The organism is Ferrimonas pelagia (assembly GCF_039543565.1).
Lineage (GTDB): Bacteria > Pseudomonadota > Gammaproteobacteria > Enterobacterales > Shewanellaceae > Ferrimonas > Ferrimonas pelagia.
In genome coordinates, this window is record NZ_BAABJZ010000002.1 from 1 (window position 1) to 54,712 (window position 54,712).

General features: G+C 58.0%; 57 protein-coding genes, 6 tRNA genes and 2 pseudogenes (1 of these 65 cut by a window edge). 40 read left to right on the plus strand and 25 right to left on the minus strand.

Features of this window, described 5'->3' with window-relative positions; genetic code table 11:
- Positions 1 to 163: 163 nt before the first annotated feature.
- From ABEA08_RS21970 to cutA, 7 genes and pseudogenes are all read right to left on the minus strand, one after another.
- A pseudogene (locus ABEA08_RS21970) lies at positions 164 to 523 on the minus strand (FtsX-like permease family protein); the annotation flags it as partial.
- Positions 524 to 661: 138 nt separating this feature from the next.
- Positions 662 to 1,405: pseudogene (locus tag ABEA08_RS21975) on the minus strand (ABC transporter permease); the annotation flags it as partial.
- Positions 1,387 to 2,085, minus strand: a complete 699-nt coding sequence (locus ABEA08_RS00045; protein WP_345331999.1) for an ABC transporter ATP-binding protein — start codon at positions 2,083 to 2,085, stop codon at positions 1,387 to 1,389. The pseudogene ABEA08_RS21975 and the gene ABEA08_RS00045, both read right to left, overlap by 19 nt.
- Entirely contained in the window at positions 2,082 to 3,464 is a 1,383-nt protein-coding gene (locus ABEA08_RS00050) for an efflux RND transporter periplasmic adaptor subunit (protein ID WP_345332001.1), read from the minus strand. Before ABEA08_RS00050 ends, ABEA08_RS00045 begins: the two co-directional genes overlap by 4 nt.
- 91 nt (positions 3,465 to 3,555) lie before the next feature.
- Entirely contained in the window at positions 3,556 to 3,891 is a 336-nt protein-coding gene (locus tag ABEA08_RS00055) for a hypothetical protein (RefSeq protein WP_345332003.1), read from the minus strand.
- A gap of 176 nt (positions 3,892 to 4,067) precedes the next feature.
- A complete protein-coding gene (locus tag ABEA08_RS00060) occupies positions 4,068 to 5,807 on the minus strand; it encodes a protein-disulfide reductase DsbD (protein ID WP_345332005.1) in 1,740 nt (579 codons plus the stop codon).
- Positions 5,804 to 6,124 carry a divalent-cation tolerance protein CutA gene (gene cutA / locus ABEA08_RS00065; protein WP_345332007.1) on the minus strand — a complete coding sequence of 107 codons (321 nt, stop codon included), beginning with the start codon at positions 6,122 to 6,124 and terminating at the stop codon, positions 5,804 to 5,806. The genes ABEA08_RS00060 and cutA overlap by 4 nt, the downstream gene beginning before the upstream one ends.
- Positions 6,125 to 6,284: 160 nt before the next feature.
- Between cutA and ABEA08_RS00070 the strand changes: the two genes are divergently transcribed.
- The gene (locus tag ABEA08_RS00070) at positions 6,285 to 6,794 is read left to right on the plus strand and encodes an FxsA family protein (RefSeq protein ID WP_345332009.1); all 510 of its coding nucleotides are present in this window, start codon (positions 6,285 to 6,287) and stop codon (positions 6,792 to 6,794) included.
- Positions 6,795 to 6,898: 104 nt separating this feature from the next.
- Here the strand turns inward: ABEA08_RS00070 and ABEA08_RS00075 are convergent, their stop codons facing one another.
- Positions 6,899 to 8,269 (minus strand): MATE family efflux transporter, encoded by a 1,371-nt coding sequence (locus tag ABEA08_RS00075; RefSeq protein WP_345332011.1) that lies wholly within the window; start codon positions 8,267 to 8,269, stop codon positions 6,899 to 6,901.
- 240 nt (positions 8,270 to 8,509) lie between these two features.
- Between ABEA08_RS00075 and ABEA08_RS00080 the strand changes: the two genes are divergently transcribed.
- The 3 genes from ABEA08_RS00080 to ABEA08_RS00090 all read left to right on the plus strand — a co-directional run bounded on the left by ABEA08_RS00080 (position 8,510) and on the right by ABEA08_RS00090 (position 11,255).
- On the plus strand, positions 8,510 to 8,800 hold the full coding sequence (locus tag ABEA08_RS00080) for a co-chaperone GroES (protein WP_345332013.1): 291 nt from the start codon (positions 8,510 to 8,512) through the stop codon (positions 8,798 to 8,800).
- Between the two features lie 31 nt (positions 8,801 to 8,831).
- Positions 8,832 to 10,481 (plus strand): chaperonin GroEL, encoded by a 1,650-nt coding sequence (gene groL / locus ABEA08_RS00085; protein WP_345332015.1) that lies wholly within the window; start codon positions 8,832 to 8,834, stop codon positions 10,479 to 10,481.
- A gap of 234 nt (positions 10,482 to 10,715) precedes the next feature.
- Positions 10,716 to 11,255 (plus strand): DUF3016 domain-containing protein, encoded by a 540-nt coding sequence (locus ABEA08_RS00090; protein ID WP_345332017.1) that lies wholly within the window; start codon positions 10,716 to 10,718, stop codon positions 11,253 to 11,255.
- A 47-nt stretch (positions 11,256 to 11,302) separates the two neighbouring features.
- Here the strand turns inward: ABEA08_RS00090 and ABEA08_RS00095 are convergent, their stop codons facing one another.
- Entirely contained in the window at positions 11,303 to 11,608 is a 306-nt protein-coding gene (locus ABEA08_RS00095; protein ID WP_345332019.1) for a prephenate dehydrogenase, read from the minus strand.
- 68 nt (positions 11,609 to 11,676) lie between these two features.
- Between ABEA08_RS00095 and ABEA08_RS00100 the strand changes: the two genes are divergently transcribed.
- A complete protein-coding gene (locus ABEA08_RS00100; RefSeq protein ID WP_345332021.1) occupies positions 11,677 to 12,516 on the plus strand; it encodes a TraB/GumN family protein in 840 nt (279 codons plus the stop codon).
- On the opposite strand, the gene ABEA08_RS00105 is transcribed toward ABEA08_RS00100, so the two are convergent.
- Together ABEA08_RS00105 and epmB are read right to left on the minus strand one after the other, a co-directional pair.
- Positions 12,517 to 13,083, minus strand: a complete 567-nt coding sequence (locus ABEA08_RS00105; protein WP_345332023.1) for a dienelactone hydrolase family protein — start codon at positions 13,081 to 13,083, stop codon at positions 12,517 to 12,519.
- A gap of 56 nt (positions 13,084 to 13,139) precedes the next feature.
- On the minus strand, positions 13,140 to 14,162 hold the full coding sequence (gene epmB, locus ABEA08_RS00110) for an EF-P beta-lysylation protein EpmB (protein WP_345332025.1): 1,023 nt from the start codon (positions 14,160 to 14,162) through the stop codon (positions 13,140 to 13,142).
- Between the two features lie 40 nt (positions 14,163 to 14,202).
- Between epmB and efp the strand changes: the two genes are divergently transcribed.
- The 6 genes from efp (at position 14,203) to ABEA08_RS00140 (ending at position 19,178) form a co-directional block, all read left to right on the plus strand.
- Positions 14,203 to 14,772: an elongation factor P gene (gene efp / locus ABEA08_RS00115; protein ID WP_345332027.1), complete on the plus strand. Its 570-nt coding sequence runs from the start codon at positions 14,203 to 14,205 to the stop codon at positions 14,770 to 14,772.
- Between the two features lie 134 nt (positions 14,773 to 14,906).
- Positions 14,907 to 15,881 (plus strand): elongation factor P--(R)-beta-lysine ligase, encoded by a 975-nt coding sequence (gene epmA, locus ABEA08_RS00120; RefSeq protein WP_425557305.1) that lies wholly within the window; start codon positions 14,907 to 14,909, stop codon positions 15,879 to 15,881.
- A 100-nt stretch (positions 15,882 to 15,981) separates the two neighbouring features.
- Positions 15,982 to 16,239, plus strand: a complete 258-nt coding sequence (locus tag ABEA08_RS00125; protein WP_345332031.1) for a hypothetical protein — start codon at positions 15,982 to 15,984, stop codon at positions 16,237 to 16,239.
- Between the two features lie 86 nt (positions 16,240 to 16,325).
- Positions 16,326 to 17,516 (plus strand): hypothetical protein, encoded by a 1,191-nt coding sequence (locus ABEA08_RS00130; protein WP_345332033.1) that lies wholly within the window; start codon positions 16,326 to 16,328, stop codon positions 17,514 to 17,516.
- Positions 17,500 to 18,399 (plus strand): metal ABC transporter solute-binding protein, Zn/Mn family, encoded by a 900-nt coding sequence (locus ABEA08_RS00135; protein WP_345332035.1) that lies wholly within the window; start codon positions 17,500 to 17,502, stop codon positions 18,397 to 18,399. Before ABEA08_RS00130 ends, ABEA08_RS00135 begins: the two co-directional genes overlap by 17 nt.
- Entirely contained in the window at positions 18,396 to 19,178 is a 783-nt protein-coding gene (locus ABEA08_RS00140; protein WP_345332037.1) for a metal ABC transporter permease, read from the plus strand. Before ABEA08_RS00135 ends, ABEA08_RS00140 begins: the two co-directional genes overlap by 4 nt.
- 67 nt (positions 19,179 to 19,245) lie before the next feature.
- On the opposite strand, the gene bfr is transcribed toward ABEA08_RS00140, so the two are convergent.
- Together bfr and ABEA08_RS00150 are read right to left on the minus strand one after the other, a co-directional pair.
- Entirely contained in the window at positions 19,246 to 19,725 is a 480-nt protein-coding gene (gene bfr, locus ABEA08_RS00145) for a bacterioferritin (RefSeq protein ID WP_345332039.1), read from the minus strand.
- 111 nt (positions 19,726 to 19,836) lie between these two features.
- Positions 19,837 to 20,028, minus strand: a complete 192-nt coding sequence (locus ABEA08_RS00150; RefSeq protein WP_345332041.1) for a bacterioferritin-associated ferredoxin — start codon at positions 20,026 to 20,028, stop codon at positions 19,837 to 19,839.
- A gap of 164 nt (positions 20,029 to 20,192) precedes the next feature.
- Here ABEA08_RS00150 and ABEA08_RS00155 point away from each other — a divergent pair, with 164 nt between their 5' ends.
- Positions 20,193 to 20,402, plus strand: a complete 210-nt coding sequence (locus ABEA08_RS00155; RefSeq protein WP_345332043.1) for a DUF6494 family protein — start codon at positions 20,193 to 20,195, stop codon at positions 20,400 to 20,402.
- A gap of 14 nt (positions 20,403 to 20,416) precedes the next feature.
- On the opposite strand, the gene ABEA08_RS00160 is transcribed toward ABEA08_RS00155, so the two are convergent.
- The gene (locus ABEA08_RS00160; RefSeq protein ID WP_345332045.1) at positions 20,417 to 21,319 is read right to left on the minus strand and encodes a D-2-hydroxyacid dehydrogenase; all 903 of its coding nucleotides are present in this window, start codon (positions 21,317 to 21,319) and stop codon (positions 20,417 to 20,419) included.
- 65 nt (positions 21,320 to 21,384) lie between these two features.
- Between ABEA08_RS00160 and ABEA08_RS00165 the strand changes: the two genes are divergently transcribed.
- A complete protein-coding gene (locus ABEA08_RS00165; protein WP_345332047.1) occupies positions 21,385 to 21,717 on the plus strand; it encodes a DUF3392 domain-containing protein in 333 nt (110 codons plus the stop codon).
- Positions 21,718 to 21,734: 17 nt separating this feature from the next.
- On the opposite strand, the gene ABEA08_RS00170 is transcribed toward ABEA08_RS00165, so the two are convergent.
- The 4 genes from ABEA08_RS00170 to rsgA form a co-directional block, all read right to left on the minus strand.
- Positions 21,735 to 22,457, minus strand: a complete 723-nt coding sequence (locus ABEA08_RS00170) for a glycerophosphodiester phosphodiesterase (RefSeq protein ID WP_345332049.1) — start codon at positions 22,455 to 22,457, stop codon at positions 21,735 to 21,737.
- A 14-nt stretch (positions 22,458 to 22,471) separates the two neighbouring features.
- Positions 22,472 to 25,669 carry a mechanosensitive ion channel domain-containing protein gene (locus tag ABEA08_RS00175; protein ID WP_345332051.1) on the minus strand — a complete coding sequence of 1,066 codons (3,198 nt, stop codon included), beginning with the start codon at positions 25,667 to 25,669 and terminating at the stop codon, positions 22,472 to 22,474.
- 161 nt (positions 25,670 to 25,830) lie between these two features.
- On the minus strand, positions 25,831 to 26,691 hold the full coding sequence (gene asd, locus ABEA08_RS00180) for an archaetidylserine decarboxylase (RefSeq protein ID WP_345332053.1): 861 nt from the start codon (positions 26,689 to 26,691) through the stop codon (positions 25,831 to 25,833).
- A gap of 20 nt (positions 26,692 to 26,711) precedes the next feature.
- On the minus strand, positions 26,712 to 27,764 hold the full coding sequence (rsgA, locus tag ABEA08_RS00185; RefSeq protein WP_345332055.1) for a small ribosomal subunit biogenesis GTPase RsgA: 1,053 nt from the start codon (positions 27,762 to 27,764) through the stop codon (positions 26,712 to 26,714).
- Between the two features lie 86 nt (positions 27,765 to 27,850).
- Between rsgA and orn the strand changes: the two genes are divergently transcribed.
- The 6 genes from orn to ABEA08_RS00215 all read left to right on the plus strand — a co-directional run bounded on the left by orn (position 27,851) and on the right by ABEA08_RS00215 (position 29,206).
- Complete coding sequence (orn, locus tag ABEA08_RS00190) at positions 27,851 to 28,396, plus strand: oligoribonuclease (RefSeq protein ID WP_345332057.1); 546 nt, start codon at positions 27,851 to 27,853, stop codon at positions 28,394 to 28,396.
- 102 nt (positions 28,397 to 28,498) lie between these two features.
- Positions 28,499 to 28,574, plus strand: a tRNA-Gly gene (locus ABEA08_RS00195).
- Between the two features lie 92 nt (positions 28,575 to 28,666).
- A tRNA-Gly gene (locus ABEA08_RS00200) sits at positions 28,667 to 28,742 on the plus strand.
- 93 nt (positions 28,743 to 28,835) lie between these two features.
- Positions 28,836 to 28,911, plus strand: a tRNA-Gly gene (locus tag ABEA08_RS00205).
- A gap of 93 nt (positions 28,912 to 29,004) precedes the next feature.
- A tRNA-Gly gene (locus tag ABEA08_RS00210) sits at positions 29,005 to 29,080 on the plus strand.
- A 50-nt stretch (positions 29,081 to 29,130) separates the two neighbouring features.
- Positions 29,131 to 29,206, plus strand: a tRNA-Gly gene (locus ABEA08_RS00215).
- A gap of 151 nt (positions 29,207 to 29,357) precedes the next feature.
- Here the strand turns inward: ABEA08_RS00215 and ABEA08_RS00220 are convergent.
- Positions 29,358 to 29,525, minus strand: a complete 168-nt coding sequence (locus ABEA08_RS00220; RefSeq protein WP_345332059.1) for a hypothetical protein — start codon at positions 29,523 to 29,525, stop codon at positions 29,358 to 29,360.
- A gap of 113 nt (positions 29,526 to 29,638) precedes the next feature.
- On the opposite strand from ABEA08_RS00220, the gene ABEA08_RS00225 reads away from it, so the two are divergent.
- The 14 genes from ABEA08_RS00225 to rlmB all read left to right on the plus strand — a co-directional run bounded on the left by ABEA08_RS00225 (position 29,639) and on the right by rlmB (position 44,798).
- Positions 29,639 to 31,126 carry an NAD(P)H-hydrate dehydratase gene (locus tag ABEA08_RS00225; protein ID WP_345332061.1) on the plus strand — a complete coding sequence of 496 codons (1,488 nt, stop codon included), beginning with the start codon at positions 29,639 to 29,641 and terminating at the stop codon, positions 31,124 to 31,126.
- A complete protein-coding gene (gene tsaE, locus ABEA08_RS00230; RefSeq protein ID WP_345332063.1) occupies positions 31,123 to 31,584 on the plus strand; it encodes a tRNA (adenosine(37)-N6)-threonylcarbamoyltransferase complex ATPase subunit type 1 TsaE in 462 nt (153 codons plus the stop codon). The genes ABEA08_RS00225 and tsaE overlap by 4 nt, the downstream gene beginning before the upstream one ends.
- Before the next feature lie 53 nt (positions 31,585 to 31,637).
- Complete coding sequence (locus tag ABEA08_RS00235) at positions 31,638 to 32,891, plus strand: N-acetylmuramoyl-L-alanine amidase (protein WP_345332142.1); 1,254 nt, start codon at positions 31,638 to 31,640, stop codon at positions 32,889 to 32,891.
- Positions 32,892 to 32,899: 8 nt separating this feature from the next.
- Positions 32,900 to 34,681, plus strand: a complete 1,782-nt coding sequence (gene mutL / locus ABEA08_RS00240) for a DNA mismatch repair endonuclease MutL (RefSeq protein WP_345332065.1) — start codon at positions 32,900 to 32,902, stop codon at positions 34,679 to 34,681.
- Positions 34,674 to 35,600: a tRNA (adenosine(37)-N6)-dimethylallyltransferase MiaA gene (miaA, locus tag ABEA08_RS00245; protein ID WP_345332067.1), complete on the plus strand. Its 927-nt coding sequence runs from the start codon at positions 34,674 to 34,676 to the stop codon at positions 35,598 to 35,600. The genes mutL and miaA overlap by 8 nt, the downstream gene beginning before the upstream one ends.
- 93 nt (positions 35,601 to 35,693) lie before the next feature.
- The gene (gene hfq, locus ABEA08_RS00250) at positions 35,694 to 35,975 is read left to right on the plus strand and encodes an RNA chaperone Hfq (RefSeq protein ID WP_345332069.1); all 282 of its coding nucleotides are present in this window, start codon (positions 35,694 to 35,696) and stop codon (positions 35,973 to 35,975) included.
- Between the two features lie 23 nt (positions 35,976 to 35,998).
- Positions 35,999 to 37,288: a ribosome rescue GTPase HflX gene (hflX, locus tag ABEA08_RS00255; protein ID WP_345332072.1), complete on the plus strand. Its 1,290-nt coding sequence runs from the start codon at positions 35,999 to 36,001 to the stop codon at positions 37,286 to 37,288.
- 60 nt (positions 37,289 to 37,348) lie between these two features.
- Positions 37,349 to 38,476, plus strand: coding sequence for an FtsH protease activity modulator HflK (hflK, locus tag ABEA08_RS00260; protein ID WP_345332074.1), 1,128 nt, complete (start codon positions 37,349 to 37,351; stop codon positions 38,474 to 38,476).
- A 3-nt stretch (positions 38,477 to 38,479) separates the two neighbouring features.
- Positions 38,480 to 39,355 carry a protease modulator HflC gene (gene hflC, locus ABEA08_RS00265; RefSeq protein WP_345332076.1) on the plus strand — a complete coding sequence of 292 codons (876 nt, stop codon included), beginning with the start codon at positions 38,480 to 38,482 and terminating at the stop codon, positions 39,353 to 39,355.
- An 80-nt stretch (positions 39,356 to 39,435) separates the two neighbouring features.
- The gene (locus ABEA08_RS00270; protein ID WP_345332078.1) at positions 39,436 to 39,609 is read left to right on the plus strand and encodes a DUF2065 domain-containing protein; all 174 of its coding nucleotides are present in this window, start codon (positions 39,436 to 39,438) and stop codon (positions 39,607 to 39,609) included.
- Between the two features lie 63 nt (positions 39,610 to 39,672).
- Positions 39,673 to 40,968 carry an adenylosuccinate synthase gene (locus ABEA08_RS00275; protein ID WP_345332080.1) on the plus strand — a complete coding sequence of 432 codons (1,296 nt, stop codon included), beginning with the start codon at positions 39,673 to 39,675 and terminating at the stop codon, positions 40,966 to 40,968.
- A gap of 105 nt (positions 40,969 to 41,073) precedes the next feature.
- Positions 41,074 to 41,658 (plus strand): tetratricopeptide repeat protein, encoded by a 585-nt coding sequence (locus ABEA08_RS00280; RefSeq protein WP_345332082.1) that lies wholly within the window; start codon positions 41,074 to 41,076, stop codon positions 41,656 to 41,658.
- A 50-nt stretch (positions 41,659 to 41,708) separates the two neighbouring features.
- The gene (gene rnr / locus ABEA08_RS00285; protein WP_345332084.1) at positions 41,709 to 44,060 is read left to right on the plus strand and encodes a ribonuclease R; all 2,352 of its coding nucleotides are present in this window, start codon (positions 41,709 to 41,711) and stop codon (positions 44,058 to 44,060) included.
- Positions 44,061 to 44,798, plus strand: coding sequence for a 23S rRNA (guanosine(2251)-2'-O)-methyltransferase RlmB (gene rlmB, locus ABEA08_RS00290; RefSeq protein ID WP_345332086.1), 738 nt, complete (start codon positions 44,061 to 44,063; stop codon positions 44,796 to 44,798). It abuts the gene before it with no gap.
- A 77-nt stretch (positions 44,799 to 44,875) separates the two neighbouring features.
- On the opposite strand, the gene ABEA08_RS00295 is transcribed toward rlmB, so the two are convergent.
- Positions 44,876 to 45,622: a DUF481 domain-containing protein gene (locus tag ABEA08_RS00295; protein WP_345332088.1), complete on the minus strand. Its 747-nt coding sequence runs from the start codon at positions 45,620 to 45,622 to the stop codon at positions 44,876 to 44,878.
- 219 nt (positions 45,623 to 45,841) lie between these two features.
- Between ABEA08_RS00295 and rpsF the strand changes: the two genes are divergently transcribed.
- From rpsF to rplI, 4 genes are read left to right on the plus strand one after another with little or no spacing between them, the layout of a single operon-like run.
- Positions 45,842 to 46,234 carry a 30S ribosomal protein S6 gene (rpsF, locus tag ABEA08_RS00300; RefSeq protein WP_345332090.1) on the plus strand — a complete coding sequence of 131 codons (393 nt, stop codon included), beginning with the start codon at positions 45,842 to 45,844 and terminating at the stop codon, positions 46,232 to 46,234.
- A gap of 9 nt (positions 46,235 to 46,243) precedes the next feature.
- Positions 46,244 to 46,549: a primosomal replication protein N gene (gene priB / locus ABEA08_RS00305; RefSeq protein ID WP_425557304.1), complete on the plus strand. Its 306-nt coding sequence runs from the start codon at positions 46,244 to 46,246 to the stop codon at positions 46,547 to 46,549.
- An 11-nt stretch (positions 46,550 to 46,560) separates the two neighbouring features.
- Entirely contained in the window at positions 46,561 to 46,788 is a 228-nt protein-coding gene (gene rpsR / locus ABEA08_RS00310; protein WP_345332092.1) for a 30S ribosomal protein S18, read from the plus strand.
- 35 nt (positions 46,789 to 46,823) lie between these two features.
- The gene (rplI, locus tag ABEA08_RS00315; protein WP_345332094.1) at positions 46,824 to 47,276 is read left to right on the plus strand and encodes a 50S ribosomal protein L9; all 453 of its coding nucleotides are present in this window, start codon (positions 46,824 to 46,826) and stop codon (positions 47,274 to 47,276) included.
- Positions 47,277 to 47,766: 490 nt separating this feature from the next.
- On the opposite strand, the gene ABEA08_RS00320 is transcribed toward rplI, so the two are convergent.
- The 3 genes from ABEA08_RS00320 to ABEA08_RS00330 all read right to left on the minus strand — a co-directional run bounded on the left by ABEA08_RS00320 (position 47,767) and on the right by ABEA08_RS00330 (position 49,115).
- Positions 47,767 to 48,420, minus strand: coding sequence for an START domain-containing protein (locus tag ABEA08_RS00320; RefSeq protein ID WP_345332096.1), 654 nt, complete (start codon positions 48,418 to 48,420; stop codon positions 47,767 to 47,769).
- Positions 48,414 to 48,782 carry a diacylglycerol kinase gene (locus tag ABEA08_RS00325; protein WP_345332098.1) on the minus strand — a complete coding sequence of 123 codons (369 nt, stop codon included), beginning with the start codon at positions 48,780 to 48,782 and terminating at the stop codon, positions 48,414 to 48,416. Before ABEA08_RS00325 ends, ABEA08_RS00320 begins: the two co-directional genes overlap by 7 nt.
- A 123-nt stretch (positions 48,783 to 48,905) precedes the next feature.
- On the minus strand, positions 48,906 to 49,115 hold the full coding sequence (locus tag ABEA08_RS00330; RefSeq protein WP_345332100.1) for a hypothetical protein: 210 nt from the start codon (positions 49,113 to 49,115) through the stop codon (positions 48,906 to 48,908).
- A 112-nt stretch (positions 49,116 to 49,227) separates the two neighbouring features.
- On the opposite strand from ABEA08_RS00330, the gene ABEA08_RS00335 reads away from it, so the two are divergent.
- Both ABEA08_RS00335 and ABEA08_RS00340 read left to right on the plus strand, forming a co-directional pair.
- Positions 49,228 to 50,493, plus strand: a complete 1,266-nt coding sequence (locus ABEA08_RS00335) for a GntP family permease (protein ID WP_345332102.1) — start codon at positions 49,228 to 49,230, stop codon at positions 50,491 to 50,493.
- A gap of 24 nt (positions 50,494 to 50,517) precedes the next feature.
- Complete coding sequence (locus tag ABEA08_RS00340) at positions 50,518 to 51,669, plus strand: glycerate kinase (protein WP_345332104.1); 1,152 nt, start codon at positions 50,518 to 50,520, stop codon at positions 51,667 to 51,669.
- A gap of 32 nt (positions 51,670 to 51,701) precedes the next feature.
- Here the strand turns inward: ABEA08_RS00340 and ABEA08_RS00345 are convergent, their stop codons facing one another.
- Together ABEA08_RS00345 and ABEA08_RS00350 are read right to left on the minus strand one after the other, a co-directional pair.
- Complete coding sequence (locus ABEA08_RS00345; protein WP_345332106.1) at positions 51,702 to 52,004, minus strand: hypothetical protein; 303 nt, start codon at positions 52,002 to 52,004, stop codon at positions 51,702 to 51,704.
- A 216-nt stretch (positions 52,005 to 52,220) separates the two neighbouring features.
- A tRNA-Leu gene (locus tag ABEA08_RS00350) sits at positions 52,221 to 52,306 on the minus strand.
- Positions 52,307 to 52,739: 433 nt separating this feature from the next.
- Here ABEA08_RS00350 and ABEA08_RS00355 point away from each other — a divergent pair.
- Positions 52,740 to 54,712, plus strand: partial view of a hypothetical protein gene (locus ABEA08_RS00355; protein ID WP_345332108.1) — the 5' portion only. Its footprint extends 76 nt past the window's final position; 1,973 of the gene's 2,049 nt are visible here — the first part of the coding sequence; the start codon lies at positions 52,740 to 52,742; its stop codon lies beyond the right edge, outside the window.

Below are 54,712 nucleotides of genomic sequence, written 5' to 3' on the forward strand. Positions count from 1 at the left end.
AGCTATGACCACATTGTCGACCAGGTTGCAGATGCTTGGAACAGCTTTCGAAAAAATGCAGAACAAGTGCGGCATCTTTGCAGCAGGGAATGGGCCAGACTGACCAAATAGATAATGGAATTGGTATTACGCCCGGCATGGTCTGCCGGGCGTAACGGAGGGATCATTCGTAGCGCAGGGCTTCGATGGGATCCAGATTGGCGGCTTGGTAGGCCGGGTAGAAACCGAAACCGATGCCGATCAGGGCGGTGGCGCCGATGCTGATCATCATGATGAAAGGCGACAGCGCCATACTCCAGCCAAACAGGGCTTGCAGGATCACTAAGGTGGCCACCGACAGGGCCAGCCCCATCAAGGCACCGAGCAGACACAGCACCACGCTTTCGATCAGAAACTGCAGCAGGATATCCCGTGGGCGGGCGCCGACCGCCATGCGCAGGCCGATCTCCCGGGTGCGCTCGGTGACGGAGACCAGCATGATGTTCATCACGCCAATGCCGCCGACCAGCAGTGACACGCCGGCCACCCCTGCCAGCAGCGAGTTGAACACCTGATTGGCTTGCGCCCGGGTTTCCAGCATCTGCGACAGGTTCATTACGCTAAACGGCGAAGGTTGATTGGCGCCGATCCGATGGCGTTGGTTGAGCAGGGCCACCACCTCCTGACTGACATAATCCATGTTACGGGCGTCATCCACCGACAGCGTCAGCCGGGACACCCGGTTCACGTCGTTGCTGTTGTAACCCAGCACCCGGCGATTGGCGGTGGAGATGGGGATCAGCAGGGTGTCGTCCTGATCGCTGCCGCGCATGTCCTGACCTTTGCCTTTGAGCAGGCCGACGATCTCCAGGGGCACCTTGTTGACGCGAACGGTGGCTCCGAGCGCCAGTTCGGGAGAGCCAAACAGCTCCTCGGCGACGGTTTGTCCGATCAGGGCGACACGACCGCTGCTGCGGATCTCGCTTTCAGTAAAGGGCCGGCCTGCGGCTAATTCCCAATTTGAGGCGGTCAGCATGTCGGCATTGATCCCCGAGACCGAGGTGTTCCAGTTTTGGTTGCCGACGATGATCTGTGTCTGGCGACTGTTGGCGGCACCAGCGGCGATGATCTCTGGGATCTCCCGCTTGAGCGCATCGACGTCGGCCAGTAGCAGTTTGTCCTGGCCTCCTGCTGCCCCTTTGGCACCGACGCTGCGGCTGGGGCTGGCGCGCACTATCAGCAGGTTTGATCCCAGGCTTTCAATTTGTTGCTCCACCTCTCGTTGTGCGCCCTCGCCGAGGGCAAACATGATCACCACGGCGCTGATCCCGATAACGATCCCCAGCGTGGTGAGGATGGAGCGCATCAGGTTGCGGCGCAGTGACAGTAAGGCGGTGATCACCAGTTTCATGCTTGTTCCCCCCATTGGTGCGTGGGTGCAGACAATTGGCCGTCACGCACGGTGACAATGCGATCCGCTTGGGCGGCGATCTCCGCTTCGTGGGTGATCAGCACCACGGTATGGCCCTGGGCGTTGAGCTGGCGAAACAGCGCCATGATCTCGCTGCTGGTTTTGCTGTCCAGTGCGCCGGTGGGCTCATCCGCCAACAAGATGCTGGGCCGGTTGATCAAGGCGCGGGCGATGGCGACACGCTGCTGCTGGCCGCCGGACAATTGCGCCGGGGTGTTGTCCAGCCGGTCGCCTAGATTGACTTGCTCGAGACAGGCGATGGCCCGCTCGCGCCCATCGGGTACCAGCTCATCCTGATACATCAGCGGCATCATCACATTATCCAGTGCTGAGGTCCGTGCCAGCAGATTAAACTGTTGAAAGATAAAGCCGATGTGATCGCGGCGCAGGTGAGCCAGTTGCTCTTTGCTCATACCGCGGGTGCTGTTACCGAACAAGGCTAACTCGCCGGATTCCGGCGTCATCAGGCAGCCGATCATGTTCATCAGTGTCGATTTGCCGGAGCCGGATGGACCGATGATGGCCACCATCTCCCCTTGTTCAATGGTGAGATCGATGTTGCTCAGCACCTGAAAGCGTTCACCGGCCATGGGGAAGCTGTGACTGAGTTTTTGGCACTGGATGGCAATGCTCATAGGCTGCTCCGCATCTGGGTGACCACCTCAAGGCCGGTCAGATCCGGGCTCAGCACGGCGGTGTAGTCACCATCACTGATCCCAAACTGGACGGCGATCAGTTCAGGCTGCTCGTCTTGCATGATCAGCAGGTGGCCCGGACGAATAGTGCCGTTATCCAGTTGCGCTTTGAGCGCTTTTTGTTCGTCGGTCAGGATAGTGTCAAGCAACTGCTCCATGCGTTGGCGCGATTGCTCGCGATTGCGGTCGCTGACACGGGGATCGCCACCGGCTTCGCCGCGAGCGCGCTGGGGCGAAGCCGCGCGCATGGCTTGGCGCTGCTCGGCCGTGAGATCGAGTAATTCAAATTGACCGCCGCGCCCACCGCGCCCGCTCTCTTCAGGTTTAGGTTGGCGATCCGCCAGGCGGATGGCGGCGTTGGGCACGCGCTGGGTATCGCGTAGGGTGTCTATCTGCAGTTCGAGATTGGCGGTCATGCCCGGCAGCAACTGACCGGCCCGATTGTTGGCGCTGATGATCACCGTGTAGCTGACCACGCCGGAGTTGGATTGCGGCGCCCGTCGGATCTGTTGCACTTTGCCCTGGAACTGGCGATCCGGAAAGGCGTCGACATTGAATTCGACCCGCTGATCCAGCGCGATCTGGCCGATGTCAGACTCGTCGATGTAGGCCTCGATCTCCATCTGGGCCAGATCTTTGGCCAGGGTAAACAGCTCTGGGGTGTTGAGGCTGGCGGCCACGGTCTGGCCCGCTTCGATGGTGCGGTTGATGACGAAGCCGTCGATGGGGGCGCGGATCTCGGTACGATCCAGCTCTATTTGGGCTTGATCCCGATTGGCTTCATTACTCTGCAAGGTGGCCTGCAGCGCCAGCAATTGCGCCTCGGCTTGCTGATGCTCCAGCGCGGTCAGGGCGACCCGGGTCTGGTATTGGTCCAACTCATCTTCGGATATGTGCTTCTCCGCCACCAACGCTTCGGCTCGGTGCAATTCACGCAGTGCCTGATCGGCGTTGATCTGTGCCCGCTCGATGGCGATCCGCTGCAGGCGCAGATCCGCCTGGGTCTTGGCCACCTGTGCCTGGCTTTGATCCAGCCGTGCCTGGAAGGTGCGGGGATCGATCTTGGCCAGCAGTTGGTCGGCGCTGACGGTGTCATTGAAGTCGACATAGATGTCGGTGATCTGGCCGGACAACTGCGCGCCCACGACCACATCGTCTACCGCCGCTAGGGTGCCGGTGGCCGCCACGGTTTTGCGGATCTCACCGCTATTGATGGGCTGGGTCTGATAGCTGATCTGGCCGGTGGCTTCCTGCGTGGGCCAGAGCATAGCGCCGCCTAAGGCGAGTGCTACGGCGGAGACGATGATGAGCTTTTTCATGGGGCGATCCTGCAATGATATCGAGCAATGACGGCCATGTTACGGATCTTGAGCCGGTCTGTATGGCCGCAATGCACAAGATTACCCTTGGTTACATTTTGCGATATTTGTCCTGAAATAGCGGATGGATGGCCCAGGCGGCCAGCAAGGAGAACAGCATGACGCCAGCCATGATGGCGCCGAGGCGCAGGTAGGGCTCCCCCGCCAGTTGACGGAATGCCACCAGTTGCCAGGCGGTAGGCAGCCAGGCTGCAGCGACGCCCAGCAGCAAACCCGCCTGCAACAGGCGCACCGCCACAACGTGGCGGCTGAGCAACAGCAGGGGCGCGGCCACTAGCGCCAATGCGATGAGTTGCGCGTCGTAGCGCAGGAAGTGGGCCCCTAACAGCAGGTAGGCCAGAAACAGCAAAGTGATCCGCCAGCTCATAACAATCTCCATGATGTCGAACTTGTCAGTGTACCTAATTTGTCGTGCACCTAATTTGACGTGCACAGAACTGAGAGCCAGATAGGGCTTTGCCGCGCGCCTTAAAAAAGGCGGCAAGCGGCCATGAAAAAGCCCGCCGACTCGGGGGAGTGGCGGGCTAGTGTTAAGACAGAGCGTTACTGGGCCAGAACCGTGTCCAAGTGCTCGGCAAACGGCGCGGCGGCGACAAAGCCGGTGACACGCAGGCTGCTGAGCTCTTCGCCCTGCGGGGTGAAGAACAACAGGGTGGGCAGACCCAGCACATCAAAGGCTTCGAGCAGCTCGATGTCTTGCGCGTCGTTGCGGGTCACGTCCGCCTGCAGCATCACCATGGTATCGGTGCGCTCCCGTACGTTCGGCTGTGGGAAGGTTTTGTGCTCAAACTCCTTACAGGCCACACACCAGTCGGCGTATAGGTCCAGCATCACGGCTTTGCCTTCGCTGTTGGCCTTGGCCACTTCGCGCTCGAGATCGGTGAGCGTCTTGATGTGGACAAAGTTGAGATCCGCCGTGGCGTCATGCGGGTTCATTACCGCGTGCAGGCCGTAGGAAACGCTGCCCAGTAGGCCCAGCGTCAGCAGCACGGAGCGGGTGACTTTCAGCCAGCTGAAGGCGGTTTTCTTGTTGGTCAGCAGCAGGTAGGACGCCAGGGCGATCCCCCACACGGCCCAAGCCAGATCCAGCAGCATGCCCGGGTAGACCCGATCCAGCATCATCAGTGCGACAGCGATCATCAGGAAGCCGAACACGTGCTTGATGGTTTCCATCCAGGCACCGGCTTTGGGCAGCAGCTTGCCGCCGGAGGTGCCCAGCAGCAGCAGCGGCAGGCCCATGCCCATAGAGAGGGCGTACAGGGTGACGCCGCCCAGCATCAAGTCACCACTTTGGGCGACGTAGATCAGCACGCCGGACAGCGGCGCGGTGGTGCAGGGGGAGGCGACCAAACCGGAGATCAGGCCCATGACAAAGACGCCGACAAAGGAGCCGCCTTTTTGCTGATTCTGCGCGTTGTTGAGTTTGTTCTGCAGGCTGGCGGGCAGTTGCAGGTTGTACACGCCGAACATGGACAAGGAGAGCACCACAAACAGCACGGCCAAGCCGATCAGCACGGTCGGGCTTTGCAGCGCGGCTTGGTATTTCATGCCCGCCGAGGCGACGATCAGGCCCAGGATGGTGTAGGTGATCGCCATACCTTGGACGTAGGTCATCGACAGGGCAAAGGCTTTGCGGGTCGACAGCTGACCTTGACCGCCGATGATGCTGGTCAGGATCGGGTACATGGGGAACACGCACGGGGTGAACGCCAGCAGCATGCCCAGGCCGACGAAGGTGATGATGATCAGCCACAGCTTATCGCCATCGAGCATGGCGGCCAGGCCATCCTGTTTGGAGATCGGTGCCGCCGGGATCTGGGCAGCTGCGGCAAAGCCGTCATTGGCTTCGACGTCATTGAGGAAGACGGTTTGGCGGGTCGGCGGATAGCAAAGAATGCCGTCCAGGCAGCCCTGGTAGGTCACGGTGACGCTGGCGCCGCCCTTCGCTTCAAGTACGGGGATGGTCAGGGTAACGGCATCGAAGTACACCGGCTGATCACCAAACCAGTCATCGGTGTGGATCACCGGCTCTGGGTATTGGATCTCACCGAGGCGCACGTCGCCGTCGACTTCCACCTGCAGATCGAACTTGTCCTGATAGAGGTAGTAGTCCTTGCCCTGCATGCTCCATTTCAGCTCCAGAGCATTACCCTGCTGGCCGAAATCGAATAGGTAGGCTTGGTCCACCGGTAAGATCTGTGGCTCTTGCTTTAAGAATGAGAAGTTGGCGCTGGCGTGAACGCTGGTCAACAGCAGCAATAAACAGGTCAGAATTCTTTTCATAATGCGCAATGTTGCTTGATCCAATCTAAGTAGGCTTGGTGCCCCCATTGAATGGGTAAGGCAATGATCTCCGGTACGTCGTAAGGGTGATGTTGGCAGATCGCGGCTTCCAGCGCCGGTTGCTGCTCCGCTCGTGTTTTGATCACCAATTGGCATTCGCGCTCTTCGCACAGCTTGCCGTCCCACTGGTACATCGACAGCACACCGGGGATCAGGTTGATACAGGCCGCGAGGCCCTGTTGCAGCAGGTGAGCCGCTAACGCTTTGCCGGCTGACTCATCCGGGCAGGTGCACAGCACCACTTGGTATTCCGTCATGGGTGTGACCTAGGCGTCCGAGTAAAGGTTCCCGGCGAGTAGATTACGGGACTTCGTGCTTGGGTGCACAACCTTGTGTGCGGAAATATGAGCATGGCTTGAAAACAGACCCGTGATCCCCCATCTGTGTTTCATAGACGCATTTTATATTGAGGTCGCTGTGGCTTTTTATCTGTTTTTGCTGTTTGCGGTGATGCCCATCGTTGAGATCTACGTGTTGATGACCGTTGGCGACGCCTTGGGGGCCATCAACACCATCGCCTTGGTGATCCTGACTGCCGCTGTGGGTGCGTCCTTGGTGCGCAGCCAGGGGCTGAGCACCATGATGAGCGTGCAGCAGCGCCTGGCCCGTGGCGAGATGCCGGGTCAGCAGATCGTGGAAGGGGTGATGTTGGCGGTGGCTGGCGTCTTGTTGGTGACGCCGGGCTTTGTCACCGATGCGTTTGGTTTGCTGGTGCTGACCCCGGCGACGCGCGCGCCGATCGCCCGCTTCTTGATGAGCAAGATGCAGCTGCGCATGGTGCAGCCGGGCCAGTTCCAGGGCGGTTTTGGCCAGACGCATACGTACAGCGAGAGCCAACAGGACTCGCCATTAGAGGCGCCGCGCCGTGATATCGACCAAGGCAGTGGTGGCAGCACCATCGATGGCGATTACGAGCGTAAGGATTGAGGCCATTCTGAGCCCAGACGTGATGTCTTGAGCGGCTTGAACGGATCACAAAGGGGCACCGCGGTGCCCCTTTGTCGTGTTCGGTGTTCTGCTCGATGGTGGGCTTAGGGGTTGGGAAGATCGGCCATCAGGGGGGGATCCGTTTGTGGCGGGATCTGTTTGAGTCGGCGGCGGGCGATCAAGTAGCACAGCAGCCCCAATAAGCCGTTGGCGAGGGCGATGCCGATAAATAGCCCCTCGGCGCCGCCGAGGGCCCGTCCCACCCAAGCGGCGGGCAGCAGCAGCGCCAAGCGACTGAGGTTGAGCAGCAGTGCCGGGATAGGGCGTCGGTAGCTGTTGAGTGAGACCGCCAGCATGATCACCACCGCCAATGCGCCATACCCCAAGGGGACCCACAGCAGGTATTGGCTGATGTAGTGGTGGGTGAGTGGCTCGGTGGCGAAGATCCCGGCGATGCTATCCAGGTTGAGCCAGAGCAGGGCGTAGATCGCCAGCTGGATCAATATGATGATATGAATGCTGCCCAGTAACGCCCGCACCGCCCTCTGATACTGACCGGCGCCGAGGTTTTGCGCCATAAAGGGCGCGAGGGCACCGCATAGGGCGGTGACCACGATCATCAGCAAAGATTGGATGCGATTGGCGACGCCAAACGCGGCCACGGCATGAATGTCGATCCGGGCTAGCATGGCGATCAGTGCGGCACTCGCGATCGGGTTGAGCAGATTGGATAGGGTGGCGGGCCGGGCGATGTGCAGCTGCGCCTGCCAGTGCTGACGCAGTCTGGCCCAACAGGGGCTAACCAAGAGTCGGTGCTGTACCAGCAGCATGTAGGCAGCCACTACAAAGCTGACCATCCAGGCGATCACCGTGGCGATCGCGGCCCCCTGTAGGCCAAAAGCCGGGATCGGCCCGAAGCCGAAGATCAGCAGGGGATCGAGGATCGCATTGAGCACCGCGACCAGGCCTGTCACCAACGCCGGGGTAAAGGTGTTGCCGGTGGCGCGGATCGCCTGATTGCCGACGATGGGCAAAACCAGAAACCCCACTCCCCAGTACCAGACGACCATATACTCTTTGGTCAGTGGCAGCAGCGTATCGGAGGCACCGAGCAGGCGAAACAGCGGATCCATGGTGGCCAGCCCGCCCAGGCCCACCGTGGTCACCACCAGTACCGCCAGCAGCAGACCATGGGTGACAAACTGCGCGCCTTCCGCTCGATGGCCCTGGCCGAGCAGCCGGCCCAGTTGCACCGACATGCCGGTGCCCAGGCCCAGAGCAATGGAGATAGCCATCAAGGTGGGGGCCAATGTCAGGCCAAAGGCGGCCAGTGGCTCGGTGCCCAAGCGGGAGATGAAATAGGCGTCGGTCAGTTGGTAGGCGAGCAGGCTGAGTACTGCGAGCAGATTCGGTAGGGTTAGGCGAGTCAGGGTGCGGGCGATCGAGCCTGTGAGCAGATCTAGCTCTTTTCCCATTCTCCCTCCACCGCAAAATGCTGCCAATTTCTTAGAGTATCAACCGGATGTTGAGATCGGCAACGGGTTTCTGTTAGCGACGGGGCTGAGCGGTTCTTGGCGCTTCGGGCGGTGAATTTTTTTGTGCTGGCCCCTTGTATTCGCCCTAGCTTAGCCCCCATATACCCAAACATCAGGCAGCGAAGCTGCCTAAACCCGTTTTAAGCTAAAACACGGAACCGTTCTTAGGAGAGATCACAGATGAAAATCCGTCCGTTGCATGATCGCGTTATCGTTAAGCGCACTGAAGTTGAATCCAAGTCCGCTGGCGGCATCGTTCTGACTGGCAGCGCTGCTGAAAAGTCGACTCGCGGTGAGGTTGTGGCCGTAGGTAAAGGTCGCATTCTGGAAAATGGCCAAGTGCAAGCTCTGGATGTGCAGATCGGCGATACCGTCATCTTCAATGAAGGCTATGGCGTTAAGACCGAAAAGGTTGATGGCGTTGAGATGCTGATCATGTCCGAGTCCGACATCCTGGCGATCGTCGAATAATCTCTGTATCGAATTCTGAAGGAAGAAAGTAATGGCTGCTAAAGACGTAAAATTTGGAAATGACGCTCGCGTAAAAATGCTGGCGGGTGTGAACGTACTGGCTGACGCGGTAAAGGTGACCCTGGGTCCTAAAGGCCGTAACGTGGTACTGGACAAGTCCTTCGGCGCGCCGGCGATCACCAAAGACGGTGTGTCCGTTGCCAAAGAGATCGAGCTGGAAGACAAGTTCGAGAACATGGGCGCCCAGATGGTGAAAGAGGTTGCCTCTAAAGCCAACGAAGTGGCCGGTGACGGCACCACCACCGCCACCGTTCTGGCTCAGGCCATCGTCAACGAAGGCCTGAAGGCCGTTGCGGCGGGCATGAACCCGATGGATCTGAAGCGCGGCATCGACAAAGCGGTTGTCGCTGCGGTTGCCGAGCTCAAAGAGCTGGCCGTGCCTTGCACCGATTCCAAAGCCATCGCTCAGGTGGGCAGCATCTCCGCCAACTCCGACACCCAAGTGGGTGAGATCATCGCCACCGCCATGGAAAAAGTGGGTCAGGAAGGCGTGATCACCGTTGAGGAAGGTCAGGCGCTGGAGAACGAGCTGGACGTCGTGGAAGGCATGCAGTTTGACCGCGGTTACCTGTCCCCTTACTTCATCAACAACGCCGAAAACGGCACCGTTGAGCTGGACTCCCCGTTCATCCTGCTGGTGGACAAGAAAGTCTCCAACATCCGTGAACTGCTGCCGATCCTGGAAGGCTTGACCAAAGCCGGCAAGCCGCTGCTGATCGTGGCCGAAGATGTGGAAGGCGAAGCCTTGGCGACTCTGGTCGTGAACAACATGCGCGGCATCGTGAAAGTGGCGGCGGTTAAGGCCCCAGGCTTTGGCGATCGTCGTAAAGCCATGCTGCAGGACATCGCGATCCTGACCGGCGGTACCGTGATCTCCGAGGAGATCGGTCTGGAGCTGGAGAAGGCGACCCTGGAAGATCTGGGCACCGCCAAGCGTGTTGTGATCTCCAAAGACAACACCACCATCATCGATGGCGCCGGTGACGAAGCGCAGATCCAGGGCCGTGTCGGTCAGATCAAACAGCAGATCGAAGAGTCGACTTCCGACTACGACAAAGAGAAGCTGCAAGAGCGCATGGCCAAGCTGGCCGGCGGTGTTGCCGTGATCAAGGTTGGCGCTGCCACCGAAGTCGAGATGAAAGAGAAGAAAGATCGCGTTGAAGATGCGCTGCACGCCACCCGCGCTGCGGTTGAAGAAGGTGTGGTTGCCGGTGGTGGTACTGCGCTGGTTCGTGCCGCAGCCAAGATCGGCGATCTGACCGGTGACAACGAAGAGCAGAACGTCGGTATCAAGCTGGCCCTGCGTGCGATGGAAGCGCCGCTGCGCCAGATCGCCTACAACGCCGGCGTGGAGTCCTCCGTCATCGCCAACCAGGTTCGCGCCGCTGCGGGTAATGACGGCTACAACGCCGCGACCGGTGAGTTCGGTGACATGCTGGAGATGGGTATTCTGGATCCAACCAAGGTCACCCGCTCTGCGCTGCAGTTCGCGGCGTCCGTTGCTGGCCTGATGATCACCACCGAAGCCATGGTGACCGATAAGCCACAAGAAGCGGCGCTAGCCGGTGCCCCAGATATGGGCGGTATGGGCGGTATGGGCGGCATGGGCGGCATGATGTGATGCACCCCTGACCCTCGCGTCTGACACAAACCCTCGCCTCGGCGGGGGTTTGTTGTTTTCGGCTCTGGGCCCGGTTCGCGTTTGTTTTTTAGCTTGTGAGTGCAAGTGGCTGTGACTGCAGTTGAACCGGGATTGAACGCATTTTGACCATTTGCGATTAATTTTGAATCTTTTGCGTTAGGCTGCTTCTAACTTATGTAGCGAATCCACGGTCCCCAATGTAAGGAGTATTGAATGAAACATCTGATCTGGTTGGTCGCAGTGGTCTTGGGCGGTACAGGCACGGCAGTCGCGGCGGACGAGGCGCCGCAGTGGCCGACTCAGGATGGGGATGTGACGGTCGTCTGGCAGGAGCCGGAGAACTACAAAGATGTCCGTACCGGCAGTGGGGTGCAATCCCGATATCAGAATCATGTGTTTGCCACGCTAGGCAAGCATCTGCAAAAACGGGTGACCCCGTTGTTGCAGGATGGCGACAAGGTGACGTTTACCGTGACCGACTTGGATCTGGCTGGCGATGTCCGTCCCTCGTTTGGCCGTACCTCGAATGACATCCGCATCGTCAAAAGCATCTATCCGCCGCGTATGGCATTCAGCTATCAGGTGATCGATGGCAGCGGTGAGGCGATCGCCCAAGGGGAAGAAGACCTGCGCGATATGGGCTTTGATACCCGCTCGGCCGGCCGCTATCAAAATGAGTCACTGCGTTACGAAATGCACATGCTGGATGATTGGATCCGCAAGGATCTGACCAAGCAGCTTGAGCAGCGCTGAGCGGCCCTTATCTTCAAAAAAACCGCCTTTCGGCGGTTTTTTTGTGTTTACTTAATGCTTTGGCGCAGCTGATTGAGGGTGCTCAGCACCAACTCCAGCTGTTTGACCAGCGTTGCCAACAGGGCGGGATCGGGCTCAGCCTCGAACGCTTGCAGTTGTTCACCCAGCTCCTGTACGTAAGGGACGAAGCGGTTGGCATCGCAGGTAAAGCCCGCATCGGCGCGGAAGATGGCGGCGAATTTGCCTTGGCCTTTTTTCTGTAGCTCATCCAGCAGCATATCGGCGTCCAGCGCTTGGCGATAGGCGGTTTGCAGGCTGGTACGGTATTGTTCAATGATGGTCTGGTAGGACATGTGTTTTCCCCTATGATCAGGGGCGAATTATAGAAAGGTCGCAGGTGTGACTCAACCGGAGTGGTGAAATGAAAAAATGGATAGGGCTGGTGGTGTGGTTTTGTTGCGCGCTGTCGGTGGCGCAGGCAAAACCCGGCGATCAGCCGGTGTTTTTCAAATTGGAGGCTCAGGGCCATACGGCCTGGTTGTTGGGCTCTATCCATGTGGGAGAGGCCAGTTTTTACCCTTTGCCAGAGCAAATTGAGGCGGCTTTTACCCAAGCGACTAGCCTGGCATTAGAGGCGGATCCGAACGATCCCAATTCTCAGGCTCTGGTGATGGCGCACGCGCTGGCCAAAGGTGCCTTGCCCAAGGCATTGGCGAAGGATCTTGAGGCGTATTGCGGTCAGCTCGGGATCCCGTGTGATCAGCGACTAGCACCGTGGCTGCTCAGTGCCCAGATCGCCATGTCTCAGATGTCGGCGGCAGGCTATTACCCGGTCCACGGTATCGAGGCGCACCTGTTGCAGCGCTGGCGTGGCAATGTATTGGAGCTGGAGGGTATGGAGCGTCAATTGACCATCTTCGCTTCTCTCAGTGACACGGCTCAGCACGAAATGCTGGCGGCGGCGCTGGTTGGTCAGGATGATGAGTTTGAGCAGTTGATCCGAGCGTGGCGCCAAGGCGATAAAGAAGCGTTGGCCGAGCAGATGAAAGAGGGGATGGCAGGTAGCCCTGAGCTGTGGCAGAAGCTGATGGTGGATCGCAATCAGGATATGGCGGCGATCTTGGGCCAGTGGCTCGGCCAATACGATCAAATGTTTGTGGTGATCGGCGCCGGCCACTTGGTGGGTCAGGGTTCGATCCCGCAGCTGCTGCAGCAGCAAGGGATCGCGATCACCGATTGTTGGCAGCAGCGCTGTCAGTAGTTAGGCGTTGGGCTGGGCCAACCAGTTCAGGATCGGCCCCAGCAGCTGCTGGGCGGGCTCGGCCCGGTGATTGGGCGAGCGTGGATTGCAGAAGCCATGGGGCTGAGCGGTCAGCGTGAGCTGACTGTGCTGGATCAGGGCGGTGGTTGGCTCGGTCACGCCGGGATCGTCCCGACACAGCAGCAGGCGCGTGGGGCAAAGGGGGCGTCGCTCGCTGTCGTTGGCGATCTGGCTGCCGTAGATCAGCGCGACTTTGCCTAGGTGTTGGCCCAGCGGCGTCGAGAGCAGGGGCCAGGCGGCATTCGCGCCGGCGCTGAAGGCCAGCAGGGCGCTGCCGCTGGGAGCTTGCTCGATCAATGCCTGCAGTTTTTGCTGGTAAACCGCGGGGCTGCAACGGCGTTGAAAGTATTCATAGGCCTGGGCTTCATCGCGAAACGCGAAGCGTTGGCCGGCATAGGGATCGAGCACCTGCACTGAGCCAAATCGCAGGTTCAGCTCGGCAATAAAGGGGTCGAAGCTGGCGTGCTGGCCCCAGATATCGGTGATCAACAACAGGGTGTCAGACATCTCTCTTCCTTGAATAAACCGCGTGTTGGGTCGATATGCTAACGGCCCTGCGCCGTTTATGCCAATTTGAGGTCGATGGGCGTTTTTGACCGTTTTCCACCGATCTCCCGCACCAATCTGGGCACCAGAAAGCCGGGGCTGAGCTCCAGCCATTGCGCCATGATCTGGCGTGCCCGGTGATCGCTGACCTCGAAGTGCGCCGCGCCGCGCACTTTGTCGAGTTGGTGCAGGTAGTAGGGCAGGATCCCGGCGGCAAACAGGCGCTCCGACAGGTGCGCCAATACCTGGGCGTCGTCGTTGACGCCTTTGAGCAGCACACTTTGACTGAGCAGGGTGACGTTGGCCTGCTTGAGCCGACGCATGGCGGCGGCGAAGACGTCATCGATCTCATTGCCATGGTTGCTGTGCAACACCATGACGATCTGCCAGGGGCTGTCGGCCAGTAGCTGAACCAACTCATCGGTGATGCGGCTGGGCATGACCACAGGCAGGCGGGTGTGGATCCGGATCCGCTTTAGCTGGGGCACGGCTTTGAGCTGCTCGAACAGCTCGGCCAGATGATCGTCCCGCGCCATTAGCGGATCGCCGCCGGACAGCAGCAGCTCGTTGATATTGGGATCGCTGTTGAGGTAGTCGAAGGTGGCGCGGATCTGCGCGGCGTCGACTTTATGCTGCTGATAGGGGAAATGGCGGCGAAAGCAGTAGCGGCAGTTGACGGCACAGCCGCTGCGCAGCATCAGCAGCGCACGCGAGCGGTATTTGTGTAGCAAGCCCGGGGTGCTGCCCTGTTGCTCCTCGGTGGGATCCGTATCAAACCCGGGGGTATCGCGCATCTCCGCGCCGATGGGCAGCACTTGCCGCAGCAGGGGATCGTTCGGATCGCCTTGGCGGATCTTGGCGGCAAAGGCGCGTGGAACCAGCATGGGAAACTGGCGACGCGCGGCCTGCCCATCGCCGTAGCGGGTGGGATCCAGATCAAGATCCTGCAACAGAGTCACAGGATCCTTGTAGGCATTGGCCAGATCGATCTGCCAGCTCCGCTGCGAGCGGTGCACAGGATCGGAATTTCGGGTTATCATTGTACGGTTAATTTCAACAGAGACAGCTGGAAGAGAGAAGATGGCTTCTTATTCGACGAACGAATTTAAATCCGGGCTTAAGATAATGCTGGACGGCGAGCCGTGCAACATTATTGAGAACGAGTTGTTTAAGCCAGGCAAAGGTCAGGCGATTAACCGCGTGAAGATCAAAAAGTTGATCAGCGGTAAGACTCTGGAAAAGAACTTCAAGTCGGGCGAGAGCGTCGAAGGCGCAGACGTAATGGACATGGATCTGGCTTACCTCTACAGCGATGGTGAGTTCTGGCATTTCATGAACAACGACACCTTCGAGCAGCTCGCAGCCGATAAAAAGGCCGTGGGCGATGCGGAAAAGTGGCTGGTGGAGCAGGATACCTGCACCATCACCGTGTGGAACGACAACCCAATCGTCGTGACGCCGCCGAACTTCGTTGAGCTGGAAGTAACGGAAACCGATCCGGGCCTGAAAGGCGATACCCAAGGTACCGGCGGTAAGCCAGCCACTTTGGCGACCGGTGCCGTGGTGCGTGTGCCGCTGTTTATTACCATCGGTGAGGTGGTAAAAGTGGATACCCGTACCGGCGAATACGTAGAGCGTGTGCGCAAGTAATTGCCGCACATTGAGCGTGAAAGAGCGGGCCTATGCCCGCTCTTTTTGTTTCTCTTGCGCAATGCGGCTATCGCCGCTGAGCGGCATAGGCCAGAACGGTTCATGCGCAAAACTCTGAGTTCTGTAAAACCATGATTGAAACCACTGAGTGGCAGCCCACCACGACCCGGGCCCAACTGCGACGCCGCGCCGAGGTGATCCAGGCGATCCGAGCCTTCTTTGCCCAGCGTGAGGTGCTCGAGGTGGATACGCCAGCCCTGAGTAAGGCGGCGGTGACCGATATCCATCTGGTGAGTTTTGAGACCACCTTCGTCGGCCCCGGCGCCGCGCAGGGGCTGCCGCTGTACCTGATGACCTCGCCGGAATTTCATATGAAACGCCTGCTGTGCGCGGGCTCAGGTTGCATCTATCAGATCGGCAAGAGCTTTCGTAATGAAGAATCTGGCCGTCATCACAATCCGGAATTCACCATGCTGGAGTGGTACCGCGTGGGGTTTGACCATCACGCGCTGATGGCGGAGATGGCGGAGCTGTTGAAGGCGACCTTGGGCTGTGGCGAGCCGGAGAAGGTGACCTACGCCGAGGCGTTTGAGCGGGTGCTGGGATGCGATCCGCTGGAGGCGTCGGTGGCCGAGCTGCAGGCCTTGTGCCGTCAGCATGATCTGCAGGATATCGGCGATCAGGAAACCACCCATGCGCCGCTGCAGCAATTGCTGTTCTCCATGGTGGTGGAGCCGCAGATCGGCCAGGCGGTGCCGTGCATGGTGCATGCTTTCCCGGCGAACCAGGCGGCGTTGGCCCGTATTAATGTGGCCGATCCGCGCACGGCCGACCGCTTCGAGGTGTACTTTAAAGGCATCGAGTTGGCCAACGGCTTTTATGAGTTGGCGGACGGCGCCGAGCAATTGCGCCGTTTCGAGCAGGACAACCGAGAGCGACGGGCGATGGGCTTGGTGCAGCGGCCGATCGACCATCACCTGATCGTCGCACTGAAGCACGGCTTGCCGGACTGCGCCGGGGTGGCATTGGGCATTGACCGATTGGTGATGTTGGCCAGCGATCTGAAGCATATTGAACAGGTTATCGCCTTTCCCGTCGGGCGGGCCTGAGTTACACTGGATAAGTTAAGAGTCATTCTCAATCACAGGACAGTTTGCTGAGCAGATGGTGTGTGAGACGGTAAGGCGAGGATCGGTATGGTCGATCCTGATGGCGGTTTGGATCCTGGCGCTTGCGCTGGTGGCCCCGCTGCACGCCCAGACCCATCATCATGAGCACGACAGCAGCGTCATTGAGCTGTGCGATTTCTTCGTTCACCAGCATCAACTGACGCAACTGCTCAGTGTTGACTGGCACTGGCCTGACAGCAACAGTCGGGCACTGTGTTCGGATGCGGTTGAGCCACCTCGGCACAACTGCGCCACCACTAAGGGCTATCTGGCCCGCGCCCCACCGCGCCTTTCCTAACGCAAACCAATGATTAATGACGGCAACGGTCGCGACCGCTGACGCGGCGATCTTGCATCTATCCAATTTGTATTAGGAAAGACACCATGTCTTCGACGTTTCGAATTCACAGCACCGCGATTGCGGTTGCTGCCCTGATGGGCACCGCATTTTCTGCTCAGGCAAACCTGACCAACCCTGAGATCAGCCTGGTACTTGATGGGCATTATCAGTCTGGCGAACGGGCGCTGGGCGAGCGCGAAGAGGGCTTCGCCCTGGGCCACACCGAGCTGGCGATCTCCGCTGCGGTGGACGACAAGTTTTACGGCAAACTCACCACGGTGCTGGAAAGCCATGAGGGCGAGATCGAAGTGGGGCTGGAAGAGGCCTTTATTCAAACCTTGGCCATGCCTTGGGCTCTGTCGGTGCGCGCCGGCCGGTTTTTGTCGGAGATCGGCTATCTGAACAACCAGCATCTGCACAGTGATGCCTTTGTTGAGCGGCCCGCGGCCTATCGGGCGTTTCTTGGCGGTCACTATTTTGATGACGGCATTCGGCTCAACTGGATCGCGCCGACCGACACCTATTGGGAATTAGGCACAGAGGTGTTTGGTGGCGATCCGTTGCAGGCCGAAGGGCTGGATCACGCTGAAACCGTCGGGGTGTACCACCTGTACAGCAAGTGGGGCGGCGATATCGGCTTAGCGCACAGCTGGCAGGCGGGGATCTCCTGGTTGCGTAACGAGAACGGTCAGGGCGGAGTGCATGAGGAGCACGCTGAGGACCTGTTGGACGATCATGACCATGATCACAGCCATGGTGCTGAGTTTACCGGGCGGGATCTGTTTAACGTCTCAGCGGTATACAAATGGGCACCAGGCGGTAACTACAAATACAATCACCTGACGATCAGTGCCGAATACTTTTATCTGGATTCGCCGTTTGCCGGTGAGGAGCATGACCATGATCACCACGCCTTGGCTGAGGAGGCGGGGGCGGACTACTTTGACGGTTGGTATGTCTCCGGGGTGTATCAGATCAGCCCTTCTTGGTCGGCGGGTTTGCGCTATGGCCAGATGAGCGCCGGGCTGATGGAAGCGCACGGCGATCACAGCCATTATCACCCTGCCGACATCAAGGAAACCGAGGCCATGCTAGCCTGGCATCCAAGTCACTTCTCCACCGTGCGTCTGCAGTACAGCCATCAGGATGTGCATGGGCTGGATCATGCCGATGATCACCAATTCACGCTGCAATATGTGATGACCTTGGGAGCCCACGATGCGCACCAGTTTTAAGCGGCTTTTTGCGTGCTGTGCCTTGCTGCTGGCGCCCAATGCTTGGGCGCTGAACCTGTTCGCCTGTGAGCCGGAATACGCGGCGCTGGCGCAGGAGCTGGCGCCCGAGGCGCGGATCTTCAGTGCCACCACGGCGCTGCAGGATCCCCATCAGATCCAAGCCCGGCCCAGTTTGATCGCTCAGATGCGGCGGGCGGATCTGGCGATCTGTGCCGGCGCTGAGTTGGAGGTGGGTTGGTTGCCTATGCTGCAGATGAAGGCCAACAATCCCAAGGTGCGGGATGGCCTGCCGGGCATGTTCTATGCGGCCGAGCAGGTGGACACCTTGGATCGGCTCGATAGCGTCAGTCGCGATATGGGCGATGTGCACGCCGAAGGGAATCCGCACCTGCATTTCTCGCCACAGCGGCTGCTGCGGGTGGCGCAGGTATTAACCGAGCGCCTGGCGCAGTTAGATCCAACCAATGCTGAGCACTACCGGGCGAATTTCGACGATTTCAGTGCCCGTTGGTTGACGGCCATCCCCGTCTGGGAGGCAAAAGCGGCGCCGTTGCACGGGCAGGCGGTGATCGCCTATCACTCCAGTTTCCGCTATCTGTTTGATTGGCTCGGCGTCGAGCAGGCGGGAGATCTGGAGCCCAAGCCGGGCTTGCCGCCGAGTACGGCCCATCTGGCTGGGCTGCTGGCACTGACGGAGCAGCAAACCATCATGGCGGTGGTGCATGCGGGCTATCAGGATCGCCGCGGGGCGCAGTGGCTGGCGCAGCGGGCCGAGTTGCCCGTGGTGCGCTTGCCGTTTTCGACCGGCCAGGAGGGGATCGACAGCCTGTTTGCGCTGTACGATGCGGTGTTGGAGCCGTTGTTGGCACACGTGGGGGAATGATGGATCTGACTTTGCTCACCATTTTAGCGCCTGCCTTGGCGGCAGGACTGTTGGTGCTGTCGACGCACGTCGTGCTGGGCCGTCAGGTGCTGAAACGCGGGATCATCTTTATTGATCTGGCGATCGCTCAGATCGCGGCGCTGGGTGCCGTGCTGGTACACACCCGGCATTGGCTGCACGATGCCGATGGCCATCAGCACCTATTGGGGCTGGATTACCTGGTGCCGGCTCTGTTCGCGTTGGGCGGGGCGGCGCTGATCGCCCTGCTGGAGCGCCGCTTTAAGGCGGAGCTGGAGGCGTTGATCGGTTGCCTGTATGTGCTCAGTGCGGTGGCCGCAATGTTGTTATTGGCAGGGGATCCCCACGGTGGCGAGCTGCTCAAGCAGTTGTTATCCGGTCAGATCCTCTGGACCGATTGGCCGAGTCTGGTGGGCCCGGTGCTGATCACGGTGCTCTGCTTAGGTTTGTTGCTTTGGCGCCCAGACGTGTTGGAAGGCCCTTTGTTCTACGTGCTGTTTGCCCTAGTGATCACCTTTTCGGTGCAACTGGTGGGGGTCTATCTGGTGTTTTCCAGCTTGATCCTGCCCGCTCTGGCGGTGAACCGCATGTCTGGCAAGTCTGCGCTGTTTTGGGGCTATGGCGTGGGCGTATTAGGTTATGCCAGTGGCCTGTGGCTGTCGGCGGGGCTTGATCTGCCCTCTGGGGCGACCATCGTCTGTACCCTGAGCTTGGCAGCGGTGTTGGTGCGGGTGAGTGTCCGGGGGCAAGGCTCGCGCTAAGAGCACAGATGGAGGAATGCATAAAGGGGCGCTTCGGCGCCCCTTCGTCGTGTAGCGGGTAAAAGGCTTAATCCGCTTCTGCGATCATCTGCGCCTGCTGATAATTTTGAATGCCGACCTTATCGATCAACTCGAGCTGGGTTTCCAGCCAATCGACGTGCTCCTCTTCGTCTTCGAGAATGTCTTGGCACAGATCCCGGCTGACAAAATCTCTTATCGTCTCGAAGTAGGCGATCGCCTCGCGCAGATCAGGGATCGCGTCCATCTCCAGCGCCAGATCGCAGGTCAGCATCTCCTGAGTGTGTTCACCGATCCTTAGCTTGCCCAGACTCTGCAGGTTGGGCAGCCCTTCCAGAAACAGGATCCGCTCGATCAGCTTATCGGCGTGATTCATCTCATCGATGGATTCGTGGTACTCCTTATCGGCGATGCGATGCAGACCCCAGTCTTTGTACATGCGGGCGTGGAGGAAGTACTGATTGATGGCGATGAGTTCGTTGCCGAGCACCTTGTTGAGAAAGGCGATGACCTTGGGATCCGCTTTCATGGCGTCGTTTCCTTAGCGACTGAATTTCACTAAGCGTGGCAAAAAAGCGTCAACGTGCAACTGCCCGCGAGGGAAAACGGCTCGTGCGCATAGGGGGGCGCTGTGGATCGGCTAGGCGACTTCGTAGTAATTCGGCGTCACATCCAATTGCTGTTGCATGATCTCCAAGGTGGTCTTGATGCACTTGCCGCACTGGGTGCCGACATTGAGTTTGGCTTGCAGCGTTTTCAGATCGGTCGCGCCCTCGGCTACCACCTGTTTTACCTGCTTATCGGTCACGCCGAAGCACACACATACGTACATCGTTGGGTCTCGCTGTTGATTGAACTTAACGTTGCGCTGAATTGTGAATGGTAATGATTCTCATGTCCAATGACATTATGCAAGGAAGACTCGGTTTTTCTACCCAATGGGTTATAAAAAAGGGTGAGCATTATCACGTCGATAGTGCATTAGGAGATGGAAAGATGGATCAGGAGCAGATGAACAACAGCATTCGCCGTTTTCTCAAGCAGGTGGGGATCCAGTCACACCAGGAGCTGGAGCAGTTACTGCAGGACGCGGCTCGGGCTGGCACCTTGGGCGAGGCACCGCTGCCGGTGGAGATGACCTTATCGGTACCGTCGCTGGGTTTTAGTCATAGGATCGCCGCCAAACTGGAGCTTGGCGACGATTGAGCCGCTCAGGCCACTCAGTAGCCTTGGGTGAAGTCGACGAGGTGCTGTAGGCGCTCGCTACGCTCAAACCGACGCAGGTTGTCGACAAAGAGGCGGACAACCTGCTCTGGAAAGCTGGTCGCGGCGACATGGGGGGTGAGGCTCACCTGCGGGTGCTGCCACAGCGGGGAATCCTGTGGCAGCGGCTCGCTTTCGAACACATCCAGTACGGCATGCGCCAATTGACCCGCATCGAGGCGGGCCAGCAAGGCATCAATATCCAACACCGAGCCACGGCCCACGTTGATCAGTGTGGCGTGGCTCGGCAGCGCAGCGAGGGTCTTGGCGTTAAGCAGGTGATGGCTTTGTGGCGTGCTGGGCAGCACCGACACCAACACATCGGCCAGTGCCAGGGCATGGTTGAGATCCGGTAGGGCGACGATCCGCTCAAACCCGTCGACGGCGTGACCGCGGCGATTGACCCCGATGATCCGCATACCAAACGCGGCGGCAACGCTGGCGATATGGCGGGCGATATCGCCGGTGCCCAGTAACACCAGGGTTTGTCCCTGTAAGGAGCCGTAGCTGTGCGGTTGCCAGAGGTGTTGCTCTTGCTGCGTGGCGTAACGGGGCAGGTGACGCAGGCGTGACAACAGATGGGCAAACACATACTGAGCCATCAGTGGGCCGAAGATCCCGCGAACATTGGTTAATTGATAGTCTTTGGCCAGATCCGCCGCCATCAAGGGTTCAATGCCGGCGTAGGTGCTGGCCAGCCATTGGGGCTTGCTCCCTTGCCGCAATGCCTCTGCGGCGAGTGCGGGCTCTGCCAGCCAGATAGGCGCTTCAGACGGTGTGGCGAGCTGGGTGATCCCGGCAGTCTCGAGCAGTGCAGCAAAGCGGTCGTTGTGGTGGGTCAGTAGCGCGATCGGGATCATGTTTGAGCTTCCAAGGCATTGGGTCGCTGTTACCATACGTCTCTGTTGTATCGAAGGAAAGACGTATGAATTGGCTGCTTGATATGGTCCATCTATTGGGGCGCTCGCTGTATCCCTATCTGACGGATATCTCCGTTGCCTTACTGGCCTGCGTGTTGGTGGTGATCAGCCCAGATCTGCAGCGGGCGATCCGGCGCCGGATCATCACCTGGCCGTTTCCGGCCCGAACCGGGGTGTTTATCCTGCTGGTGGCGTTTGGCTACGGCATGGTGATCACTAAGCTGTCGCCCTACCTGGCCAGTCAATTGGCGCAGCTGCCGCCCAATTGGCTGCTGTTGGTGGTGAGCTTGAGCTTTGTCGTTATCGGCCTGTGGGCGGAGCGCCATCGTCAGATGTAATGGCGCCGCGGGCGTGTCTATTGCCAGACTTGGCCTGGCTGATGGCGCGGTGCATTGAGTCTGGCTCGGCTGCGGCCGGGGTAATTGCTGAAGATCCCGTCGACGCCCAAGGCGTCGAGACGCAGCAGATCCGGCGCGTGATCGACGGTATAGACGTAGATCTTCAGGCCGCGGGCTTTGGCGTCGGCGATGAAGGCGGGATCGGCAAAGTCCACGTCCATATGCACCGAGAAGGCCCCAAGCGCCGTAGCAAATTCGGCGTAGTTCAGTGGGCAACAGGCGGTCAGGGCGCCGATCTTCAGTGCTGGCCGTTGCCGCTTGAGTTGCGCCAACATCGGGTGATGGAACGAGGAGATCAGAAACTGCTCAGGGCGGTAGCCAAGCTCGGCTTCGGCGCGCTGCAGCAGCGCCAGCAGGGGCTCTACTGTGCCCATGCCTTTCAATTCGATGTTGAGATCGCACCGCCCACCAATACGTTCGAGCACCTGCCACAGGGTCGGGACGCGTTGACCCTCGCCCGCATCCAGTGTGCTCAGCACATCGAGGCTGCTGTCGCTGAGCAAACCGCTGCCGCTGGTGGTCTTATTCAGGTAACGGTCGTGCAGCACCACCAGGGTTCCTTCCAGCTGATGCACATCCAATTCGATGGCACAGGCGTCCTGCTCGATGGCCAAGTCCATGGCCGTTAGGGTGTTTTCTGGCGCCTCGCCGGAGGCACCACGGTGAGCAATAATGCGCATACGCACTTCCTCGATTAGTTGCGGATCAGGCCCGAGTCTCTGCTGTCATGGTTTTGTGCCATGTGCATCTCCATCTGAGGGTAGGCCAGCACGATCCCCTTGGCGCGGAACTTGGCGGTGATCCGCATATGCAGATCATGCCGCAGCGGCCAGCGTTTGCCCATCTCGTCGGCGTAAGCACGGACCTCGAAGTCCTGCGTATGGCTGCCAAAACCGCCGAAGAAGATCTCCGGCTCGGGTTGGCTCAGGGCCAGCGGCGACTCCTGTACAGCTTGATGCAGAACCGCCTCGACCAGTGCTGGATCTGAGTCTCGCGCGACCGAGACCTTGAGGATCACCCGGGTGATCGCATCGGACAGCGACCAGTTGACCAACTGCTCGGTAATGAAGGCTTTGTTGGGCACGATGATCTCTTTGCGATCCCAATCGACGATGGTGGTCGCGCGGATCTGGATCTTGGAGACGGTGCCGGTCAGATCGCGGATGGTGACCGTATCCCCGATCCGGATCGGCTTCTCAAACAGGATGATCAGGCCGGAGATAAAGTTGGCGAAGATCTCCTGCAGGCCAAAGCCCAGGCCGACGGTCAGCGCGGCGATCAGCCACTGCATCTTGCTCCAAGCCAGACCGAGGGTGGAGAAGGTGGCGAAGACGCCGATCGTATAGACCAGATATTTGCTGACGGTGGAGATCGCAAAGCCGGTGCCTGGCGTCAGATCCAGCCGCTGCAACAGCATCAGCTCAAGCAGGCCGGGCAGGTTACGGGCGATCATCCCGGTGAAGACGGCGATCATCAATGCCGCTGCCAGTGACATCAGGGTGATGGGTACGGCTTGCTCGACGTTATCGACAAACTGGGTGCTGGAATAGAGGGTGATCCCTTCCAGGAAGCTGAATACGGCCGGGTGGGTTTGGCTCCAGAGCCCCAATAGGGTCAAGGCAAACGCGAGGATCATCAGGCTGCGCACCAGGCTCAAGGATTGGGTTGAGATGGTGTCCAGATCCAGCTGTGGATCGTCCAGACCATCGACCAGGCCCTCGGCACTGGTGCTGGCGCTGCTGATCCCTTCGGCCTTCTCTTTTTCCCGCTGCGCCAGTACTTCCGCCCGGCGCGCTTTGGCCAGTTCGAACTGCAGGCGTCGCCGCTCGATCAGCATCCAACGCTTGACCATCAGGTACCCCAACAGGAAGGAGATCCCGACAGCGACCGTGATCAAGGCCTGGCTGAGCAGTTGGTGGCTGCTGTAGTAGTAGCCTCGCCACGCGAGGACCAAGGTGATCAGAGGCAGGCCGATCAGCACCAGCCAGATCAGCCGCTCGATGAAGCGCCGGTTGAGATCGGTTTTGCTGTGGTGGCGGTGATACTCCAGAGCAAAGCGCGATAGGCGGCGGAAGCTGTAGGCCACCAGCAAACAGAGGAAGACAAAGGCGATCCGGCCCAGGCTGTTGCTGAGCAGGGCCAGATCCAACTCGACGGTAAAGGCCACGATGGCCAGCAGGGGCGCAGCGAACAGGCATATCTTGCCGAGAAAGCGGCGCAGATGGGCAACCAGGGGAGGGTGGCGACGGAAGTGCGCCACCATCAAGCCATCTTCATGGGTCAGCTGGCGGATCGACCAGTAGAGCTGGAACACCAAGGTGGCAGACAGCACACCGTGCCCTAACGCGTGGGTGAATTCTGGGCCGGGTCCGAAGCGCAAAATGGCGCCGGCGAACCAGAGTGGCAGCGGCAACAGCAGGCTGTAGCCCAGTCCGATCAGTAGGGCTTTGACCGAGGCGCTGAATCGATCTTGGGTTACGTTACCGACGTAGCGTGCCTGTGCTTTGCGCAGTCGAGCGTAAGGGCCCTTGAGCAGATCCAGCGTGACGAGGATCAGCACCACTAACGCCAGCCACAGTGACCAAGGGCCCGCATTGAGTTGGTGGCTCTGGCGCAGATCGGCGCGACGCTGGGGATCCATCAGCCAACTGAGACTGAGGCCGACCTCTGACAGGGTTGATGAGGTTATCGGGCGTGCGTTGGGCAGCCAAAACAGGTACTCGGTGATCAGCCGTTCAAAGCGGTCATTGTGTTTGGAGAGTTGCTCTTGCTGCAGTTTGAGGCGGCTGAGCTCCACCACGAGCTGTTCGTGTGCTTCGACCAACTGCTCCAACAACTGCGCTTGGCGCTGCCATAAGGGCTGTTGCGCGGCGTCAATGTTGGGCGAGGCCAGATTACGCTGAAGCTGTTCCAACTGATGTTCGTAGTCGTACCGTTGCAATCGGGTTTTGCTGAGGAAACTGGCAGCGTCCTGGCCCCGCTCGCCTCTTTGTAAGGCATTGAGACGGCGGATCAATGATTCACCAAAGGCGGCACTGGCTCCGCCCCACTCCAGTTGCTCCTGAATGTCGCGATAGTCGGAGGATTGGGTTTGATAGCGTTGCTCGGCCTGGATCAACGCCTGGCTGGTGGCTTCCAGGTGGCCATTGATCTCACCTAGGGCGCGGGCCAGTGCGGCGTTGGTTTCGCTCAGGTGGCTCAGGCTGGGATCTTGATTGGAGTGGTTGCGCTGATCGGGGTTGTCGCTGATCGCCGCTTCGCTGGCCGCCCGGCGCTTCTGACTGGTGGCTTGATTGAGCCGGGTCAAGCGCAACTCAAAGGTCGCCAGTTGGCTTTGAACCAGGCGCTGACGCAGCTGGATAAGCTGCAGCTGCAGGGGCTGGGCACGCTGCTCCAGCTGCACTGTGGTGACCAAAGCTGCGTAGTAATCCTGCCGCGCCTGCAACGGGGCCGTGCGATTGGACTCGGCGCGAGCCAGACGCAGCTGCAGGTTGGCCTGCTGCTCGATCTCGGCGAGCTGGCCCAAGCGGTTGCGTGTGCTTTGTTGCAGCTCAGCGAGTGATTCTGCACTGGATTTTAGCTCTTGCAGCTGCAGGTGAACCCAAGACGTTTGCTGGGTCAAGGATTGGAGCGGGTCAACCTCGGCATTGAGGGGCTGTTGCAGCTGATTTTGCAACTGCTCCTGACGCAGTTCGAATTGATCGATCAGCTCTTGATACTCATTGGCTTGCTGCTCCAGCGCTTTTTGCTGGCTATGCCATTGTTCAATGGTGATGGTTTGATTGTTGTTATTGCCAAAAGGCATCAGGCGTCGCTCGAGTGAGAACGACGAATTGGCCTGAGCCAGTGAGCTGGTCAGAAGCAGGATAGAGCAAAGCAGGATGCGCCACATGGTGTTTAGCTTAGTCTTCGGGCGAAGGGGACGAGGCAAGTTTATCGGAGAATATCTTGGCTGACTATGAGGTTAACGGAGTTATCTCTGGCATAACGCGCAAGATATAACCAAATTGCAGATGGTCGGGCCAGCCAGTCTTGGCCGGCCCGAATTTTATCCTAGCGGCAGTGTGCCATCGCTTGGCCCAGACGGGTTTGGGCATTGATCTCAAACTTGTCGTCAAAGCCTTCCAGCATATCCTTACCGAAGCAGGCCACCACGGTGCTGCCGAGCTTGAATCGGCCCATCTCCTGACCTTTGCTGAAGCGGATCGCTTGCTCTCCGTCTGCCGGGTAATCCCAGGCCATGATATTGCCCCCGGCTGGCGGTGTGACGGTGCCAGCCCAGGTGGTTTCGATGCTTGCCACGATGGTGGCGCCGACCAGAACCATCGCCATAGGACCCTGCTCGGTATCGAAGATGGTGACAACGCGTTCGTTGCGAGCAAACAGGCCCGGCACGTTTTCAGCGGTCAAAGGGTTGACCGAAAACAGATCGCCCGGAACGTACACCATGCGTCGCAGCGTGCCAGCGCAGGGCATGTGGATGCGATGGTAGTCTTGTGGCGACAAATAGATGGTGGTGAAGTGACCATCCTTGAACGGTTCAGCGTCACTCTGGTGACCGCCCAACAGCTCCAACAAACCAAAGTCATGGTTTTTGGCTTGGATCAGGCGCTCATCGACGATAGGGCCCAATTGGCTCACACGGCCATCGACAGGCTGGATCAGCGTCTTCTCATCACCGACCAGCGGACGCAGACCGGGCTTAAGCTCGCGGGTAAAGAAGTCATTAAAGGTCTTGAAGGCCTTTGGATCTTCAATCAAGGCTTCTTGCATGTTGATGTCGTACTGGCGAATGAACCACTTGATAAAGGCTGTGGTTAATGGACCAGACTCGGACGCGGCGAATTTACCGACCAAGCGAGACACAGCATGCTTGGGCATGACGTATTGCAGAGTGATTTTCAACTTGTCCAAGGACACGTGCATTTCCTTTATTACTTGTCGTTCAAGGGATCGACGAAATGGCGCGTTGGCCGATCCGAATTCATGGATTCTAAGATCCGATGGTAATTGTCAAAACGTTGAGCGCTGATCTCGCCTTGCTCCACGGCCCCGCGCAAGGCACATCCTGGATCGTCACCGTGTTTGCAGTCGCGGAATTTACAGCCGCCGAGGTACTCGCGAAACTCCTTAAAGCCCCAAGCGATGCGTTCGGCGGGCAGGTGCCAGAGGGCAAATTCACGCACGCCTGGCGAGTCGATGAGATCGCCACCGGACGGGAAGCGCAGTAATTTTGCGGTGGTCGTGGTGTGGGTACCCAAGCCTGAGTTCTCCGACACTTCCCCTACGACTAAGTCGACCTCGGGCATCAAAGCATTAATCAGAGAGGATTTCCCCACGCCGGACTGGCCGACAAAGATGTTGATCTTGTCCTTCAGGCAGGCTTTGAGGGCGTCGACGCCTTCTCCGGTTTCGCTGCTCACCAAATAGATGGGGTAGCCGATGGCGCGATAAGGGGCGAGGATCGTTTCGACCAAGGCCAAGCCTTGCTCATCGAGCAGATCGGTCTTGTTCAACACCAATACTGGTGGGATCTCGGTGTCTTCTGCGGCCACTAGGTAGCGGTCGATGATCTGTGCGGACAGCTCAGGTACCACCGCAGACACGATCAAGATCTGATCAATGTTCGCCGCAACCACCTTAAGGCCGTCGTAGAAGTCCGGGCGGCGCAGCTCTGAACGGCGCGGATGGACGGCTTCGACGATACCGGAGATCCCCGCCATCGCTTCGTTACCTTGGCGCCACTCGACTTCGTCGCCGACCACGATGCTGCCGACAGTGCGGCGCAAGTTACAACGGAAGACTTCACCTGCCATTGTCTCTACGTCAGCATGTTGACCGAAACGACTGATAATTCGACCTTTGATCTGAGGGCCTAAGGCGTCGTTGTCCCATTCGGGATCCTTGCGCTTGCTTAGACGCTTGTCGCGATTGTCCCGTACCCGGCGCAATTGCCCTTTGGTCAGCTTCTTCTTGCCCTTGCTCACTGTGCTCCCGGCAAAACCGTGTCTAAAGTAAAAGAAACCCGTATGATACTACGTTCTGATAAAAAAGCCCGTGACGAGAGGATTCGATGACACAAGATCCCAATAACCTGATCTGGATTGATCTGGAAATGACCGGATTGGATCCCGAGGAAAACACCATCATCGAGATCGCTACGATAGTCACTGACAGCCAGTTGAATGTCTTGGCGGAAGGCCCGGTACTGGCGATCCATCAGCCACAGAGTGAGTTGGCCAAGATGGATGAGTGGAACGTTCGTACTCATGGGCAGAGCGGATTAACCGAGCGGGTTAAGGCCAGTCGTATCGACTCGGCCGAGGCGGAGCGGCAAACCTTGGCATTTCTGGAGCAGTGGGTTCCGCGTGGGGCGTCGCCGATCTGCGGTAACAGTGTCGGTCAGGATCGTCGCTTCTTAGTCAAGTACATGCCTCAGCTCGAGTCCTACTTCCATTACCGTTATCTGGATGTCAGCACGGTAAAAGAGTTAACTCGTCGCTGGCAGCCGGAATTGCTCGAGCAGTTTTCCAAGGCTGGCACGCATCAGGCGTTAGACGATATTCGTGAATCCATCGCCGAATTGGTGTTCTATCGCTCGACAGTTTTCAAAATTTGACCAATTGGAATAAAATTCTGAGATCGGGGGTTGCGGAGCAAATCTATTTGCTTATAATGCGCCCTCGCTGTCGACGGTAATCCCGTTAGTTACAGCGGTGATGCGGCACTAGCTCAGTTGGTAGAGCGCGACCTTGCCAAGGTCGAGGTCACGAGTTCGAACCTCGTGTGCCGCTCCACTCTTTTCATGAGTGGCAAAGTCTTCGCAAGAAGCGGTTTGAGTCTTAGGACTGAAACGACAAGTTGAAAAGTCTTCTTCGGAAGCAATGATGCGGCACTAGCTCAGTTGGTAGAGCGCGACCTTGCCAAGGTCGAGGTCACGAGTTCGAACCTCGTGTGCCGCTCCACTCTTTTCATGAGTGGCAAAGTCTTCGCAAGAAGCGGTTTGAGTCTTCGGGCTGAAACGACAAGTTGAAAAAGTCTTCTTCGGAAGCAATGATGCGGCACTAGCTCAGTTGGTAGAGCGCGACCTTGCCAAGGTCGAGGTCACGAGTTCGAACCTCGTGTGCCGCTCCACTCTTTTCATGAGTGGCAAAGTCTTCGCAAGAAGCGGTTTGAGTCTTCGGGCTGAAACGACAACTTGAAAAAGTCTTCTTCGGAAGCAATGATGCGGCACTAGCTCAGTTGGTAGAGCGCGACCTTGCCAAGGTCGAGGTCACGAGTTCGAACCTCGTGTGCCGCTCCAATTTAAAGTCTTCGTAAGAAGCGGTTTGAGTCCTCGGACTGAAACGACAAGCGGCACTAGCTCAGTTGGTAGAGCGCGACCTTGCCAAGGTCGAGGTCACGAGTTCGAACCTCGTGTGCCGCTCCAAATACAGAAAAAACCACCCTTCTCGGGTGGTTTTTTCGTTTCATGCATTCAGTATTTGACTCATTTCCCGTCTCAACCTTGCTGCAGAGTTCGTTTGTCTGCAATCTCAATGTCCGTATATCCTCCACCGCAAAGCGCTCAATTGTTTCGTTCAGTTATCCAGCTCATTGTCTTCGCTGTAGCTGATCACGACATAGAGATTCAGCGCCACCATGAGAATGCTCACGCCGACAAGTGCCTGGAGCAGCCAAGGGGAAGCGAGTGGGAGGGAAACCAAAACGGCGGTCGCGCAAAGTACGCATAAGGTCAGCAACATCATAAGAAAACATCCTTATTGAGCATGATCAGAAATTGCAGTGCGACTGCATGACATACATCTCCACAGAGCTAAATTGTAGTTAGCTTTATGGATTTTGCTGGGGAGAAGTGAGCATGCGGGCGGATAGGGTTGCGTTGCCGATCGGACTATATCATGCAGATCGGGTGCGTCAAAGCGAGCCTGAACTCGCGAAGGGCCTAGGGATCGCGCTGTACCAAGTTATGGAAGAGGCCGGATCGGAGGCGTGGCGGTTCGCCTTAAAGCGCTGGCCTGAGCTGAAAACCGTCTGCGTATTATGCGGCGGGGGCAATAACGCCGGTGATGGCTACATATTGGCGCGATTGGCGCGTCAGGCGGGCCTGCGTGTCACCGTACGACAATTTCAACCTGAGGTTGCGCTGCAGGGAGATGCGGCTCGAGCGCAAACGGCCTGGGTGAGTGCTGGGGGCGCAATTGAGCCGCTAGACGACACGCTCCCCGCTACCGAACTGTACGTTGATGCCTTGGTCGGAACCGGATTGCGGGGCGCATTGCGCGCGCCTTTGGCGAACATCGTCGCCCAGATCAATGCATCGACAGCGCCGGTATTGGCCATTGATATCCCCTCCGGTGTGAGCGGCCAAACTGGAGCGGTTGCCGGGGAGGCTGTCCAAGCCTGTGCGACCATCACCTTTGTGGCGGTGAAACCCGGGTTGCTGACTGGCAAGGCACCGGCTTACGTTGGTGAGTTGGTGTTTGCGCCATTGCAATTGGGCAAGCCGTTGGCGGGGGAACCGGCCGATCTACGCTGTGCGAAACCGGCGGATCTCAAGACTTGGCTGCCGACACGCTCGATGGACAGCCATAAAGGAACGCATGGCCGTGTGCTGATCCTGGGCGGAGATGAGGGCATGGCCGGCGCCGCCCGCTTGGCCGGGGAAGCGGCGCTGCGCTGTGGAGCCGGGTTGGTGCGAGTAAATTGTGCGCCAGCCAGTGCCTTGCCAATTCAGCTTGGTCGACCGGAATTGATGGTTGAAAGCCGAGAGCCAGCTGAACTCGGACCTCGATTGGGCTGGGCGGATGTTCTGGTTGTCGGTCCTGGATTGGGTCAGCGCCCTTGGGCGGAGCAGATCTGGCAGCAGGCGCTGAGCCACGAAGGGGTTTGCTTGTTGGATGCCGATGCCTTGAACCTATTAGCTAAGCAGCCGATGACTCACACGAATTGGGTGCTTACGCCGCATCCGGGCGAGGCTGCTCGGCTCTTGGGTTGCAGTACGGGGCAGGTGGAGTCGGATCGGTTTCGAGCGATCGTGGCATTGCAGCGACGCTTTGGTGGTGTGGTGGTGTTAAAAGGGGCTGGAAGCTTGATCTACGATGGTCAGCAGATGGTGTTGGCGCCGGTCGGCAATTCGGGGTTAGCGACGGGAGGCAGCGGCGATCTTTTATCTGGTATAATCGGCGGTTTGCTTGCACAGGGTTTGTCTTTGATGGATGCGGCTTGTGCAGGTGTCGTGGTACACGGTGAGGCGGCAGACTCGGCGTTGGGTCCCGGTCCCCGTGGCATGTTACCGTCAGATCTGATGCAGGAGATCCGGCGATGGGTAAATGTAGAGGCGCTATGAATCTGAGTTTTAATCTGGCCGACGAGGCGGATACTTTGGCACTGGGTAAGGCGTTGGCGGCGCAGATCCAGCCGCCACTGGTGATCCATCTGCATGGCGATCTTGGGGCGGGCAAAACGACCCTGACCCGTGGGTTGATCCAGTCGCTGGGCCATACTGGGGCGGTTAAAAGTCCGACCTACGCGCTGGTTGAGCCCTATGAGCTGAACGGCATGCAGGTGTATCATTTTGATCTTTATCGACTCAATGACCCTGAAGAGCTTGAGTTTATGGGGATCCGTGATTATTTTTCCGACACGACGCTGGCGTTGGTCGAGTGGCCGAGCAAAGGGGAGGGGCTGTTGCCTGAGGCGGATCTGACCATTGAGCTTGCCTACCAAGGTGAGGGACGCCTCGCCACATTAACGGGCATTTCGGCTGCTGGTCTGCACTTATTGGCTCAACTGCAATCTGAATAAAAATGACAGCACATCCGCTTCGGTATTTTGCGCTTCTTTGCTTAACCCTGCTTATGGTCTGGCAGCCTGCCTTGGCCAACAGTGTGAATAATGTTCGAATTAGCCACTCGGAGGAGAAAACTCGGGTGGTGCTTGATCTGTCGACACAGACGAATTTTGCTGTCTCTCGATTGACCGGGCCGGATCGGGTCGTGATCGATCTGGACAACAGCAAGCTTAATGCGTCGCTCGATGGGCTAGGGGAGCACTCTCCCTTGCTGCGGCGGGTTCGAACCAGCACGCCGACAGCGCCGGCCCATCTGCGTCTGGTGATCGATATGGCGCATTCCGCCAGTCATAAGGCCTTTCGTCTCGGGCCCTCCGATTCTGCGCCTCATCGATTGGTGTTGGATCTGGTCCCGACTGGACGCAATCCGGTACAGGGCGCGTCAGCCAAGCCTGGACGTAAGGTCGTGATCGCGCTTGATGCCGGGCATGGTGGCAAAGATCCCGGCTCGATTGGACCCAGCGGTACCTATGAGAAGAATGTGGTATTGCCGATCACCAAGCGGTTGAAGACGTTGCTTGATGCCCATCCAGGCTTTGATACCCAGATGGTGCGCAGTGGCGATTATTTCGTTAGTTTGGACGATCGTAGCGCCAAGGCCCGTCAAGCGAAGTCGGATCTGCTGGTTTCCATCCACGCCGATGCGTTTTCCACGCCACAACCGCGCGGGGCGTCCGTATGGGTACTGTCACTGCGTCGGGCCAATTCAGAAATGGGCCGCTGGCTTGAGCGGGATGATCGCTTGTCGGAGCTGCGCGGGATCGGCGAGGTGATCTCGCAAACCAGTCAGGATGATCCACACCTGCAGCGCACCTTCCTCGATCTGGCTCGAGAAAACTCGATGATGGAAAGCCAGGCTCTGGCGGGCAATATGCTCAAGGAGCTGGGCAAGGTGACGCGGTTGCACAAATCGCGCCCCCAGTCGGCGTCATTGGCGGTGCTGAAATCGCCAGACTTCCCCTCTTTGCTGGTGGAAACTGGATTTATCTCTAATCCGAGCGAAGAGAAGCTGTTACGTTCATCAAGTCATCAAGAGAAGCTGGCTAATGCCTTGGCCAGCGCCATCATTGACCATTTCAGTCGCAATCCCCCGCGGGATTCTTGGTTGGCGCAGCGGCAAACACATAAAGTGAAAGCGGGTGAGTCGTTGTCACGGATCGCGAGTCGGTACAAGATCTCGGTTCAAGCGCTTAAGCAGGCCAATCAGCTTAGCTCCGACAATATCAAAGTCGGCCAAGAGCTGGTGATCCCCAAGTTGTAGGAGGGCCTATGGCCATTCAGATCTTACCGCCGCAGTTAGCGAACCAGATCGCGGCTGGCGAGGTGGTTGAGCGCCCCGCCTCGGTACTCAAAGAGTTGGTGGAAAACTGCGTCGATGCGGGCGCCACCAAGATCGAGATCGACATCGAGCGCGGCGGCAGCAAGTCCATGGTGATCCGCGATAACGGCAAAGGGATCCCGCAGCAGGAGCTGGCGTTAGCGTTAGCCCGCCACGCGACCTCGAAAGTCGCCAGCCTGGAGGATCTGGAGTCGATCCTCAGCTTTGGCTTTCGCGGAGAAGCGCTGGCCTCCATCAGCTCCGTGTCACGCCTAACGCTGAGTTCCCGCACGGCGGACGCCAGCGAGGCGTGGCAGGCGTACGCTGAAGGACGGGAGATGGCGGTGCAGGTTCAGCCGACCGCCCATCCGGTCGGGACGACCGTCGAGGTGGTGGATCTGTTCTTTAACACACCGGCCAGAAGGCGCTTTTTACGGGCAGATAAAACCGAGTTTACCCATATCGAAGAGCAGCTAAGGCGGATTGCTTTGGCGCAGGATGAGGTGCACTTTAGTTTACGTCACAACGGCAAGCTGGTTCGGCAGTATCGCCCCGCCCGCAATGAGCGACAAAAGCATCAGCGATTGGCCTCGATTTGCGGCAGCGCCTTTGCCGAGCGCGCCTTTAGCCTGCGCTGCAGCAATGACGAATTGGCGATGACCGGTTTCCTGGCGTTGGATGACGACAGGGCTCGCGTGTCGGATGTGCAGTATTTTTACGTCAATGGCCGGGTCGTGCGCGACAAGCTGGTGAATCATGCGGTGCGTCAGGCGCTGGAGGAGGCCGGACTGAGTTGGGCGGCTGGGTATGTGTTGTACCTGACTCTGGATCCCCACGAGGTCGACGTAAACGTACACCCTGCTAAGCATGAGGTGCGTTTCCACCAGGCGCGCTACGTGCACGATTTTATTCAGACCGCGCTGCAACAGGCACTGGCTCAACGGCCCGTCCCCGAGGATGGAGCCAGCGAACCGGTGTTCTCGCCACCGCAAGAGATCGCTTTGGCATCCGTGTCAGCGCCGGCGGCCGCGAGCGTGCGCGAAAGCGCGACGGAATATCGTGGCAGCGTCAGCCGGGGTTCAGGTGGCGACAGGCATTATAGTCCGCCGCCCTTGCGCCCTGCCGTGCCTCGGCCTGCGGCCGTTAGTGGTTACGCGGCCTTGATGCAAACACCGGAGCCGGAGCCGGAGCCGGCGGCGGACGCGAGACTCGGCGACGGTTGGCGTTGGTTGGCTGATCTGGCGAACGATCATATTCTGGCGGTGAATCAAGGCGAATTGAAGATTTTAGCGGTGACGGCTTTGCACCGCTTCGTGCAAAAGCAGCAGCTGATGGCACGATTGCCACAAGGCTTGGTGGGCCAACCTTTGCTGCTGCCGATCAGTATTCCTGCCGATGTTAATTGGCTGGCAGTATTAGAGCAGCAGCAGGAACTTTTGCGTAGACTCGGCATCGAAGTGGTTTCTCATGGAAAGCGTTTGGTGGTCCGAACCGTTCCGGCGGTACTGCGACAGGCGGATCTGGTCAAAGCCATGACTGAGCTGCTGCAGTGGCTCGAGCAGGACACACCGGCCGCCGAGGCGTTAGCGCATTGGCTGGCGCAATGGAGTGTACCCGAGCTGGGCGGCAAAGCCCTGTGGCAACAGCTCAGCACCGATGATCAGCACAAGGTGCTGGATGAGCGGGGCATTACACTTCCCTGGCAAACATATTTGGAGCAAGAACATGAGTGATCAGCGCCCATTGGCGATATGCCTGATGGGACCCACCGCTTCGGGCAAGACCGATCTGGCCATTGCCCTGCGTCAGCAGCTGCCGGTGGAGCTGATCAGTGTCGATTCGGCACTGATTTACCAGGGAATGGATATTGGTACGGCGAAGCCGAGTGCCGATGAGCTGGCGCGGGCTCCGCACCGGTTGATCGACATCCGCGATCCCGCTCAAAGCTACTCGGCGGCCGACTTTGCCGCTGATGCACTGAGGGAGATGGAGGCGATCCAGCTGGCGGGGAAGATCCCGCTGTTGGTGGGCGGGACCATGATGTATTTCAAGGCCCTGCTGGAAGGACTCTCGCCGCTGCCGAGCGCCGATCCCGCCATTCGTGCGGAGATCGAGCGGGAAGCTTTGGCGAAGGGTTGGCATGCGATGCATGAGCAGCTCGCCGCGATCGATCCTGTGGCGGCGAATCGAATTCACCCGAATGATCCCCAGCGATTGTCGAGGGCACTGGAAATCTATAAAATATCAGGTAAGAGTCTGACTTTCCTGACCCAGCAAAAGCGTCCGCCTTTGCCATTTCGAACCGTACAGTTCGCGATTGCACCCCAACAACGGGCGACACTCCATCAATGTATTGAACAACGTTTTTTGGCGATGCTGGAGCAGGGCTTTGAGCGTGAAGTCCGTCAATTACATGCTCGAGACGATCTGCATCCGGGATTACCGTCGATCCGTTGTGTCGGTTATCGCCAGATGTGGTCGTACATTGAACAAGAGATCAGCTATGAGGAGATGGTGGCCCAAGGGGTTGCCGCGACCCGCCAGTTGGCTAAACGACAACTGACTTGGCTGCGAGGCTGGGAAGGGGTGGATTGGCTCGATTCTCTCGAAGATGGTAATGTAGACAAAGTGTTGAGAAAATTAGCCTTGTAAAACAGTCTGGGCTATAAGTTAATTGCGCTTGGGTATGCTAAACGCCGCTCATACTTTGTCGATAGCTAAAAACAAATTTATAAGGAATACAGAATGGCTAAGGGGCAATCTCTTCAAGACCCGTTTCTGAACGCACTGCGCCGTGAGCGCGTTCCCGTTTCTATCTATCTGGTAAACGGTATTAAACTTCAGGGCCAGATCGAATCTTTCGATCAGTTCGTTATTTTGCTGAAGAACACAGTGAGCCAAATGGTGTATAAGCACGCCATCTCGACTGTGGTGCCTGGACGCCAATTCAACATGGGCCAGAGTCAGCCACCGGCTGGCGCTCAAGGTAATTACAATAGTTCCGATCACGGTGACAACAACGCCTGATCCAAATTTAGGAGTAAGTCTGCTTGTTTGAGCGGTATGAAGCAGGCGAACGTGCGGTTCTCGTTCACATCGATTTCTCTCAGGAGGGTGAACGGGAAGATCTGGAAGAGCTGCGCCTACTGGTGAGCTCGGCCGGAGTCGATTCCTGTGGCATTGTCACAGGACGCCGCGCCAGTCCCCACCCCAAATATTTCTGTGGCACAGGGAAAGCGGAGGAGATTGCCGCGTTTGTTCAGGCTGAACAAGCGGATGTGGTGATCTTCAATCATGCCCTGAGTCCCGCCCAAGAACGTAATCTCGAGATGCTTTGTCAGTGCCGGGTGCTTGATCGTACCGGACTGATCTTGGATATCTTTGCCCAGCGCGCCCGAACCCACGAAGGGAAACTGCAGGTTGAGCTGGCGCAGTTGCGTTATCTATCGACCCGTTTGATCCGAGGATGGACCCACCTAGAGCGCCAAAAGGGCGGTATTGGTCTGCGTGGCCCGGGGGAAACCCAGCTGGAGACGGATCGTCGATTGCTGCGTGAGCGGATCAAAACCATCCTTAAGCGTTTGGAAAAAGTGGCCAAGCAGCGTGAGCAGGGTCGTCGTGCCCGGCAGCGCCGCGAAGTGCCGACGGTCTCTCTGGTTGGGTATACCAACGCCGGCAAGTCCACCTTGTTTAATCGCATCACCGATTCCGGGGTGTACGCGGCGGATCAGCTGTTTGCGACCTTGGATCCGACCTTGCGCCGCATCGAGATCTCGGAGGTTGGCCCGGCCATCCTGGCCGATACCGTTGGCTTTATTCGACACCTGCCGCATGATCTGGTGGCGGCCTTTAAGGGCACGCTGACCGAGACCCGAGAAGCGGATCTGCTGCTCCATGTGGTGGATTGCTCGGACGAGCGGGCGGCGGAGAACATCGAGTCTGTGCATGAGGTGCTGGATGAGATCGACGCCGACGAGATCCCAAGGCTGCTGGTCTATAACAAGATCGATCAATTAGAAGAGGCCACCCCGCGGATAGACCGTGATGAAGATGGCAATCCTAGCCGGGTTTGGCTCAGTGCCCAGGCCGATCAAGGGATCGACCTGCTGTTTTCAGCGCTGACCGAGCGTTTAGGCGATTCGATCGTCGATCTGTCGTTGGCGTTTCCGCCGGATTCGGGCCGGTGGTTATCCCGTTGCTATGAGCTTAATGCAGTGATGAGTAGCGGATATGATGACCAAGGACACACAATTGTTCATTTGCGTATGCCTGAGCGAGACTGGCAGCGTTTGCTGAAAGCCTCAGAAGGTCAGCTTGCTGACTTTATCCTTGAGTCATAGGCTGATAAATTAGCTAGAGTTACAACATCCTACCGATCGTATATCTATGGAGCAGTGTTAATGGCCTGGAATGAGCCTGGCAATCAAGGCAAAGATCCCTGGGGGAACCGGGGCGGAAAAGATCAGGGACCACCGGATCTGGACGAAGTGTTCCGTAAGTTCACCTCCCGATTTGGTGGCGGTGGCAACGGCGGCGGCAGCGGCAACCTGAGCAAAATGGGTGTGGCGCTGGTGCTGGTTGGCGCTGTGATCGTATGGGGTTTGTCGGGTCTTTATAAGGTTGAGGAAGCGGAGCGTGGCGTCGTGCTGCAGTTCGGCCAATACCACGACTTGGTGGGACCGGGTCTGAAATGGAAGCCGACTTTCGTACAGACTGTCTATCCGATCAACATTCAGCGGGTTAATCGCTTGAATGCCTCAGGGGTCATGCTGACTCAGGATGAGAACGTGGTGACGGTGCAGATGGAGGTTCAATATCGCATTGAAGATCCACGTAAGTATCTGTTCAGCGTAACCAACCCAGACCAATCTCTGAGTGAAGCACTGGACAGTGCATTGCGTTATGTCGTTGGTCACACCACCATGGACAACATCCTGACGGTCGGTCGTGAGCAGGTACGTAGCGATACTTGGGCGGAACTGGATGGGATCATCGAACCCTATGACATGGGGATCCGTGTGGTTGACGTTGCCTTTAAAGAAGCGCGTCCACCGGAAGAAGTGAAGCCTGCGTTTGATGATGCCATTGCGGCACAGGAAGACGAAGAGCGTTACGTTCAAGAAGCCACGGCATACACCCGTCAGGTTGAACCACAAGCCCGTGGTCGTGCCGAGCGTATGCTGCGTGAAGCCAGCGCGTATAAAGAGCGTGTTGTGCTGGAAGCGGAAGGTGAAGTGGCGCGCTTTACCAGCTTGCTGCCTCAATATGAAGCGGCGCCTGAAGTGACCCGTGAGCGCTTGTATCTGGAAACCATGGAGCAAGTGTATTCCAGCACCTCCAAGGTGATGGTGGACAATAAAGAGGGTGGCTCTATGTTCTATCTGCCGCTGGATAAGATCATCCAGGGCCAGAGCCAGAACACCCAGATGGCACCGGCACAGCAACAGTCGGCACCAAACCGTAGCGTCCGTACCGATACCACCAACGATCGTGCCGGTCGTAGCACCACTCGTCAGGGGAGAAACTAAGCCATGAACCCGAGAAATCTGATCATCTTGTTGGTGATCGCTATGGTGGGTTTCCTCTCTATCTTCGTTGTTGAAGAGGGTGAACGCGCGATTGTGAAGCGTTTTGGTGTGATCCAAACCGATGCGGCAGGCGACTACCGCATCTATGAACCGGGCCTGAATATCAAACTGCCGCTGTTCGACAACGTGGAAACCATGAACGCGCGGATCCTGACTCTGGATGCGCCGGCTGATCGTTTTGTGACGTCTGAGCAAAAAGACTTGATGGTTGACTCCTACGTTAAGTGGCGCATTGTCGACTTCGGTCAGTTCTTTCTGGCGACCCAAGGCAACCAGTTGATGGCGGAATCGCTGCTGCAATCCAAGATCAATAACGGCTTGCGCAGTGAATTCGGTACGCGCACGATCAGAGAGATCGTGTCTGGTAGCCGTGATGAGCTCCAGCGCGAAGCCCTGCGCAGCACCCGCTCGGATGCATCCGAGCTGGGTATTGAGGTGGTGGATGTTCGAGTGAAGCAGATCAACCTGCCGCGGGAAGTGAGTGAGTACATTTATGACCGTATGCGCGCTCAGCGTGAAGCGGTTGCGCGTGCTCACCGCTCCGAAGGTCAGGAAAAAGCGGAAGTGATCCGTGCTGGAGCGGATGCTACGGCCACGGTGATCGTGGCGGAAGCAGAGCGTGAGTCGCGTACCCTGAAGGGGGCCGGCGATGCGGCTGCTGCCAAGATCTACGCTGATGCCTATGGCCAGAACCCTGAGTTCTACAGCCTGCTGCGCAGCCTGGATGCGTACCGCGCCGCCTTTAGTAATAAAGAGGATGTGCTGGTACTGTCACCGGATTCCGAGTTCTTCCAGTACATGAACAGCAAGACGCGCTAAGTTCGCGACGACGCTGAATGATAAGGCCCGGCAGTGATGCTGGGCCTTTGTTGTTTTTAGGTAGCAATATGGAAGTGGTAATGTTGGTGATCGCCGGTGTATTGGTGATCGAGGGGCTGGGCCCCATGCTTTTCCCTCGGCAGTGGAAAAAAATGCTTACTGAATTGTTCGAGCTGGAAACCCCTGTTTTACGGCGGATCGGCGGTGCTTTGGTCACCGCAGGTTTGGTGTTGTTCTATATTTTTTCTTCTTAGCCGGTGTTTTGACCAATCGGGATCTGCTAAAATCCCGCTTTAACCACAAACTGCGATCGAAACATGGGTAAAAATGTAGTTGTCCTGGGCACCCAATGGGGTGATGAAGGCAAAGGTAAAGTTGTTGACCTTCTCACCGATCAGGCCCATTACGTGGTCCGCTACCAAGGCGGTCACAATGCCGGTCACACTCTGGTGATCAATGGCGAGAAAACCGTACTGCACCTCATTCCATCAGGCATTTTGCGTGACAACGTAACCTGCTTTATCGGTAACGGTGTTGTTCTGTCTCCGGAAGCTTTGAAAAAAGAGCTGACCATGCTGAAAGAGCGTGGTGTACCGGTAGAAGAGCGTCTGAAGATCTCCGATGCATGTCCGCTGATCCTGCCGTACCACGTTGCCGTGGATCAGGCTCGTGAGCGTGCTCGTGGCAACGATGCCATTGGTACCACCGGTCGCGGTATCGGTCCAGCTTATGAAGATAAGGTGGCTCGTCGTGGACTGCGTGTTGGTGATCTGCTGGATGCGGAGCGCTTCGCGACCAAGCTGAAAGAGGTTCTGGCTTACCATAACTTCATGCTGACCGAGTACTTCAACGCGGAAGCGGTGGATTTTGACACCGTGCTGAAAGATGCGTTGGAATTGGCTGAGATGCTGCGTCCTATGGTGGTCGATGTGACCGACATTCTGGACAAGGCGCGTAAGGCTGGTCAGCCGATCATGTTCGAAGGCGCCCAAGGCACCTTGCTGGACATCGATCACGGTACCTACCCGTACGTCACCTCCTCCAACACCACCGCGGGTGGCGTATCGACCGGTTCCGGCTTTGGCCCGACCCACATCGATTACGTGTTGGGGATCGTAAAAGCCTACACCACGCGTGTCGGTGGCGGTCCGTTCCCAACCGAGCTGGATTGCGATGTCGGTCAGCACCTGGGCGTGAAAGGCCACGAGTTTGGCGCGACCACCGGTCGTAAGCGTCGTACCGGTTGGTTCGATGCGGTTGCCATGCGCCGTGCGGTTCAGATCAACGGGATCACCGGCTTCTGTCTGACCAAACTGGACGTTCTGGATGGCTTGAAAGAGCTGAAGATCTGTATCGGTTACCAGATGCCAGATGGCACCGTTCGTGATGTTCCACCAATGGACGCCGAAGGTTACGAAGCCGCCACTCCGATCTACGAGACGATGCCTGGCTGGGACGACAACACCTTTGGTGTTGCCGAGCACGACAAACTGCCACAGGCTGCACTGGACTACATCGCTCGCATCGAAGAGCTGCTGGAAGTGCCAGTGGACATCATCTCGACCGGTCCAGACCGCGTTGAGACCATGATCCTGCGTCATCCGTTTGCTTAAACGGGCAGTGAATAAACGGGGCCTTTCGGGGCCCCGTTAAAGTATCTTTCTTTGGTGCCGATACCCTAGGTCATGAGACGCCTATTATTGCCACTGTTGCTCGTGATGAGCGCACCCTCGTTGGCTCAGGAGATCCGAGCGGTCGAACTGTACAGTCAGGAAGCCTTACTGCAGATGTTGCGCAGTAACCAGCACCTGGCCCGGGTTCGAGAGGACGACTGCCAACTGGTACAGGATATCGAAGCTCGTGCTTCGGTACTTAAGGTCCCTGCCTATCAGATGCTTTGGGCTGACATGCTTCTTTATGGCGTGTGTACAGATAAACAGGTTGAATTGGGCTTTGAATATCTGCGGATCGCCGCAGAACAGGGTTTGCCGGATGCACTCGAGCAATTAGGTCGGTATTATATACAGGGTCGATTTGTGGTGGTGGATGAACCTTATGGGTTGCATCTGCTGCATTTGGCGGCGTCTATGGGCCATCAGCGCGCGCTGCTGGCGCTGGCCGGACATTATGTTGCAGGCAAAGGCAGTCCGAGAGACTACCCTCAGGTATATCAGTGGTTGCATGAGGCGGAATTTCAGCAAGATAGCGACCGTCAACAAGCCCAACAGTTCAAACAGCAATTGGCGATGCATTTGCCACCTAGCGTGCGGGAGCAAACCCGGCGCAGCGTCTTAGGGCGTTGAGCCCAGTTTCCGTTATACTTTCCAACGATTTCCATTCCTTTGGTAGACCCATGAGTCAGGATCCCCATTTTCAGCGGGAGGCGGATAAGTACGCCAACCCCATTCCGAGCCGAGAATTTCTGCTCGATTACATGAAGACGCAGTCTGCGCCTGTTGCCCGAGAAGAGTTTGCAGCAGAGTTTAATCTAGAGGGCGACCAGTATATTGCCCTGTGTCGTCGCCTTCGCGCGATGGAGCGTGATGGCCAGTTGGTCTATACCCGTAAAGGTCGCTATGGCCTGCCGGAGCGGATGGATCTGATCACCGGGACGGTGATGGGCCATCGTGATGGCTTTGGTTTCTTCCGTCCGGACGATGGCGGTGACGATCTGTACCTGAGTGAGCGTGCCATGTTTTCCGTGCTGCACGGTGATCGGGTGCTGGCTCAGGTTGATGGTCAGGACCGTCGTGGCCGCAAAGAGGGGCGCATTGTGCGCACCATCGAAGCGCGCAGCGAGTCCATTGTCGGTCGTTACTTTAACGAAGATGGGATCGGCTATGTGGTGCCGGACGACTCGCGTTTGTCCCAGGATTTTTTGATCCCAGAGGATGGCCGTAACGGTGCCCGCCAGGGCCAGGTCGTGGTGGTTGAGCTGGTGAAGCGACCGGCGCATCACACCCATGGGATCGGTCGCGTGATCGAGGTGCTGGGCAACGAGATGGCGCCGGGCATGGAGATCGAGATCGCGCTGCGCAGCCATGATCTGCCGCATCAGTTTAGCGAAGCCTTGATGGCCGAAGCGGCGGCGATCCCGGATGAGGTGCAAGAGCACGATAAGCAAGGCCGACGCGATCTGCGTGATCTGCCGTTGGTGACCATCGACGGTGAAGACGCGCGCGACTTCGATGATGCCGTGTACGCCATGGCGAAGAAGAGCGGCGGTTGGCGCTTGTTCGTGGCCATCGCTGATGTCAGCCACTATGTTCGCCCAGGCTCTGCGCTGGACAATGAAGGCCGTGCCCGCGGTAACTCGGTCTACTTCCCGGCGCAGGTTATCCCTATGCTGCCGGAGAAGCTCTCCAATGGCTTATGTTCACTGAATCCGCACGTCGATCGCCTCTGCATGGTGTGTGAGATGACCATCTCCGCCTCCGGCAAGCTGTCTGGCTACGAATTCTACCCAGCGGTGATGCACTCCCACGCGCGTCTGACCTACACCAAGGTTGCGGCGATGTTGGATGGGGATGCTGCGCTGCGGGAAGAATACAGCGAGGTGGTACCTCACCTGGAAGAGCTGTTCCAGCTGTACAATGCACTGGATTACGCCCGCGAGCAGCGTGGTGCGTTGGTGCTGGATACTGAAGAGACTCAGTTTATCTTCAACGAGCAGCGCCGTATCGAGAAGATCGTGCCGCGCACCCGTAATGTTGCCCACAAGATGATCGAGGAATGCATGATCATCGCCAACGTGGCGGCCGGTAAGTTCGTTAAGAAGCATAAGGGCGAAGTGCTGTACCGGATCCACGAAGGGCCGAGTGAGCAGAAGCTGACCCTGTTGCGTGACTTCCTTGGCAAAGCTGGACTTCAGCTGGACGGTGGGTTGGATCCTAGCCCGCAGGACGTGGCGAAGTTGCTGCTGCAAAGCAAAGACCGAGCGGACGGCGAGTTGATCCAAACCATGGTGCTGCGCTCCATGAAGCAGGCAGTCTACAGTGCCGATAACCTGGGCCACTTTGGTCTGGCGCTCGACACCTATGCCCACTTCACCTCTCCGATCCGTCGTTACCCGGATCTGGTGCTGCACCGGGTGATCCGTTACCTGTTGGCCAAGCAGCAGAACCCGGAGTTGCCGCTGCAGCAACTGCTGCCGGATGGTGGCATTGGTTACGACGAAGGACCGCTGGCGGAATTGGGCGAGAATTGCTCCATGACCGAGCGACGTGCCGATGATGCCACGCGCGACGTTTCCGACTGGTTGAAGTGCGAATTCATGCTGGATCATGTCGGCGATGAGTTTGGCGCCGTTGTGAGCGGTGTGACCAGCTTTGGTCTGTTTGTCCGACTGAAGAACCTGCATATCGATGGCTTGGTGCATATCTCCAGCCTGGCCAACGACTATTACCACTTTGATCCGGTGCAAGCCTCGCTGGTGGGCGAAGCCTCCGGTAAGCGCTATCGCCTAGGCGATCCGGTTCGGGTCAAGGTTAATGCGGTGAAACTGGATGAGCGCCAGATCGATCTGGGCTTGGTTGATGGTGGCGTGGAAGGCGACAAGCCGCGCAAGCCCCGCAAGAAGTCCAGCAACAAGAAGCGCAGCAGCGGCAAACGTGACGGTGCAAAACGCGATGGCGCACAACGTGATGGCGGCAAGCGCGACGGCGATAAGACGGACAAGCGTCCGAAGAAACGGAACAAACGATAGATGAAACACGAGATGGTGTTTGGCCTCCATGCGGTGGAGGCTTTGCTGAACCGTGCTCCAGAGCGGATCAAAGAGTTATGGCTGCTGAAAGGCCGTGATGACGAACGGCTGAAGGTGATCGCCGAGCTGGCTGCCCAGTTTGGGGTTAAAGCACAGATCAGCGCACGTAAGGTGCTGGACGATAAGGCCGAATCCAGCCAGCATCAGGGCGTGGTGGCCCGTTGTGTGGCGGAGCCGGTGAAAGGTGAACATGAGCTGGACGCACTGTTGGATGGCGTTGAAACGCCTTTCCTGCTGGTGCTGGATGGCGTCACCGATCCCCATAACCTGGGGGCTTGTCTGCGCAGTGCGGATGCGGCCGGCGTCCAGGGCGTTATCGTGCCAAAGGATCGCTCCGTTGGCCTGACCGGTATCGTGCGTAAGGTGGCGGTCGGTGCAGCGGAGAGCGTGCCGCTGTTTCAGGTTACCAACCTGGCCCGCACCTTGCGCCATCTGCAGGAGCGTGGCGTCTGGATCGTCGGTGCCGCCGGCGAGGCCGATCACGATCTATACCAAAGCAAACTGAATGGGCCATTGGCTATTGCCATGGGGGCCGAAGGCAAGGGCCTGCGCCGCCTGACCCGTGAGGTTTGTGATGAATTGATCTCCATCCCGATGGCGGGGGCGGTTAGCAGCCTGAATGTGTCGGTGGCTTCGGGGATCTGTCTGTTCGAAGCGGTGCGCCAGCGCCAAAGCTGAGGGTCGTCCCTCCGCGAAAATGGAAAAGCCCCACGCACCTTGGTGCGTGGGGCTTTTTGCCACTCGAGCATTGGAGCCTATCGGAAGGTATAGAGCAGGTTGATGGTGGAGATCACATCGGTGTTTTCCGTGCCCTCCGGCACCTTATCGGTGTACTTGATGTCCATGCCGATCTTCAAGGCCAGATCGGCCCACAGCTGATTGCGGTAGCTGAGGTTGATGTTGGCGATGGTGTTGTTGTTACCGGTCTCGAGCGTGGTGTCGGCGTTAAAGGTGGTGTACTCCTGCATGCGGTGTTCAAGCTTGCTGGCCAGTCGGACAATGGCTTCTTCCTCCGACGCGCGTTGAGCGGGATCCGTGCTGTTGGACAGGTTGGCCCGGTTATATCGATAACCCAAACCGCCCTCCAGACTGAGCTTGGTTTGCTTCTTATCCAACGGGGTGAAACCGTAACCGCCGGAGATCGTATTCTGACGCTCGTAGGAGCCAAAGCGGTCGATCAGCAGCTCGGTACGCCCATACAGGTAGTGCGATCCCTCCAGCTTGTAGTCGAGCTGGTACTGCAACTGGTATTGCTCGGCCGTGGTGGAATTGTTGTCCGAGGCGAAAAAACCGCGCAGGTTGCCCTCGTGCTTGGCGTTGTCACCATCATAGATGAGCTTGCTGCGTGTGTTGAAATTGGCTGAGTTGGTGTTGCCGCTGTTGTACTGCATCCCGAGCTCAAGCTCAGCGGTAAAGCGGTTGACCGGATCCTTGTAATTGGGCGGCACCAGAGCCAAGGCAGGCAGGGAAAACATCAGAAAGAGTAAGGGTAGCAAGCGCATACACAGCATTCGAACTAGGGTTGTAGGGGAGTTCTTGTTGCAGCCCAGTGTACTGGTCATGTGGCAAGTGTCAAAACCTACCAATTAGCGGTGCGTATAAGTTGTGTTCACCGGAGGGTTTCGGTAACATGCGCCGGCTAATCGGCCAAACCCTTTTGTTCCTTGCCTCTTAGGCCCGGCCGAGCCATATGAGGCTACAAAACCGTAAGGAGCGATCTAATGCGTCATTACGAAATCGTCTTCATGGTTCACCCTGATCAGAGTGAACAGGTTCCTGGCATGGTTGAGCGTTACACCGCGACCATCGAAAAAGACGGCGGTAAAATCCACCGTCTGGAAGATTGGGGCCGTCGTCAACTGGCTTACCCAATCGAGAAGCTGCACAAAGCACACTACGTTCTGGTTAACGCCGAAGCGACTGCTGAAGCTGTAGCTGAGCTGGAAACTGCTTTCCGTTTCAACGACGCTGTTATCCGCAACATGGTCATTCGTACCAAGGGCGCGGTAACTGAAGCCTCTCCAATGGCCAAGGCCAAAGAAGAGCGTCGTGAGCGCGAAGAGCGCCGCGAGCGTCAAGACGCTAAGCCGGCTCCACAAGCCAGCGCTGAGTAATCGGATTTCGTGATCACCAACCGCCTGGAGTTGGCTGGCCAAGTGTCGCGCCCTCCAAAGACAGTCACCGGGATCAATGGCATTCCACACAGCTACTTTTTGATGGAACATCGTTCTATGCAGAAAGAAGCCGGTCTGAATAGACCCGTGTATTGCAAGATCCAGGTTGTACTCAGCGGTGAGGGATCACAATCCTTACTGAGATATCTCGATCCGGGAAGCAATATTCAAGTAGGCGGGTTTCTCGCCTGGCAACAGGGTCGAAATGGCCAAAGCCGCTTGGTATTGCATGCCGACACGATAGAACCGATTTAGGAGACTGCCCCATGGCACGTTATTTTCGTCGTCGTAAGTTCTGCCGTTTCACCGCTGAAGGTGTAACTCAGATCGACTACAAAGACATCGCAACTCTGAAGAACTACGTTACTGAGAGTGGCAAAATTGTACCGAGCCGTATCACTGGCACCAGCGCTAAGTACCAGCGTCAGCTGGCTCGCGCCATTAAGCGTGCTCGTTACCTGGCTCTTCTGCCATACACCGATCTGCAGGGCTAAGGCTCTCTAGTTCACCTTAAGTAGAGGAAAAGGTAATGGACGTAATTCTGTTGGACAAGATCGCCAAACTGGGCGGTCTGGGCGACAAAGTAACCGTTAAAGCTGGTTACGCTCGCAACTTCCTGCTGCCACAAGGCAAAGCGGTTGTAGCTAACGCTGCTAACCTGGAAGTATTTGAAGCTCGTCGCGCCGAGCTGGAAAAGAACCTGGCTGACACTCTGGCTGCTGCTCAAGCACGCGCCGAGAAGATCGCTGCTCTGGAAGGCGTATCTATCGCTTCCAAAGCCGGTGACGAAGGCAAGCTGTTCGGTTCCATCGGTACCCGTGACATCGCTGATGCGATCACTGCGGCTGGCGTTGAAGTAGCGAAAGCGGACGTTCGTCTGCCAGAAGGCGCTCTGCGTCTGACCGGCGAATACGACATCGCTATCCAGCTGCACAGCGACGTAGTTGCTACCGCGAAGATCGTAGTAGTTGCTGCTGAGTAATTTTTATAATTGCTCGAGCTGAAAAAACACCGCCTCAGGGCGGTGTTTTTTTATGCTTGAAAGAAAGTCATTCGCTGTCAGTGGTCAGCGGTCAGTTAAAAGCCATGCGGTAAGAGGCTTCGGCTTGGCCGTGAGGTTGACGCCTGTGGCGGCATGCGCCTTTGGTATGGCGGTCTGTTGCGATGCGACGGTAAGAGCAGCATTAGCTAAGCGATCAGCAAGAACAAAGGCCAAGAGTCGGCGAGACTGCTCAATGGTTTTCTGCTTTCCCCTGCTTTCTTTCGCTTTCCCCTGCTTTCTTTCGCTTTCCCCTGACGGTTGACGGTTGACGGTTGACGGTTGACGGTTTACAGCTCACAGCGGCTCTTCCCCGCCAGCCACCGAGAAGTGGCATCAGGCCCAACGGCGAAGCCGCTACAGCCGGACTCCGCCGATACCGCTGGCTCTTGCTCCTTCTGACAGCTAATGGCTTTAAGCTGATAGCTGGCTTTTATTCCGTCTTGTCCTGCCAACTCAGATCCTGCGCCCGCTTCTCTACCGCCTTGAGAATGTCGTATAGCCCGATCGTATTGGCTTTATTGGCCAGCCAAGCGGGAATGCTGCCACCGGGATCGGTATAGACCCAATACACCACATCGGTGCGGCCATCCTCCCTTGGGCTCAGCGCCCAGCTACCGTCACAGATCTCGAGCCGTACCACGCCCCGCTTTGGCTCCGGGCCAAATTGGTTCATCTGAGTCCAGTAGCGGTAGTATTCCCCGGTTTGCTCATCAAATTCATTGACGATCAGTAGCGTGTAGTCCCGTTGGCTGACCAGTGGTGGATCGACCTTATGGTAGACGTAGGCGCGCTCGCTGCTCTCTTGCGCCGTGATCTCTATGGCGTCGACGTAAGGCATAAAATCCGGATAGCGATCAACGGTGCTGATGGTGGTCCAGACCTGCTCGATAGGGGCGTTGATCACCGCCTCCAGTTTCACCTCTTTCACCGCCGTGCCGGGCACCTGTCGAGTCAATACTCGGTTTTCGCCCTTTTGGGAGGCCTGGCTCCAGTGACCGCCGGAAGCAGGCTCTATCCGTACGGCCTGTGTCGTCAGTGGCAGCAGGCACAGGGCGGTCAGCAATACCTGCCGGATCTTCACCATATCAAGATCCCCGCCCAGACGACGGCCACCAGCACCAGTGCCAGCGATACGGCGGCAGAGCCGATATCCTTGGCGCGTCCGGACAGCTCATGGTGCTCCGGTCCGATCCGATCCACTACGGCTTCGATCGCCGAATTCAACAGCTCGACGATCAGAACCAGTACGACCACACTGATCATAAACAGCCGTTCAAGCACGGTAACGTCAAAATAGAACGAGGCGCCGATCAGCAGTATCGCCAGAAACAGTTCCTGCCGAAATGCCTCTTCGTGCCGGTAGGCGGCTTTAAGGCCCTGTGCGGAGTAGATCCCAGCCTGAATAAATCGGATGGGACCGCGATTCTTGCTAACGGGTTGATTCATTAATGCAATTCAATGGGATAGGGTAAATGGAATGCTTCAATCATAAGCCAAATTGTTATCGCTGGTGCAAGAAAACAGGGTTTGGTTCAAGTTCGGCACAGCTTTGCTTTCCGTGACATGCACTTACAATGAGCTCGTTGGATCTTGGCTGGGGGCGCTAACCGCCATCCAGTGGCTGACATCGCCGTGGGCTTGCCAGTCACTGTCCAGATCGACAAATCCGTGGGTGGACAGGTAACGGGCCAGCTCCAGCGGCTGCTGGCTGTTTGGCATCCACACCAACACCACCGCGCCGTCATCTGGCTGTGCTTGGGTGATATCGACCCACTCCATGGCAGTCTCCTGTCGGGCTGATTATCTTCCACAAGGATAGTCCAGCGGGGCCGGATCTGGCCGAAGCTTGACTAGGCTTAGAGCTCTGAACCTGGGTTTTCTGGAGGCCATTATGGCGGAAGTCTCCACTTTGGGTGCCTTGATGGCGTTAGTGATCGCCATTGGCTTGATCCTCAAGCGCGTCCCCCCAGCCTACGGCATGCTGCTTGGTGCGCTGATCGGTGCCTTGATCGGCGGCGCATCTTTGACGGACTCGGTGGCATTCATGATCGGCGGGGCGCAGGGGATCGTCACCGCCGTGATGCGGATCCTGGCGGCCGGCGTGCTTGCCGGGGTGTTGATAGAGTCCGGCGCCGCCACCGCCATTGCGGAGACCATCGTTAAAACGGTGGGCGAGGCGAGGGCGCTATTGGCGCTGGCGCTGGCCAGTATGATCTTGACCGCAGTCGGCGTGTTCGTTGATGTTGCGGTGATCACCGTCTCGCCCATCGCCCTGGCCATCGCCCGGCGCACCGGCCTGTCGAAGATGTCGGTGTTACTGGCGATGGTCGGCGGAGGGAAAGGTGGCAATATCATATCGCCGAACCCCAATACCATCGCCGCATCGGAGGCGTTTGATGTACCTTTGACGTCGCTGATGGCCGCCGGGGTGTTGCCCGGCTTGATTGGCATGTTCAGCGCCTATCTCATTGCCAAAACGCTGGCCAACAAGGGCAGTCAGGTGGCACAGCAGGAAGTGGTACAGCTTGAGCATGGGGCGTTACCCGTCTTTGCTACCGCGATCGTGGCGCCACTGGTGGCCATCGCCTTATTGGCGTTGCGGCCGTTAGCCAATGTGGTGATCGATCCCTTGCTTGCTTTGCCTCTGGGCGGGATCTTGGGCGCATTGGCGATGGGGAAGGCCCGTCAGCTCAACCAGTTTGCCATCGCGGGGCTGACTCGGATGGCGCCGGTGGCGATCATGCTGCTGGGCACCGGCGCATTGGCAGGGATCATCGCCAACTCCGGTTTGCGGACCGATCTGATCGCTCTGCTTGAAGCCACCGGCATGCCAGAATATCTGCTGGCGCCGATCAGCGGTGCAGTGATGTCATTGGCGACCGCCTCAACCACGGCGGGCACCGTGGTTGCGTCGAATGTGTTTGCCGGTACCCTCCTCGAGGTGGGGATCTCCGCATTGGCCGGGGCCGCGATGCTGCACGCGGGGGCGACCGTGCTCGATCATATGCCCCATGGCAGCTTCTTCCATGCGACCGGTGGCAGCGTGCACATGGACATCAAAGAGCGCCTGAGGTTGATCCCCTATGAATCGGCAGTGGGTCTGGTGATCGCCAGTATGGCCACGGTGTTGTACGGTGTCTTTGGGTTGTTGGGTTAAGCCAATTGAGGCAAGGAGAAATGGATGAAGATCGTGATCGCGCCGGATTCATACAAAGAAAGCCTGACCGCCATGCAGGTGTGTGAGGCCATCGAAACGGGCTTTAAACGGGTATTGCCCAATGCCCACTGCCTGAAGCTGCCAATGGCTGATGGCGGGGAGGGGACGGTGCGCTCCCTAGTGGACGCCAGCGGCGGCTCGATCCGTCATCTGCCGGTGACCGGGCCGCTTGGTGAGCCGGTGGACGGTTTCTTTGGCCTGATGGGAGATGGAGAGACGGCCGTGATCGAGATGGCGGCCGCGTCGGGGCTGCACCTGGTGCCGCCGGAGTCCCGCAATCCGCTGCAAACCACCAGCTTTGGAACCGGTGAGTTGATCAAGGCCGCCTTGGATAGCGGGGCGAAGCATCTGATCATCGGGATCGGGGGCAGCGCCACCAATGACGGCGGCGCGGGCATGGCTCAGGCGCTGGGGATCGCACTGCTGAATGAACGCGGCCGGGCGATCGGCTATGGCGGCGGCGCGTTGGCTCGGTTGGCTCAGATCGATATCCGTGGGTTGGATCCACGCTTGGCTCAAGTGACCATTGAGGTGGCCTGCGATGTGGACAATCCCCTGTGTGGCGACAGTGGCGCCTCTGCTATCTTTGGGCCGCAAAAGGGCGCCACGCTGGATATGGTGGCGCAGCTCGATACCAATCTGAAACACTATGGCGTACTGATCGAACAGCAAATGGGCGTGGCGGTGATCGATATGCCCGGTGCCGGGGCCGCGGGAGGCATGGGGGCCGCGCTCTTGGGGCTATTGGGGGCGCAACTGAGGCCGGGGATCGACATCGTCATGGACGCTGTCGGTTTGAGTGAAGCGGTGCGGGGCGCTGATCTGGTGATCACCGGCGAGGGGCGGATCGACAGTCAGACCATTCATGGCAAAACCCCACACGGCGTAGCGCGGATCGCCAAACAGCAGGGCAAGGCGGTGATCGCCATTGCCGGCTGCATGTCGACCGACTATGCCGTGGTGCATCAGCATGGGATCGATGCGGTTTTCGCCGTGGTGCCGCGCGCGGTCTGTCTGGAAGAGGCGTTACGAGATGCGCAGTTTAATGTGGAAAATACCGCGCGCAATGTCGCCCAAGCCTTGGCGATAGGGGGAACGCTCGGGAAGTCGAGCTGAGCCGAACGGTGGCCAAGCGGCGCAGCGATGGGCTAGGCCATCTCCACCGTCAGCGGCGCATCCGCGCTGAGTACCGGGCTGGCGTGGCACTCCAGCGTCCAGTGCGGCTGCGTGGCGAAGCGGAAGCGATACAGATCCTGCTCCGCTGGCAACTCTTGTACAGGAACGGCGGGATCGTGCCGTTGGACCTCACTCAGGCTGCGTAGGCAGATCTTCAGCTCAATGCTGTCAAAGCGACGGTTGGCGCGCGTTCGGACGCAGACGGCGCTGTCGGCCAACCACCACTCTCCTTCCATGATCCCCGAGTCGGAAACCAATGTGGCATCTCTGTGCATAATGGCGCTGGCTCACTGTCGATTAGAAGTCACCAAGGTACGCGAATTAAGATGAGGAACAAGCTCTCTCGCAGCAGGGTGTGATGGTGACGGGATGTTCGCCGGATCTGTCGGTTGGACGGTGCGCCAAAGCGGGTATCGATTTGTGGCGGGCGCAGCCCAAACGCAGCATACGAAAAAGCCCGATGCATTGCTGCATCGGGCTTTCCCTTAATATGGTACCGAGAGAGGGACTTGAACCCTCAAGGCTATTAACCGGCGGATTTTGAATCCGCTGCGTCTACCAATTCCGCCACCTCGGCTTAGTGGGAAGGGATTATAGCCACTTGAGATCCGAGCGCAATAGTTATTGTGCTGTTTGGCTGTTTTGTGGTCGAACATTGGCTCCAGCGGCGGTGCCGATCCCGATCCCCAGTTCACTCAATAGTGTGAATATGGAATTAAGGCCCACTTTGGTGGCCGATAATGTCGGCGCTTAGGACAAATGACCGGTTAGGTTTTAGGGAGTAGGCCGTGATCGGTCTGCAGAGCTCGGTTTTGAGTGGCTCTATGAGGCGAAGTCGAATTATTTTGGAATTTACCCCGCCTGGAAGGCCCCCGCTTGGCGCGGGAGAAGCACAAAGTGGGCAGAGTGCAGGTTTTGTTTTTCCTGCCTATCTCCCGCCGGAGTGTGGTTTGCATTCGTTTGGCTTTGAACTATACCCAAGTCTCCACAATTAAAAGGGGTACTCAATTATGCGGCTGGCGAGTTTACGGGGTGTTTTACTGCTTTGTGTGGCGTTGGGATGGCTAAGCGCATGTGGGGGCGATCTGGATGAGTGCGACAGAAGTGGCCCGCCGGAGACTTGGCCCGTCAATTGTAGCGACGGTACGCCCAGCCCCATCACCGATCCCGGTGACCCTGCGGTGGTGAATACGCTTGAGGTTGTCTTGTGGGACTGTCCCGATCCCAGCAGTGACGCACTGGATAGCTGTGTTGAGAGTAACGCATTCGATGCATTAAAGCCTTTGGTGGTTCAGGTGACGGCGCAGCAAGGTGGCGCCGCTGCCGTTGGGGAGTTGGTAGAGCTCTCGGCCGATAAGGGGACGTTGGTGCCCGCCGATGGCCGGGTATTGACCGACTCAGATGGCACGGCCCTGCTGCGGCTGTTAGCCGGAGAGGGAGACAGCGTGGTGCAGTTGGATGCACGTTTCATCAATGTGTCGGAGACGCTGTACGCTTCCATTAATGCTCTGGATCTTGGCTTGACCCTGAGTACGGATCTGACTGACGGTGAGCTGCTGTCGGCTCAGTCTACCATCACCGTCTCCGCCGCACTGACCGTGAATGAACAACCCTATCTGGATCCTATCTCCGTCAACTTCTCCTCATCTTGCAGTCAGAGTGGCGATGCCGAGATCGATGCCGTAGTGACGGCGATCGACGGTATCGCGATGGCCACGTATAAGCCCACCGGGTGCGTGGCGCAGGATGTGATCACCGCAACACTGGAGCTTGGCAGCAACTCGACCACCGACTCGGTTACGGTCGCGCTGGCGGAGACGCCGGCGTCGTCCATCGAGTACGTGTCAGCCACCCCAAACTATCTGCAGCTGGACTTTACTGGAGGGAGCACCACATCCGAGATCCGCTTCCGGATCATGGATGAGGTGGGCGCGCCGAAACAGGGCGTCGATGTCAGTTTTGCGCTGGCGATCGGAGAGGGTAAGGTCGATCTCAGCACCGAGAGTGCGCGCAGCAACAGTGCCGGTGAGGTGAGTGTGGTGCTGGGCGCGCGCAATATCCCTGGCCCAGTCCGAGTAACGGCCACCGTTGTGGGTAGCAGCCCGCTGATCACCGCGGTGTCGCAAGAGCTGCGGATCGGCACCGGCTTGCCGGACAAAGACAGCTTCTCCGTCAGCTTTGGTCCTTACAATCCGGAGGCGTGGAAATACGATGGCGTCGAAGTGGATGTGACCGTCTTTGCTGGCGATCACTTCAATAACCCGGTGCCCGACGGCACGGCGATCTCCTTGATCGCAGAAGGCGGCGTGGTGGAGTCGGGCTGTACCACCGTCAATGGCACCTGCTTGGTGAAGTGGCGCTCGCAGGGCGGTGAGATATTACGGGCCGAAGTGCCGGATGCGCGCGTGAGTGTGGTGGCCTTTGTCGAGGGCGAGGAATCCTTCCAGGATGTGAACGGCAACGGTGTGTTCGATGTGGGTGATTACGAGCTGATCTACGATGAGCACGAGGTTTACCTCGATGTGAACGAAGATGGCGACTATGACGCGGCCACCGAGCAGTTTATTGATCGAGACAACGACGGTTCTTGGAACGCAGGCAATGGTTTGTACAACGGCTTGCTGTGTACCGAAGCGCAGGAAACAGCGGGCGCCTGTGTGCGGGATCTGGTTGATCTGAACGATCACGGCGTCATCGTGCTGTCCGGGGGCGCGCCGTCGGCAACGCTCTCATTCGATGCGGCGACGGGTTATGCCTCGGTGTGTGCGGTGGATATTTCCCCTAACGGCAGTTGGAACCCACTGCCCTACGACACTGAGATCACCTTCGACGCGGAGGAGGGGATCGATCTGATCGGGACCACCTCATTTAACGTACGCAGCACCTCGGCGGCGATTTACCATATCAATGAAGATGGCGAGGTACTGATCGATCAGCGCAGCAGTTGTGGCTTGGGTCGCTATGGCGTGCTGGTCGAAGGTGA

Coding starts and splice junctions, on each gene's coding strand:
- ABEA08_RS00045 (WP_345331999.1), bottom strand. CDS start 2,085: ATGAGCATTGCCATCCAGTGCCAAAAACTCAGTCACAGCTTCCCCATG.
- ABEA08_RS00050 (WP_345332001.1), bottom strand. CDS start 3,464: ATGAAAAAGCTCATCATCGTCTCCGCCGTAGCACTCGCCTTAGGCGGC.
- ABEA08_RS00055 (WP_345332003.1), bottom strand. CDS start 3,891: ATGAGCTGGCGGATCACTTTGCTGTTTCTGGCCTACCTGCTGTTAGGG.
- ABEA08_RS00060 (WP_345332005.1), bottom strand. CDS start 5,807: ATGAAAAGAATTCTGACCTGTTTATTGCTGCTGTTGACCAGCGTTCAC.
- cutA (WP_345332007.1), bottom strand. CDS start 6,124: ATGACGGAATACCAAGTGGTGCTGTGCACCTGCCCGGATGAGTCAGCC.
- ABEA08_RS00075 (WP_345332011.1), bottom strand. CDS start 8,269: ATGGGAAAAGAGCTAGATCTGCTCACAGGCTCGATCGCCCGCACCCTG.
- ABEA08_RS00080 (WP_345332013.1), top strand. CDS start 8,510: ATGAAAATCCGTCCGTTGCATGATCGCGTTATCGTTAAGCGCACTGAA.
- groL (WP_345332015.1), top strand. CDS start 8,832: ATGGCTGCTAAAGACGTAAAATTTGGAAATGACGCTCGCGTAAAAATG.
- ABEA08_RS00090 (WP_345332017.1), top strand. CDS start 10,716: ATGAAACATCTGATCTGGTTGGTCGCAGTGGTCTTGGGCGGTACAGGC.
- ABEA08_RS00095 (WP_345332019.1), bottom strand. CDS start 11,608: ATGTCCTACCAGACCATCATTGAACAATACCGTACCAGCCTGCAAACC.
- ABEA08_RS00100 (WP_345332021.1), top strand. CDS start 11,677: ATGAAAAAATGGATAGGGCTGGTGGTGTGGTTTTGTTGCGCGCTGTCG.
- ABEA08_RS00105 (WP_345332023.1), bottom strand. CDS start 13,083: ATGTCTGACACCCTGTTGTTGATCACCGATATCTGGGGCCAGCACGCC.
- epmB (WP_345332025.1), bottom strand. CDS start 14,162: ATGATAACCCGAAATTCCGATCCTGTGCACCGCTCGCAGCGGAGCTGG.
- efp (WP_345332027.1), top strand. CDS start 14,203: ATGGCTTCTTATTCGACGAACGAATTTAAATCCGGGCTTAAGATAATG.
- ABEA08_RS00125 (WP_345332031.1), top strand. CDS start 15,982: ATGGCGGTTTGGATCCTGGCGCTTGCGCTGGTGGCCCCGCTGCACGCC.
- ABEA08_RS00130 (WP_345332033.1), top strand. CDS start 16,326: ATGTCTTCGACGTTTCGAATTCACAGCACCGCGATTGCGGTTGCTGCC.
- ABEA08_RS00135 (WP_345332035.1), top strand. CDS start 17,500: ATGCGCACCAGTTTTAAGCGGCTTTTTGCGTGCTGTGCCTTGCTGCTG.
- ABEA08_RS00140 (WP_345332037.1), top strand. CDS start 18,396: ATGATGGATCTGACTTTGCTCACCATTTTAGCGCCTGCCTTGGCGGCA.
- bfr (WP_345332039.1), bottom strand. CDS start 19,725: ATGAAAGCGGATCCCAAGGTCATCGCCTTTCTCAACAAGGTGCTCGGC.
- ABEA08_RS00150 (WP_345332041.1), bottom strand. CDS start 20,028: ATGTACGTATGTGTGTGCTTCGGCGTGACCGATAAGCAGGTAAAACAG.
- ABEA08_RS00155 (WP_345332043.1), top strand. CDS start 20,193: ATGGATCAGGAGCAGATGAACAACAGCATTCGCCGTTTTCTCAAGCAG.
- ABEA08_RS00160 (WP_345332045.1), bottom strand. CDS start 21,319: ATGATCCCGATCGCGCTACTGACCCACCACAACGACCGCTTTGCTGCA.
- ABEA08_RS00165 (WP_345332047.1), top strand. CDS start 21,385: ATGAATTGGCTGCTTGATATGGTCCATCTATTGGGGCGCTCGCTGTAT.
- ABEA08_RS00170 (WP_345332049.1), bottom strand. CDS start 22,457: ATGCGCATTATTGCTCACCGTGGTGCCTCCGGCGAGGCGCCAGAAAAC.
- ABEA08_RS00175 (WP_345332051.1), bottom strand. CDS start 25,669: ATGTGGCGCATCCTGCTTTGCTCTATCCTGCTTCTGACCAGCTCACTG.
- orn (WP_345332057.1), top strand. CDS start 27,851: ATGACACAAGATCCCAATAACCTGATCTGGATTGATCTGGAAATGACC.
- ABEA08_RS00220 (WP_345332059.1), bottom strand. CDS start 29,525: ATGATGTTGCTGACCTTATGCGTACTTTGCGCGACCGCCGTTTTGGTT.
- ABEA08_RS00225 (WP_345332061.1), top strand. CDS start 29,639: ATGCGGGCGGATAGGGTTGCGTTGCCGATCGGACTATATCATGCAGAT.
- tsaE (WP_345332063.1), top strand. CDS start 31,123: ATGAATCTGAGTTTTAATCTGGCCGACGAGGCGGATACTTTGGCACTG.
- ABEA08_RS00235 (WP_345332142.1), top strand. CDS start 31,638: ATGGTCTGGCAGCCTGCCTTGGCCAACAGTGTGAATAATGTTCGAATT.
- mutL (WP_345332065.1), top strand. CDS start 32,900: ATGGCCATTCAGATCTTACCGCCGCAGTTAGCGAACCAGATCGCGGCT.
- miaA (WP_345332067.1), top strand. CDS start 34,674: ATGAGTGATCAGCGCCCATTGGCGATATGCCTGATGGGACCCACCGCT.
- hfq (WP_345332069.1), top strand. CDS start 35,694: ATGGCTAAGGGGCAATCTCTTCAAGACCCGTTTCTGAACGCACTGCGC.
- hflK (WP_345332074.1), top strand. CDS start 37,349: ATGGCCTGGAATGAGCCTGGCAATCAAGGCAAAGATCCCTGGGGGAAC.
- hflC (WP_345332076.1), top strand. CDS start 38,480: ATGAACCCGAGAAATCTGATCATCTTGTTGGTGATCGCTATGGTGGGT.
- ABEA08_RS00270 (WP_345332078.1), top strand. CDS start 39,436: ATGTTGGTGATCGCCGGTGTATTGGTGATCGAGGGGCTGGGCCCCATG.
- ABEA08_RS00275 (WP_345332080.1), top strand. CDS start 39,673: ATGGGTAAAAATGTAGTTGTCCTGGGCACCCAATGGGGTGATGAAGGC.
- ABEA08_RS00280 (WP_345332082.1), top strand. CDS start 41,074: ATGAGCGCACCCTCGTTGGCTCAGGAGATCCGAGCGGTCGAACTGTAC.
- rnr (WP_345332084.1), top strand. CDS start 41,709: ATGAGTCAGGATCCCCATTTTCAGCGGGAGGCGGATAAGTACGCCAAC.
- rlmB (WP_345332086.1), top strand. CDS start 44,061: ATGAAACACGAGATGGTGTTTGGCCTCCATGCGGTGGAGGCTTTGCTG.
- ABEA08_RS00295 (WP_345332088.1), bottom strand. CDS start 45,622: ATGCGCTTGCTACCCTTACTCTTTCTGATGTTTTCCCTGCCTGCCTTG.
- rpsF (WP_345332090.1), top strand. CDS start 45,842: ATGCGTCATTACGAAATCGTCTTCATGGTTCACCCTGATCAGAGTGAA.
- rpsR (WP_345332092.1), top strand. CDS start 46,561: ATGGCACGTTATTTTCGTCGTCGTAAGTTCTGCCGTTTCACCGCTGAA.
- rplI (WP_345332094.1), top strand. CDS start 46,824: ATGGACGTAATTCTGTTGGACAAGATCGCCAAACTGGGCGGTCTGGGC.
- ABEA08_RS00320 (WP_345332096.1), bottom strand. CDS start 48,420: ATGGTGAAGATCCGGCAGGTATTGCTGACCGCCCTGTGCCTGCTGCCA.
- ABEA08_RS00325 (WP_345332098.1), bottom strand. CDS start 48,782: ATGAATCAACCCGTTAGCAAGAATCGCGGTCCCATCCGATTTATTCAG.
- ABEA08_RS00330 (WP_345332100.1), bottom strand. CDS start 49,115: ATGGAGTGGGTCGATATCACCCAAGCACAGCCAGATGACGGCGCGGTG.
- ABEA08_RS00335 (WP_345332102.1), top strand. CDS start 49,228: ATGGCGGAAGTCTCCACTTTGGGTGCCTTGATGGCGTTAGTGATCGCC.
- ABEA08_RS00340 (WP_345332104.1), top strand. CDS start 50,518: ATGAAGATCGTGATCGCGCCGGATTCATACAAAGAAAGCCTGACCGCC.
- ABEA08_RS00345 (WP_345332106.1), bottom strand. CDS start 52,004: ATGCACAGAGATGCCACATTGGTTTCCGACTCGGGGATCATGGAAGGA.